Consider the following 57671-nt stretch of genomic DNA (forward strand, 5'->3'; position numbering starts at 1 on the left):
GAAGCCGATGCCGGCGCCGAAGTCCTGCAGGTCACGTGCCCCGATGTTCGAGGTCATGATGATGATGGTGTTCCGGAAGTCCACCTTGCGGCCGAGACCGTCGGTTAGGATACCGTCGTCCAGCACCTGCAGGAGCAGGTTATACACGTCCGGGTGAGCCTTCTCAATCTCGTCGAGCAGGATAACCGAGTACGGCTTGCGGCGGATTTTCTCCGTCAGCTGACCGCCCTCTTCGTAGCCCACGTAGCCGGGAGGCGCGCCAACCAGGCGCGATACGCTGAATTTCTCCATGTATTCCGACATGTCGACGCGCACCAGCGCATCTTCTTTGTCGAAGAGGTAAGTGGCAAGCACTTTGGCCAACTCCGTCTTACCTACACCAGTTGGGCCGAGGAATACGAACGAACCAATCGGCTTCTTGGGGTCCTTCAGGCCCACGCGAGTGCGCTGAATGGCTTTCACCAGTTGCTTGATGGCTTTGTCCTGGCCAATTACTTTGCCCTGCAGCTCCTCGTTCATGTTGAGGAGTTTCTGGCTTTCGTTCTGGGCCACGCGCGAAACGGGGATGCCGGTCATCATGGCGATAACCTCGGCCACGTTCTCCTCTTTCACCGTGTAGCGCTTCTTTTTGGTCTCCTCTTCCCAGCTTTTCTTAGCGGTTTCGAGTTGGTCCAGAAGCTTCTTCTCGGTGTCGCGGAGCTTGGCGGCTTCCTCGTATTTCTGCGATTTCACCACGCGGTTCTTTTCGCCTTTGATGTTCTCAATCTGCTCTTCGAGCGTGAGAATGTCCTCGGGCACCACAATGTTGTTGATGTGCACGCGGGCACCGGCCTCATCGAGAATGTCGATGGCCTTGTCCGGCAGGAAACGGTCGCTCATGTAGCGGTCCGACAGCAATACGCACTGCTCAATGGCCTTGTCGGTGTACACCACGTGGTGGTGGTCCTGATACTTGTCCTTGATGTTGTGCAGGATTTCGATGGTCTCCTCGGGCGTGGTGGGGTCTACCATCACCATCTGGAAACGACGGGCCAGGGCGCCGTCTTTCTCGATGTACTGGCGGTACTCATCCAGCGTAGTGGCGCCGATGCATTGAATCTCGCCGCGGGCCAAAGCCGGCTTGAACATGTTCGAAGCGTCGAGCGAGCCCGAAGCACCGCCGGCGCCCACGATGGTGTGCAGCTCGTCGATGAACAGAATCACGTCGGGCGATTTCTCCAGCTCGTTCATCACGGCCTTCATGCGCTCCTCAAACTGGCCGCGGTACTTGGTGCCGGCTACCAGCGAAGCCAGGTCCAGCGTAACAACGCGCTTGTTGAACAGCACGCGGCTCACTTTCTTCTGGATGATGCGCAGGGCGAGGCCTTCGGCAATGGCCGTTTTACCCACGCCGGGCTCACCGATTAGAATCGGGTTGTTCTTTTTGCGGCGGCTCAGGATTTGGGCCACACGCTCAATTTCTTTTTCACGACCTACGATGGGGTCGAGCTTATCGTCTTCAGCCAGCTTGGTGAGGTCGCGGCCGAAGTTGTCGAGCACCGGAGTGCGCGATTTTTCGCCGGGCTTCTTGGCGGCTGCGCTGCCGGAGCTGCCGCGCCCACCGGGGCCCGACGAGCCGAACAGCTTGTCGTTATCGTCGTCGTCGGTGTCCGGGCCGGCTTTGGGGCTCGGCGAGGCATTGCCGTGGTAGTCCAGCGAGTCGCGCACAGTTTCGTAGTTCACGTTAAACTTGGAAAGAATTTGAGAAGATATGTTGTCTTCGTCCCGCAGAATAGACAACAGCAGGTGTTCGGTGCCGATGATTTCGGACTTGAAGATTTTCGCCTCCAAGTAGGTTATTTTCAACACCTTCTCGGTCTGCTTCGTGAGCGGAATCGAGCCGGTGATGCTAGTGCCCTGGGTCGCGGTGTTGCGCGTGGCCTGCTCCAACGAGAACTTAAGCTCGTCGATGCTCACGCCCAGCTTGCGCAGCAGGCCAAGGGCCGTGCCCTCCGCCTCGCGAATCATGCCGAGCAGCAAGTGCTCGGTGCCGATATAGTCGTGGCCGAGACGGATGGCCTCTTCCCGACTGAGGGAAATAACCTCTTTGACGCGGTTTGAGAATTTAGCTTCCATGCCAATAAACGTAGTGAAAAATCAAATAGCCCCGCGTCGGGAATAATACACGCAAAACGGGTTGGGCCGATGTAGCTTGAAAACAAGCAGTCTCGGGCGAAGGTTCGGGCCGGTTACGACACGTAAGCACTTAATCTAACGTCAGCGGAAAAATACAGGTTACCTAAAAAAGGCAGTTTACTATAAATAAGCGCCGGCTGCCGGGCCCTGCGAGAAAAGCAGGTCCAGAACACTTAGCCCAGGCTCAAAAGATGGGCCAAACACTTGGGGGTACGGCCGCACCAGGGAATGGGCTGCCGGACTGTCAGGTTCTACCGCTTTTGAATTGGTCTTGGGTGTCAACCAGTCGCGCCGGTCGGCGATGAGTGATTGACTATCAGTAAGACCAAATTTCTCGGAAGAAGGTTGCGTGGTGTAATTAGGAAGGTATTCCTCAGTGAGGTGCAGGGGCAGGGTCAGTCGGAAACAGCGCAGCAAAAGCTGGAGGAATTGCAGGTTCAGGTCGAAAAGCAAGGTAGGCTTTTGAATGTAAATGTCATGCAGGTAGTCCGCATAATATTCGAAGTACGGACTGTTTCCGTAGGCGGTTTGGAGGGTGCGCCAGTGGCGGTGAATCCAGTTCTGGCGGTAATCAATTTCTATGGCTGACATACTGACCTTCCCGGCCCGGTTGCCATCGATGACCGGCACCGTGAGCGGCTGCACTCCCTGCGCCGTTCGGATGAGGCAGCGGTTGCGGTAGGTTTGCTTGCGGTAGTGCTCGTGGGCTTCCAGCAGGATGCCGTCGGCCCGAAGTAATTCGGCGAATAGCGCGGCAGGGGGGTGGTAGTGGAGCTCGGTTAATAGTATCACGGGATGAATAGAGTGGCGCAGGAAACTGCGCGTGGCGGGCGGTTTGGGCTGAAAGTTGCAACTGTTTGGCTAAGCCCGTCGCTTTGGGAGGACAGCAGTTGCTCCTAGCGTCCACTTAAGCCTGCTATTATGTTTCAGCAGCCCAAGCCAAAGCAAACGAAATCTGCCAGATATGCCAAGTTGCACCTCCTTACCTTTGCTTACCATGTTAAGAAGCCCAGTTCTCGTTGTTTTTGCCCTGCTGCTGCATCTGGCGGCCTACGCGGGCCCGCCCCAGATTCTGATAGACGTGGCCCGTTTTCGCAACCTAAACAAGGTGGAGAAGGGCGCTGAAGTAGAAATCTACGTAACGGTGCCCACGCAGTCGCTCACCTACCGGCAGCGGGCGCCAAAATCGTTTCAGTCGGCGGCTATCGTCACGCTGGAAGTGCTGAAAGCGGACGGCACGCCCGCCTACCGCGAAGTAGTGACACTGAAGCCCCCGGTGCTCAACGACACCACCATCGCCATCAAAAACCCACAAAGCTTCCTAAAGAGAATTCTGCTGCCCGATGGCAAATACACCGTGCGCGGCACCGTGCGCGACCAATACCGCACCGCCAACGGTGAAACCACAGTAGAAAAGCCGCTGGTGCTGGAGGCCCCAGCGGGGCCGTTTTTCAGTGACATTGTGCTGCTGGCCCGGCCCGCGGCTCGTAGCGTGGGCGTCGATAACTTTTCGCGGGGCGGCTACCGGCTCACGCGCACGCCGGGCAACGTGTACGCCCGGGGCACCGAAAATATCTTCTTTTATACTGAGCTTCATAACGCGCCCACCGGCCAGCCCCTGCGCGTGCATTACCACCTCACCACTCCCGACGGTTCGGCCGCCGATGCTGACGCTGTCCTCAATGCCCAAAGCGGGCGTCCTACCGCCGTGGCGGGCCAGTTGCCGTTGGGCCCGCTGCCGGATGGGCCTTTTACCTTGTTTATAGAAGTGTATGGCGGGCCGGGCAATAAAACGCTGCTTACTGGCCACCGGGTCATTGGTGAGCGAAACTCTCCGGAATACGCGCCGGCGGGCGCCGCCGTGCCCCGATGAGCAGTACAGTTAACGAGGCAAATACCCCGCTCACTTCCCGCTCTTATCCTTGGTATTACGAGCCGCTGCGTTGGGTGCTGCTGCGCGTGGCCCACCTGCCTTGGCCCGTGCTCTATGCAAAGGCGGAGATTATCTACTTCCTGCTAGCCTACGTGGTGCGCTACCGGTGGAAGGTGGTACGAACCAATCTGCAGAATTCTTTCCCCGAAAAATCTCCGGCTGAAATCGAGCGCATCGGCAAGGCGTTCTACCGGCACTTTTCTCAAGTGATGGTGGAGACGCTGAAGCTGGCCGTGATGCCCGATGCCGAGCTCAAACAGCGGGTGAACGTGCGTAACCCCGAAGTGCTGGAACGCTATTTCCAGGCCGGCCGCATGGCGCTGGGGCTTTCCTCGCACGCCGGCAACTGGGAGTGGGTGCTCACCTCGGGGGCCTTGTGGCTGTCGGCCGATGTGAGCGGGATTTACAAGCCGCTCAATAATCCGTTTTTCGAATACTTCATGACCTACCTGCGCACCCGAACGGGCGCCAGCCTCGTGCCCATGCGCGACACTTTGCGCCACATGGTGCAAAGCCGCGGTCAGAAACGAGTAGTGAGCTTGCTCTCGGACCAAGCGGCCGGGCCGGAAGACCGGCCCTACTGGACTACGTTCATGAACCAGGACTCCGGCTTTTACACCAGCGCCGACCGGCTTGCGGCCAAGTTCAAGTGCCCGGTGGTGTACGTGAGCATCCGGCGGCTGCGGCGGGGCTACTACGAAATGGTGCTGACGGAGCTTTACGACGGCGACTCTCCCTTGCCCACCGACTCATATCCCATAACCGACGCCTTTGTGCGGCACCTGGAACAGGATATCCGGCGGTGGCCCGAGCAGTACCTCTGGACGCATCGCCGCTGGAAGCACAAGAGAACCTGACGTGTCATTGCGAGCGTAGCGTGGCAATCCGTCCTGTTCTCCGCGAACAGCCTTGGAATGTGAAAAGTCCCGGCACCAGCGATGGCGTCGGGACTTTTTTTATGTATCACAACTTAAGTGTTGGTCGCGGAGAACAGGACGGATTGCCGCGCTGCGCTCGCAATGACACAGAAATTACAAGTATTGCTCGATGTCGCCGGCGCCCTGGCGAATCAGGTCGAAGTCGTCGTTCGTGCAATCGACAATGGTGCTGGGCACATTGCCGCCGAAGCCGCCGTCGATGACGAGGTCGACTAGGAGGCGGTACTTTTCAAAAATCAGGTCGGGGTCGGTTACGTATTCTTCGAGGGTGTTTTCATCCTCGCGCACGGAGGTGCTGACGATGGGGTTGCCCAGCTCTTTCACCAACTGCAGGATAATCTGGTTGTCGGGCACCCGAATGCCAACCGTTTTGCGCTTCACGCCGCCGAAGCGAGGCGCTTTGGGGCTGGCTTCGAAAATAAAAGTGAAGGGCCCGGGCAGGGCTTTCTTAATGACCTTGTAGGTGGAGGTGCTGATGCCGTGGGCGTAGTCGGAGATGTGCGACAGGTCGGAGCAGATGAAGCTCAGGTTAGCTTTCTCGGGGAAAAGCTTTTTGATGCGGCATACTTTTTCGACGGCCTTGGCATTGGTTACGTCGCAGCCGATGCCATAGACGGTGTCGGTGGGGTAAATAATCACTCCGCCCCGGCGTAGTACTTCAACTGCTTGCTGGATACGGCTATGAGGTGGGTTTTCGGGGTGAATGCGAAGGAGCGTGGCGGGCATATACTGAGTTGAGAAGTTGAAAACTTACGGCTTGCGAAGGTCGGCTACTGACGGGCTAGGGCAGCAACAAGCTTGCCGGCCGGGGCCGAAGGCGCGGGCAAGGTACTACGTCCGGCCGAAACGAAGCAACTACGGCGCAGCTTGTGGTTCACGCTAGCGGCCTTTCGTACTTTTGGTGCCGCCCCTCCCGATTCATTACAGCTTCACATGTCCCAGCCTGCCCAAAAGTCAATCCTCGAGCGCCGCGACCAATCCCTGAAACGCCGTCGGCGCTGGGCCACCGTGAGTGTCATTTTCACCCTCGGCCTGGTGTGCTTCTCCTACTATTTCTACCAGGTTTTCTTTACGGCCAATATCGAAACTAAGGGCAAACCGACCCACGTCATCATTCGCCGGGGCGAGGACTGGAAGAAAGCCCTGAAGACCATCGACGAAACTGGAGTGGTGGTCGACAAGCTGTCCTTGCACTTCGTAGCCAAGCTCATGAAGTACCCCGAGCACGTGAAGCCCGGCCGCTACGAGCTGAAGGAAGGCTACACCAACCGCCAGCTCGTCAACGTGCTAAAGGCTGGCCTGCAATCGCCACTTAAGCTCACCTTCACCAACGTGCGCCTACGCGGCGAGTTGGCCGAGAAGCTCTCGAACCAAATCGATGCCCGGCCTACTCAAATCGACTCGCTGCTGAGCAGCCCCAGCTACACCCGTAGCCTGGGTTTCGACACCACCACCGTGCTTAGCATGTTCATCCCCAATACCTACGAACTGTATTGGAATACCTCCGCCACGAACCTGATGGAGCGGATGAAGAAGGAGTACGAGAAGTTCTGGACACCCGCCCGCGACGCCCAGCGCGAAAAGCTCAACCTCACCCGGGCCCAGGTGAGCACGCTGGCCAGCATTGTGGAGGCCGAGCAGCAGCAGCACGCCGACGAGCGGCCCCGCATAGCCGGCGTGTACCTCAACCGCCTGAAAAAAGGCATGAAACTGCAGGCTGACCCTACGGTAGTATATGCCAACCGCGACTTCACCATTAAGCGAGTGCTGAACGTACACCTGAAAAAAGACTCGCCCTACAACACCTATAAGTACGCCGGCCTGCCGCCCGGCCCCATCAACCTGCCCAGCATTGCCAGCATCGACGCGGTGCTGAAGCCGGAGCAGCATAATTATATCTATTTCTGCGCCAAGGAAGACTTCAGCGGCTACCACGCCTTCGCTACCAACGAGCGGGACCACATTTTGAATGCCCGCCGCTACCAAGCTGAACTCACCCGGGCCGGCATTCGGTAACGTTTGTCATGCTGACGAAGGAAGCATCTTATCACCGCTGCTTTTGTCAGGTTTAAAAGTTTGTTAACGGTGCGAACAGGATAAGATGCTTCGCTCTGCTCAGCATGACAAAAAAACCATGTATTCTTCCGACGTTCAAATCCGAGTGCGCTACGCCGAAACCGACCAGATGGGCTACGTCTATCATGGCAACTACGCAGCGTATTTTGAAGTAGCCCGCACCGAAGCTTTCCGCCGGCTAGGCATCAACTACAAAGACATGGAGGCCGACGGCGTGGGCATGCCGGTGGGAGAAATCCGCACCCGCTTCCGCCGCCCGGCACGCTACGATGACCTGCTAACGGTGCGGCTGCTGCTGCGCCAGCCGCCCGAAGGCACCCGGGTGTTGTTTGAGTATGAGATTTATAACGAAGTCGGCGACCTGCTCACCGAGGGCCACACGCTGATGGTGTTTGTGAAAACCACCACGGGCCGCCCCGTCACCATGCCCGAAAGCATTCAGGAGCGGCTGGCACCGTACTTTGGCGAAGACGAGGTGGACAGCCCAGTGCTGCCTGCGCCCGGCACGATTTCGCCCGACGCGCCTGCCCCGGCTGCGTTTCGAAAATAGAAAACCAGTTTGCAACGAACAAGCAGCGAGCAGAACATTGTTATGGTAGCTGCTGCCCCTCGTCGATGACTGCCCACTGTTAACTGCTCACTCGCCTTTGAAAGCCCCCGCCGCCATTCGTCGTGCCCGCTTCCCCGATGTGCGCAAGCAGCGGTCCTACCGCCGGCTGATTGTGGGGCTGAAGCGGCTGCGGCTACCCGGCGGCCAGGCGTCGCTCTACGATGTGCTCGACCGCATCATGCACGAGCTGCGGCTCGACAGCCTCGAAAAGCGCGCCGCCTACATGGCTTTCAACCTCACGGTGGCCCTGTTTCCGACCATCATTTTCCTGTTTACGCTCATTCCGTACATTCCTGTACCGAACCTGAACGTGGACATCCTGCAGTTTCTGAGCGACTTCATGCCGCGCGAGCTGTACGCCGCCACAGCGTCGACCATCGAGGACATCGTGAACATTCCGCACGGGGGCTTGCTCTCCTTCGGTTTCGTGACGGCCCTGGTGCTCAGCTCCAATGGCATCATGGCGCTGCTCGATGCCTTCGAAAAAAAGTATCCATGGTTCAAGCACCGCAGCTATTTGCGCAAGCGCATGATTGCCACGGCGCTCACCTTCGTGCTGTCCTTGATTCTGGTGCTGGCCATTGTGGGTATCTTCTTCGGCACCTACCTCATGGACTGGTTGGTGTTCTATGAAGTGGTGCCCGAGCGGTTCACCGACCTAGTGCTTACCCTCATTCGTTACGGTTCGCTGGTCGGCTTGTTTTTGAGCACCACCTGCGTGATTTATTACTTCGTGCCGCCAGTGCAGGACAAGTGGCCGCTACTCTCGGCGGGGGCGATTGTGGCTACGCTGCTCATCTTTTTGGTGTCGTTTCTGTTCACGCTTTACGTCCGCATCTTTAACTCCTACAATACTTTCTACGGCTCTATTGGGGCCCTTGTGGGTTTTATGGTGTGGCTCGAATTTGTGTGTATGACGTTGATTATCGGCTTCGAGGTGAATGTGAGCATGGATGCCGTCACGGGCCGTCGCCAGCAGATGCTGAAGGAGCAACTGGCCGAGAAGGCCCGACAGGAGGGGCGCCCAGTGAGAAGCTAATGGTGTCCAGTGCCAGCTTCGTAGGGCTTTCTTTTTGAGCCGAATACAAGAATTTTTTCAAACTATTCTTCATTCTTTATTCCGCATTCCGCATTCCTTCCTACTTTTGCACTCCCCAATCACTCGGGGAGCCTGTTAGAGAGGTGGCAGAGTGGTCGAATGCGACGGTTTCGAAAACCGTTATACCGGCAACGGTATCGGGGGTTCGAATCCCCCCTTCTCTACAAAAGGCTTTTCTGCGCTGGGAAAAGCCTTTTTTGTTGATTTGCGTACACAGCGTAAGTGTGATTGACCCAGAGAGCTGGCAGAGTGGTCGATTGCGGCGGTCTTGAAAACCGTTGAGGGTCAAACCTCCGGGGGTTCGAATCCCTCGCTCTCTACATAAAACCCCATTTCCACCGTGGAAATGGGGTTTTTGCTTTTCCGGGGGACACTCTGGGGGACAAGCCCGAATGTTGTTCCCCTGGTTTGTCCCCCAGAGTGTCCCCCGGCTTGTCCCCTTATCACTTCTGATACAGCCGGCACAGAAACGCCCAAAGTTTTTCTCGGTTTAGGTCTTTCTCTTCAAGAAAAGTTTGGGGCCTGCGCGTGGTGGCCCAAGAGCCCAGGCACACCCGGCTAGCCATGGCTAAGGGCTTTATGCCCGTGGGACCACACCTGCCCCGGACTCCCATACCCGTCGCATCTCGTGGTGCTGAAAGTCTTCAACGACCTTCGCGTATACCATCGTGGTTTGAATCTTAGCGTGCCCCATCACTTTCTGCAGCACGGCTACCGGCAATCCCCGTAGCAGCGAGAGCACCGCGAAGGTGTGCCGTGCTGTGTGCATGCTTATTAATTCGTGTTTAGGTTGCTGACGCTTCATCACCTTGCCGGCCTCAACAGTTACCACTTCCACTGGGTCCCGCAGGCCAGCCAGCTCCGCAATTCGCTTCACGTTGCGGTTCATAACCTGATTGGAGGTAACTGGCAGCAGCTTGGTCTGTCGCCCAGGGTATTGGTCCAGTAAGGCGGCCGCGGGGGGCGTTAGGTAAATGCTCACGGCCGTGCGCGTTTTGGTCTGCGTCAGCCGCAGGATGCGACTGCCGTCCCAAATTTTCACGTTGGCCGTGCTTAGCTCCGATAAATCCGAATGCCGCAGGCCAGTGTAACAGCAGAACAGAAAGGCGTCCCGCGTCCCCACCAATGCGCTTGGCAGCGTGGCGTTTTCCAGCAAGTCCAGCTCTGCGGCCGTCAGGTATACTTTTTCGACTTCTGCCCATTGGATCTTTAGCTGCCGGGGCTCTACGGCCACTGGCATCCGCAGGTCTTCATGCACATAGCGCAAAAATGCCTTTACGTGCTTTACGGATTTGCACACCGAGTTTTGTGCTAGCTTCCGGGTTCCTCGCAAATAGCCGAGAAACTTGTCATGCATGGCCACGTCGTAATCCTTTAGCTGCAGGCGTTGCTTCCGTACTTTTTCAAAATCGCTCAGGTGAGTTAAGGTTGTGGCCACTGACACCAGGGACGGTACCAGATTGCCCCGAGCCTGCAGCGCTGTCTGATAGTCTTTGTAAAGGTCCGTCAACCATACTACCGGAGGCGTCGCCTTGGTCACCACCGGTGGCCTAAGCACCGCTTTCAACCCTTCCGGCGTAATGAGTGCCCCGGAAGCACGCAGCTGCCGATAGTGGGCATGCAACCGGTCGCGTAAGGATTGTAAATAGTCATTGGCTTCCAGGAAGCCGGGGAAGGTGCGCCGAAACTGGGCACGCTCAACGTCCCATTCCGAAGCCAGGCAGTGCTCCTTGGTACCAAAGCGCAGCCGCTGACCTTCAAAATAGGCCCGCAGGTGGATGGCGCATCGCCCCGCGGCATCCGGGCGGTCGGTCCGCCGTTCAAACGTAATGGTCATCAGGGAAAGGGCTAACTGAGGGGATGAAGCTGTCGAAGGCGCTACGAAGGGAAGTCAAAGGGACGCATATGCTTCTTAATTGAGCGGTTGTATAATTTATATCACTGTGCCCTTTTTGCCAAGCTCTACGACCATACTTCGTGCTCGCGTATTCCTCAAGCAAATCGATGATCCGTCACGTATTTGGCCTGCCAGTATCGGACTAGAAAGTGGTCGGTAGCAGATAAATCGGCGCTGCTAGTCGATGGAAAGCAAGTTGATTTGAAGACTGCGGTGGCCTTCTGCTGGCTGTACCTGAGGTGAGCAATGCCAAAAACAGCCGACTCAGAGACAGCTTATCCTGAGAGTTGGCCGCATTATGAATGACTAGTAATATTAGTTACTAACTAAGTTGGGGAAATATTGTGCTAACATTGTTAGTATAATTGCCGTTACTTGCACGTCCATTCTTATCTGCTGTCCTCCTATGTGTACCGTTGACATCCTGCAAATCATCCGCGAGCCCGTCTGGTTTATCGAGTGCGAAACCCTGATTCCGGCCGGCTTTCCTAGTCCCGCCGAAGACGAGCGGGGCCAGCCCATCGACTTAAACAAGATCCTGCTGCCGCATCCCACCCATACCTACCTGGCCCGGGTAAACGGCCTGAGCATGGACGGGCCGCCCTCGCACATTCCCGACGGGGCCCTGCTGGCCATCGACTGCTCGCTCAAGCCCCAGGTGGGGCATATAGTTGTGGCTGCCGTGGACGGGGAGTTCACGGTCAAGCGCCTGGAAAAGCGCGGCAGCACCTACTGGCTCGTACCCGACAACCCCGCCCACACCGCCATCGAGGTGCGCGGCAAAGACCACGTGAAGGTGTGGGGCGTGGTGACCCACGTCGTGACGGAAATGATCAACGGCCAACTCAACCACCATGTTCGCACTCGTCGACTGCAATAATTTCTACGTCAGCTGCGAGCGCGCTTTTCAGCCCCGGCTGGAAGGACGGCCCGTGGTCGTGCTCTCCAACAACGATGGCTGCATCGTCTCGCGCTCGGCCGAGGCCAAGGCGTTAGGGATTGCCATGGGCGAGCCGTTGTTCAAGGTCAAAGACCTGGTTCAGGCTCACGGCGTGCAGGCCCTGTCCTCGAACTACGCGCTCTACGGCGACATGAGCGGGCGCGTCATGGGCCACTTGGCCAGCAAGGCCCCCGAGCTGGAGATCTACTCCATCGACGAGGCGTTTTTAAGCCTGCACGGCATGGAGCGCTGGGGTCTGGACGGCTACGCGCGGGAAATTCGGGCCGAGGTCAAAAAGCGCACCCACATCCCGACCTGCATCGGGTTGGCCCCCACCAAGACGCTAGCTAAATTGGCCAACCGGGTGGCTAAGAAGGACCCTTCGCTAGGGGGTGTCCTGCTGCTGGATTCCCCGGAGCGCCGGACCTGGGCCCTGGCGCGAGTACCCGTGGAAGACGTATGGGGCATTGGTCGGCAGTACGCCACCAAGCTGCACGCGCTGGGCATCACGACCGCAGCTGGACTAGCGCAATGCTCCGAGGCGATGGCCCGCCAGCACTTGGGCGGGGTCGTGGGGGCCCGGCTCGTGCGCGAGCTGCAGGGGTTTCCCTGCCAAGCCTTGTCGCCGAGCGAGGACGGGACGCTCAAGCGCCAAAGCATTGCCTGCACCCGCACCTTTGGCAAAAGCTTATCGGCGTTCGAGGACATCGTTGGGGCCGTGGCCGCCTTTGCTTCGCGGGCCGCTGAGAAGCTGCGGCGCCAGGGGTCCGTGGCGAGTGTATTGACCGTGTTTCTCAGCCAGGACCGGTTTGGCAACACCCCGCCGCCGCACACGCGCTCGGCGCAGACCACCCTGCCCGTGGCCAGCAGCAGCACGCCCGAGTTAGTGCGCTTCGCCCGCGCCCTGCTCGGCCGGCTCTGGCAGCCGGGGGTGGTGTATAAAAAAGCTGGAGTGATTCTCGACGGCTTTGAAAAAGGCGGGGAGGGGCAGCTGAGCTTGTTCGCGCCGGATGGTGGCGAACGCGTGGAGCGGCTCATGCAAAAGCTCGACGCGCTGAATCAGCGCTTCGGCAAGGGCAGCGTGCAGGTGGCGACGGCGCTGGGAAGCAGAATGCCAACGGGTAAGTCGACGACGCCCTGGCACGGGCAGCAGCAGCGGCGCACCCCGGCGTACACGACTTGCTGGGAGGAGTTGTGGGAGGTGGGGTAGGGAGGTTCAACGTCTTAAAGGGGGCCACCAGAGGGAAGGCTAAAAACAGAAAAGCGGCTTTCTAGATAGAAACCGCTTTTCTGTTTTTAACTCAATACCCACTTATTTCACCGGGGTGCCGTTGGGGGCCAGGAGCACAACCTTGCCATTGGCGAATTTCTTCACTTCCTCAAACTGCGTGGCTTTATCGCCGACGACGACGTACACGAGTTCTTTTTCCGGCATGTAGCTGCCAATTGTGGACTTGAAATCCGCCAGGGTCATCTGCAGCAGTTTTGCCTGGTCTTCTTCCAGAAACTTGGGGGACTTACCGAATTTGCTCATCCGGCGCAGGATGCCCAGTTTCGCGGCCTGGCTTTCGTAGGCCAAGGTATTGCCTTTGAGAATTTTACTTTTGGCGATTTCAACGTCCGCTTCCTTGAAGGTAGGGCCGTAGTCGGTGAGTAGCTGGCGGATGAGTTGCAGCGAAGCCCCGGTGACATTGGCGCGCACGCTGGTGGAGACCACGAACGGGGCCCTTTCCTTTAACTCCTGCACCGAGGAAAAAGCGCCGTAGGTGTAGCCTTTTTCAATGCGCAGCAGCTGCGTCAGGCGGCCGCTGGAACCGCCGCCCAGTACGGCGTTGGCAAACGTCGCTTTCGTTACCTCGGGGTCCTGGCCGGCCAGCCCCAACCGGCCCGCGTACAGCATCGACTGTTTGGCGTCGGGCACGTCGATGAAGTACACATTGCCCGCCAAGGTTTGGGCGGGAATGGCGTACGAGGGCATCGCCACGGGTTTGGCGGCCCACTGCGTGGCCAACGGCTGCAAGGCGGCTTCTACTTGCTGCCGGTCGAGGGCGCCCACGAGGTGGAAGGCCGCTCCCGACGGCGATACGGCAGTGTTGTAGTACGCTTTCAAGTCGTCCAGGGTGATGGCAGCGGTCGACTCCAGCGTGCCGCTGGCCGGGGTGCCCAGGATGTGGTTCGGGCCGTACAGTAGCCGGATGAGGTTCAGGTTGGCCACGGCTCCCGGGTTCGCTTCCTGGCCTTTCAAGTTGGTGGCCAGGGCTCGTTTCAGTCGGTCAAATTCCGCTGCGTCCCAGCGGGGTTGCAGCAGCATTTCCTGCACCAGGGCCAGGGTGGGCCCGAAGTTGCGGGCCAAGCAGCGGGCCTGCACCCGAATCTCTTCGGTGGTGCTGTTGACGGAGATGGTGGCGCCCAATAAGTCGATGGCCTCCTCCAACTGGGCCGGGGTTTTGCGGGCCGTACCTTGCGCCAGCATCTGGGCCATCAACGCCGCGACGCCGGCTTTGCCCACCGGGTCCAGGTAATGGCCGCCGGGAATTGTCACGTCAAACGTGACCAGCGGAATTTCGCGGTTGTCAATGCCGTAGACCTTGAGGCCGTTGGTCAGGGACGCGTTCCACACGGCGGGCATCGTGAACAAGGGCGTTTTGAGGAAAGCCGGTTCGGAACGGTCGTTTTTGGTAACGGTTTTCTCGAACTGGGCTTCGGCGCCTTGGCCGACTGCTTCGTTCTGCACCCCGGCTACCACCTGTTCCTGCTGGATGGGCGCGAGCTGCGCCCCCTCTACCACCAAGTTCTGCTGGCCTTTGGGCACCACGCTGGTCATCACGTAGGGCTTGTTTTTCAGGTACTGGTTGTAGACGCGCAGCACGTCGGCCCGGGTCACGGCCTGCGTGAGTTTAGCGGCTTTGGTGAGGTGGGCCGGGTCGCCGGCAAACTCATTGTCGCGGCCCATTTGCAGGGCCTTGCTCAGCACCGACTCCACCCCGCTGTAGAGGTCGGTTTCCACCTTGGCCCGGATCCGGGCAAGCTCCGTGTCGGAAAAGCCTTGGGTTTCGAAGCGCTGGAACCCTTGCTGGATGGCGGCGTGCACCTGCTGTAAACTCACATTGGGATTGGCCCGCACGCCGAGCACGAATTCGCCAGCCAGCTCGCTGCTGAGCTGGTAGCTGCTTACCCCGGGCGCCAGCTTCTTTTCGTCGACAAGAATTTGGTACAGGGGAGCGCTTCGGTTGCCGGCCAAAAGCTGAGCAAGGATTTCCAGGGCGTAGGTATCGCGGTGGTACTGTTGAATGGTGGGGAACACCAGCTGCAACTGGGGCAGGCGGGCGAAGTTGTCTTCGTAGTACAGGGACTTCACCTGCGTCAGGCCGGCGGGCCGGGGGGGCAGGGGCTTGACGGCGGGGCCCTTCTTGATTTCGCCGAACCAACGCTGCACCTTGGCTTTGGTATCGGCGATGTTGATGTCGCCGGCGATGACCAGCGTGGCGTTGTTCGGCCCGTAGTACTGGCGGTAAAATTCCTGCACGTCGGCCAGCGTGGCGGCTTGCAGGTCGGGCAGCGAGCCAATAACCGTCCAGCTGTACGGGTGGTCGGCGGGGTAAAGGTTGCGGCGGAGGATTTCGTTGGTAAAGCCGTAGGGCACGTTGTCGTAATTCTGGCGCTTCTCGTTTTTCACCACCTGAATTTCGCGGGCCAGGGCCTCGGCAGTCACGGTCTTGATCATGTACCCGAGCCGGTCGGAGTCGATCCACATGATTTTGTCGAACGCGTCCTTGGGCACCACTTCGTAGTACTGGGTGCCGTCGTTCCAGGTGCCGCCGTTGCGCTGGCCGCCCCACTCCTCGATGAGCTTGCGGTTGGCGCCCACGGGGGCATTTTCCGAGTCGTTGAACGACATGTGCTCGAAGAAGTGCGCAAAGCCGGTCTTGCCGGGCTTCTCGCGGTTGGAGCCCACGTGCACGATGGTGGCGAAGGCCACGATGGGGTCGGAGTGGTCTTCGTGCAGGATCACTTCCAGGCCGTTATCCAGCACAAATTTTTCGTAGGGCAACGCAAAGGTGCTGGTCTTCGCCGCCCGGGCTTTGGCTGCCGGCGCTTTTTGGGCCTGGGCGCCGGGCATCCAGAAGGGCAAGCAGGCGGTGGCCAACAGCAGGGCCTGGAGTCGAATAGTGGTTAATCCCATGGGGAGTGCTAGAACGAGGGTAAATAAATAGCGTAATAGTAGCACTTATTTTAGGAATGGGTGACGGGAGTTGACCGACGACTGGGCTCGGCCAGCCCCGTGTCACGTCGGCCGCTTCTGCCTGTATTTTTGCGGCGTGAAGGATCCGTTACACTTGGGCTTCGTGGTATTGCTGCTCGGCGCGGGCATGGCGTACAGCGCGCAAACCGCCAAGCTCACGCGGGCCGGGGTGTGGACCGGGGGCGCGGTAGGCCTGTTCTTGTTTTTGGGCTGTGGCTGGTTGGGAGTTGGCTTAATAACCCTCTTCTTCGTTCTGGGCTCGGGGGCCACGTCCTGGAAACGGGCGGAAAAGCGGCAGCTGGGGCTGGTAGACCAGGACCACGGCCCGCGCACGGCCGGGCAGGTGCTGGCTAACGCGGGCGTCGCGGGCCTGCTCGGGACGCTGGCTTGGCTAATTCCCGCGGTGGCGCCGCTGGCCCCGCTGCTGGTAGCCGGCAGCTTTGCCGCGGCTACGGCCGACACGCTGTCTTCGGAGCTGGGCAATGTGTACGGCCGCCGCTACTACCACGTGCTCACGGGCCGGCCCGACCGCCGGGGCGAGAACGGGGTCGTGAGCCTGGAGGGAACCTTGCTGGGGCTGGCGGGCAGTGCGCTGGTGGCGGCGGTGTACTGCCTGGCTAGTGGCTGGGGGCCGGCATTTGGGTGGCTGCTGGTGGCGGGCACGGCCGGCAACCTGGCCGACTCCGTGCTCGGGGCCACGCTCGAGCGCCGAGGGTACGTGGGTAATAACGCGGTTAACGCCGTGAACACGCTGGTGGGTGCGCTGACTGCTGGGGGGCTGGCGGCGCTGAGTTAGGGACGAGGTTTCCTGGTATCACTACCGCGCCAGGCTAGCTAGAAAGCTGGTGCGGTGGGGGTAATGCTATACAGTTTTTCCCCTGTATCCTCCCGGCAATGCCCGCGCTCAGAGTTTGGGCCGGGCTGGCGGGAGTTGCCGAAGGCAAGGGTGGAGAAGGGCAACTGAGTTTGTTGGCGCCGGATAACCGCGAGCGGGCCGCGCGGCTTACGCAGCAACTCGACGCGCTGAAGCAACGCTTGGGCAATGGCAGCGTGCAGGTGGCCACGGCGCTGGGTGAAGATTTCGTCCGGTAAAACGACCACGCCCTGGCACGGGCAGCAGCAGCGGCGCACCCCGGCGCATACTACCTGTTAGGAAGAGTTGTGGGAGATGGGGTAGAGAGCTGAAACCTGGGCAGGCATAACCAAACTGTGAACTCTTTCAGATCGCTAGTGCTGGAGAAGCTGCGCAGCTCGGCGGGTGTGTTGGTCATTAATAATGGGAGCAGTTGGAAGCTGCACTTATCTAAAGTTGCAAATTCTATGAATCAGTGGTAGTACTGATGTGCTGGAGGGCAATGGCTTAGACATTTGTCGACACGCAAAGCTTCTGTTCCCATGGCTTCGATATATTCCAGGCATTCTTTTACAGTCTCTCAGTTGGTACGTGTACTGCTATGCTACTTTCGCCGCCTTGTACTTATGTATGGCCTAGTGCTGAGCCTACCAGCCATCGCTCAGTCGGGGTTTGACGACCCAGAGGATTCACGGCCATACAATTTTAGCTTTACACATATCACGAGGCTCAAACCATGTGATACAATGGGTAAATTCAAAAATGAGCCTTATGTAGAATCTCCGGATGGGGGCCGTGTTTTTACTATTGCCTATGATAGCCCCAGCGCTGATTCTGTTGTCATATACATGTGGGATTTTGATGCAACCAGTCAAAGCACGGAAGCAGCCCTTTACAATGACAAATACTTTCTAATGTCGCGTAATGATGTTGCTAACAATGCCAGGCGCCGGTACAGTACAGCTTTAGCATTTACAGCTGGCTCAACCCTTGTCCCTGTTAAAGTCCGATTCCGACCATTCGATTTTTCAAAAGATATAACGTTAGGTCCCGCTATTGGGTGGAAAGGGCGTATGGGACATCATTCCAAAAACTACTTTGACCTTCTTTTTGGATTTGGTATTACTTCGGTTAGCCTTACTAGCGCAAGCACCAACGGAGTAATCAATGATGATTCCGACCGACCAGCGTTAACTCCATCGCTAGGGGTAGTATTTGAGATGGACATTACGCAGTTTGGTTTTTTCGTGGGCCAAGATTATGTATCAAACCGAAACCTTAATAACTGGCAATATCATGGAGACATTTGGTTTTCTGCAGGTCTAGGCTTTACCATTCTTTCTCGTTCAGCTAAGTTGGAGCCAGAAAAGCAAAAACAGCAATAATGTGTCCGCCCTGGCGTCTCAACAGAGGCGGGGGCTCTTCATTTGAGACACAAGCCTTCTCAAGCTTCCCAGCGGGAACGAAATGATCTTCCCTGGTGAAGCCTCCGATAAGCATTATTGAGTCTTTAGCCTCCTGCTGTATGAGGTAGTAGGCTGGAGACGTGCCACCCTGGTCCAAGTACGTGAAGAATATTCAGTGCCTGCACTGATACAGTATCACGTCCGAAAAGCTAGTTTTAGCGCAAACTACACAGACCTATATGATGATCTATTTTACTGCTTTTCGTTCCGCGTTTGGTAAGCTGACCATTGCAGGGCTCATGCTGCTGGTCAGTATCTTGCTAACCAACTGTGGCCGGGCCGTCGTTTTTGGTACACTCGCGCAGAAGCCAGTTAACTCGGGGCCCATGCAGTTGTATATCGATCGCGACGGCAGCCTTTACCCGTCAAATGGCCCAGGCATCACCGATGCGGTTCTCGGAGCCAAAGGAACCGGCCAAGGGTATTTGCTGCGGTACTATAAAAACCATCCGTCAGATTTGACAAACCTGTATGACGTGCATGGCATTACGCCGCCGACCGACATGCTGGAAGCCTGGCCCGCGTTGCAGTTCAAGCTGCGGCAGGAGGCAGCCTCCAAGATCAACAAGCAGTTGGACCAGCTGGGCGCTAAGTCAACGCTGGTGGTGCTGATTCATGGCTTTAATAACACACCCGAAGAAGCCAAAGATTCCTTTACGGAAGTAGAGAAGCAGCTACGCGTGAACGGATTGCCTAACGGGCCCTATCAGGTGCTAGAAGTGTACTGGGATGGAAGAAGCGGGGCTGTTCCATTTTTCTTCCTCTACGCGCAACCCAATGCCCAATTGGTTGGTTTGGCCTTACGAGGGGTAGTTAATCAGATTTCACACGCTCACCCCATCCGGATTCTTACGCATAGCCTTGGCACCCTGGTCGGTTGCAACACGCTGTGGAACGTTACCTCAACCATGGGAGGCCAGGTGGCGTCAGTGAAGGACAGTAATTTAAAATTCTGGCAGGACCTCACCACTATAGACGCGGCGGGCAATGATGTAGCGCGCTTTTATTATCAACAAGCCTGCAAAGACGCGGTAAATTATAGCACGCCTACTCACCCCGACATCCGTATCGGGAGCGTTGCGGCGGCTGTGCCGGGCCAAACATATGACGACTACCTGGACCGTACCCCAGCTAGAGCGGATAACGACGGGCAGTATCGTCGAGTGGTCATTGGCTATAATCCTACCGATAAGGTACTCAATAAGTTCTGGATTTTTGCTCCCTTGCATCGTCGTCTGGGCATTACTACTTTGGGCCGAAGAAATTACGACTACCATCATTATGTGGCACCCATGCTCAGTACAAAAAGTACGGGTGGCCAGAGTTTTCAGGCCCGGTTCTATCGTTGCAAGAAGAAAGGAATGTTCAACCATAGCTTTAATGGTTACGCCAAGTCCACGGAAATGCCTTATTTTCTAAACCTATTGCTAAGCGATAATCCCCCTGCTGCCCCACCTGCATGCCCGTAAAGCATTGAAGCGGATATAAGCGTAGCCTGAGGTGGTCTAGGCAAGGTGGACAGAAGAAGGACGTATATTTCTTCTGTTATGACCGCAAAAAAGAGCGGGTCGTCGCCCGACCAACGACGCAAATACGACGAAGTGTTTAAGGCCGAGGCCTTGCGCTTAGCCAGCGAAAGCCGCAGCACGCAGGCCGCGGCCCGTGAGTTGGGCATGCATCAGCCCCAAGTTGCTCTACTGCTGGTAGCAGCCCAGGTGGTGGCCGAGGTGGGCAGCGTGGAAGTGGCCCGCGACCCGGAGGTGCGCGCCTTGCGGGCCCGCCTCAAGCGGGCGGAGCAGGAGCTCGACATTTTAAAAAAGCCTTGGCCATCTTCGCCCAGCCGACCCCGTGAGCACCTACCAGCACATTGCCCAACGAGCCAGCAAGACACCGGTACGCCAGCTCTGCCAGGTGCTGCAGGTCGCGCCCAGCGCGTACTACGCTTGGCAGCGGCAGCAGGGCCGACCGGCTCCTAAACCTGCCTGGCAAGTCGCCGTGCGCCAAGCGTTTGCCTACCACATTCAGCGCTACGGCACGCGCCGGCTGCGCGCCGAAGTGCAGGCCCAGGGCCACGCCGTGGGGCGCTGGCGCATCCGCCGCGTGCTCATAGCGCACGGCCTGCGCGCCCAGCAGCCTCGTTCGTTCGTGCCGCGCACGACCGACTCCGACCCGGCCGTGCGGGCCGCGCCGAACCGCTTGCTGGGCCAGCCGGCCCCTGCGGCCCCCAACCGGGTCTGGGTGGGCGACATCACCTACCTGCCCTACCGGGTACGACCCCGCCAGGGCGGGGGCTGGCTTTACCTGGCCGCGTGGCTCGACCGCTGCTCGCGCAAAATCGTGGGCTGGGACGTACGCGACACCATGCCCGAAGACCTCGTGAGCGAGGCGCTACGGCGCGCCTTGGCCGTGCGCCGGCCCCCGGCCGGGCTCGTCGTGCATTCCGACCAGGGCAGTCAATACACGGCCACCCGCTTCAAAGACTTGGTGGCCAAACACGGCGCGCAGCAAAGCATGAGCCGGCGGGGCACCTGCTACGACAACGCCCTACCGGGTACGACCCACGCCGAATCGTTTTGGAGCCGCTTCAAAGCCGAATTGCTCGACGGTGGAAGCTTTCCCGGCCTGGCCGAAGCCCGGCTCGAAATCAGCCACCACGTCGCTTATTACAACGCGGAACGGCGTCATTCTGCGCTCGGCTACCACTCACCTAACCACTTCGAAACCCAATTCAAAACCACGTCCTAATTCTGTCCGGCTTAGCTAGACCACCTCAAGGTAGCATATACCGGGTGTACCAAAGCTTTGAAAAGTTGGGTAGATACCAATAGTTACCCCTTGCATTTTAGGTGGCTAAATCCCTATTCACTAGCTTCGCTGGCTGTTAATGCCCGTTCTACCCTAGGTTCATGAAAAAACACCACGAAGTGGTAGCCGCTATTATTCAGCGCGGCGAAGAGATACTTTGCCTTCAGCGAGGCGCCAGTAAGTACGAGTACATCGCGTACAAGTGGGAGTTTCCGGGCGGCAAGGTGGAGTCAGGCGAGACCCAGGCCCAAGCCCTAATTCGGGAAATCAAGGAGGAACTAGCAATCGACATTCAAGTGGACGGTCACTTGCTCACTGTCGAACACGAGTACCCGGATTTCATCATTACCATGCACGGCCTGCGATGCACCGCGCTGAACGAGGAGTTGGTCCTGCACGAGCACACCGGTTTTAAGTGGCTTCGAACTGAGCAACTGCAAACCCTAGACTGGGCAGCAGCCGATGTGCCCCTGGTTGAGAAGCTGCGCGGATGAACCAGGACCTGCTAGCAGCGGGCTTGCACCGCGGCTTTCTCGAGGCAACTACCCCCGCCGAGGACCAATTCGTGCCCCAGCTTGTGCGCAACGACAAGGCGCAGGGCAAGACCGTGCTCAGCGTGGTGCACCGCCAGTTACAGGCCTGCTCTGAGTTCTGGTTTTCGGTGGCCTTCGCCACCAAGAGCGGCATTGCCGCCCTGCTTCATGTGCTGCAGGAGCTCGAGCGCCGGCAGGTCCGCGGGCGGGTGCTGGTCTCGCAGTACCAGAACTTCACCCAACCCGAAGCGCTGCGGGCCCTGCGGCAATTTGCCAACATTGAGTTGCGAATGGCCACCACGGGCAACTTCCACGCCAAGGGGTATCTATTCAATCAAGGTGAGGGCTACAACCTGCTTATTGGCAGCAGCAACTTGACGGCGGGAGCGCTGCGGGTAAACAAAGAGTGGAATCTGCTCGTGGCTGGCTTGAACGCGGGCGAGCTCATCGGCGACGTGCGTACCACGTTCGCTCAGGAGTTTGCCGCCGGGATAGCCGTGGACGAGGCGTTTATTCTCGCCTACGAGGAAGTGTACCAAGCACAAGCTCGACTATTAAGCCGGGCCAAGAATTTGGTGGAGTTACACGCCGTAATCTCCCCCAACGCCATGCAAGTGGAGGCATTAAGGAATATTGCCCAGTTGCGCGCGGCGGGCGAGCGCAAGGCCCTGCTGATTTCCGCAACCGGCACGGGCAAAACCTACCTGTCGGCCTTCGATGCCCGGCAGGTCATGCCCCGGCACCTCTTGTTTGTGGTTCACCGCGCCACCATTGCCAAAGCGGCCCTGCGCACCTTTCAGCGCGTGTTTGGGAACAGCAGAACGATGGGGTTGTATTCAGGGGAAAGCAAAGACCTGTCCGCCGATTTCCTGTTTTGCACGGTCCAAACCTTATCGCAGGACCACCACCTGGCGCTGTTCGCAGCAACCTACTTCGATTACATCGTTGTCGACGAAACCCATCGTTCGGGAGCGGCGGGGTATAAGCGGCTGCTCGCCCACTTCAGCCCAGCGTTTCTGCTTGGCATGACGGCCACGCCGGAACGCACGGATGGCTACGACATCTTCCAGCAGTTTGACCACAACATCGCCTACGAGATTCGGTTGCAGCGGGCCCTGGAAGAGGATATGCTCTGCCCGTTCCAGTACTTTGGCGTCACCGACGTAACGGTCGCCGGGGCCGTGGTGGAGGAAGAAGCAGGGTTTAATCTATTGCTAGCGGAGGAACGCGTGGCGCATATCCTGGACCGGGCCGCGTTTTATGGTTGTGACTCCGGTGAAGTCAGAGGCCTCGTATTTTGCCGTTCAGTAGAAGAAAGCCAAGCGTTATCGAGGGCATTCAACCAGACTGGATTGCGCACGCTGGCGCTGCATGGCGGGAGTGGCGAGGAGACCCGCACCCAGGCCATCGCCCAGCTGGAAAGCGATGACCCGGCGACTCGCCTGCACTACCTGTTCACAGTCGACATCTTCAATGAGGGCATTGACATCCCCCGTCTAAACCAGGTAATGTTGCTGCGGCCTACGCAGTCGGCCATCGTGTTTGTCCAGCAGCTCGGGCGGGGCCTGCGCAAGGCGGCCGGTAAGGAGTACCTAACCGTTATTGATTTCATTGGTAACTACGCCTCGAGCTACCTCATCCCCATTGCCTTGTTTGGTGACACGTCCTACAACAAGGACGCCCTGCGCAAGCTGTTGGCCGCGGGCAGCAGCTTGTTGCCGGGGGCGTCGACAATCAACTTTGACCGCATTGCCCAGGAGCGCATCTACGCGGCCCTTGACGCGGCCAAGCTAAACGGCCGGCGCGAGCTCGTGCAGGACTACAAGCTGCTCCGGTTTAAGCTGGGTCGGATGCCTTGGATGATGGATTTCGTAACGCACGGCGGTCGCGACCCCTTTCAGTACGTGGAAGGGTGGGGCAGCTACTATGCCTTTGTTGCCGGGCAGGAGGAAATAGAAGAGTTAAGTGCAGGCGAAGTCGAAATATTAGCGCTCATCTCCCAGCACCTGGCCAACGCCAAGCGGATTGAGGAGGTGGAGATAGTAGGGTTGTTGTTGGAAAAGGGTAGGCTGAGCTTCGCGCAAATCAAGGCCCACCTGCAGGCTACTTATGGTCTGGACTTTTCTAGGTCTACTTATCAGTCGTGCCTGCGCAATATCAACTTTGACTTTGTGGGCACGCCCCGGCCGGTTATCGAGGAAGATGAAGTGCTTGACTTCACGACCACGTTCTCGGATATGCTGGAGAATGAGGTATTCTGTGATTTTTTGCGGGACATCCTGCAATTTGCCCGGGCCCGGTACGCGGAGTTTCGCGCCCAGAGCGTCTATGCCCGCGGCTTCTTCTTATATCAGAAATACTCGCGACGCGACGTTTGCCGCCTCTTAAACTGGGACAAGGACGAGAGCTCCACCGTGTACGGCTACAAGCTCAAGGGTAACGTGCTTCCGTTATTTGTCAACTACCACAAGGAGGTGGACATTGCCTCGAGCACGGCCTACGAGGACGGGTTTGTATCGCCGCATATTTTCGACTGGATGTCCAAGTCGCGGCGGAAGCTGACGAGTCCCGAGATTGTGGCCCTGCGGGAGCAGCCTGAGTTATTCATTCCCTTGTTTGTGAAAAAGCACAACGGAGAGGGCGGGGACTTTTACTTTATGGGCGAGGTGCGGCCGGAGGAATTCATCGAAACTATCCTCCATGGGTTGCCGGTAGTGAAGGTGCGATTTGCGATGGACACGCCGGTGGAGGAGGGGATGTATGGGTATTTGACGGGGGCGTAGGAAGACGAATTAATCCCGTTCGCGATTACCTATCTCATTGTATTCATTGTGGTAGCAAGCAAAGCAAGGAGCGAAACGCGCGTGGTAATCTTAATTATGATGGCTTTGCTGGCCCTGGTGATCTTTCCCACATTTTTAGTCCGTTAGCAGGGTATAGAGGTACCCCGTAACGGCGACCGTAAATGACCTCATTTAGCCCTCGGCCGGCTGCGGGCGTGCCGGGCCAGTGCCCGGCGCACCTCGGCGGCCTTGGGCAGCCCGTCGAGGTAGGGACGCGGCGTCAGGTCCTCCCGGTACCGGGGCCGGCCGGCCTTGTCCACCCCCGCATCCTGCCAGACATGGGTTTCGTATTGGTTCGCGCGCCCGGTCATCCGTTCGCCTTCGATCACGAACGTTTCGCGCAGGCTGCATTCGGCCAGTGCCAGCAGGTCGGGGCGGCCGTCGCCGGTGGCGTCCGCGAAGAAAAAGGCAGCCAAGTCGGTCAGGTCGCCCATCGTTTCGATGGGCAGGATTTGCACCGCGTAGGTATCGGGCTGGTAGGGGTCGAGCAGGTACAGGTCCGTGCCACCTTGGTTATTTTCCCCGCCCCGCTGGCTGAAGAACAATTGTTTGCCAAAGGCGCTCGGCCGCCACGCGTAGGCCAGCAGGTTGTCGGTGTAGGACAAGGGCAGCACCCGCCGCACAAAGGTGCTGTCGGCTTCGCCGGGAAGGCGCCGGGCGGTTTGCCGCCAGCGCGTTTCGGCCTCCCGGCGCTGGGCGGGGGTGACCACCCCGGGCGCCTCAATTGCGAGTACGTACGGCACGCGCTGGTACTTACCCGCCCGCTGCACCGGGCAAAAGAGGGGCAGGGCGCGTACGGATGCCAGCACCGCGGCGTCCACGGTGGGATTCAGGCCCTGCACGATTTCCTCCTTGTCCACTTCGCCCAGCGTACCCACCACAAACCGCACGACCACCCGGCTCGTGGGCGCCGGCACGGGTGTGCCCCAGGGGATGACAATGCCTTGCTGCACGGCCGCCCGCACGGCCTGCTCGCCGCCGCCTTCGAGCAGTTCGGGCAGGGGTGAGGTAGTAGGAGCGGGGAGGGCTGGCCCTGCGGGGGCTTCCGCCGGGGCTTGCCCCTGCGAGCAATTCGACATAAGGACCGAGGCTAGGAGCAACGAGCCGCGCAAAAGGGAATGAAGGGGCATAAGGGGGGCAACTTACGGGGAAAGTGTGCCAACTGCGAGATCCACTTGGTAAAAAAGGCAGTGACGCCGTCCCTTTATTTACTTTGTTATTCAAAGTACTTTACAATACCTTTGCTTTCTCGGCTGGCAGGTGTTTCATCTGCTTCTTAATCACTCAACAATTTCCGCGTGCACGACTCACTTTCTTGGGGCTTATTGACCGCCGTGCTGGCAGTCACGGCGTTGTTTAGCCTCCCCGCAATAAAATGCGCCCGGAAGATGCTGCAATCCGAAAGCCGAGCCGAACCCTTGCCGGTGCAAGGCTTCGAAAAGTTCGCCTTGCTGGTTTCTCCCGTGCTCGGCTGGCTGTCTTTGACCTTATTCACGGAAGAGGCCGAGCTGCTGGACTGGCGCCATGCCTTCTCGGTCTTCGCGTTTTTAGCGGCCAGCATCGGCCTGTATTTTGTTTCGCGCACGAAAAAGGAGCGCGTTGCCCCGCTTGTCCTCGTGCTCATTCCACCGGCCCTGGCGGCGGGGGGGCTGCTGTGCGTGGCGCAGTTCGTGCACTACCTCCCCATTGCGGGCATCGGGGCCGTGCTGCTGCTCTCGCCGCTGTTTTTCTTTGCCCTGTTCGTCTTGCCCGCCTTTGCCCTGGGCCCCGCCACCGTTTTGTTGGCCACCCAACTCTACATCCAAACCACGTACAACCTGCGGCAAGCAGCAGAAGGTACCTCTCTCCACCCGGTGCTCAACCGCCTGCACCGCTTTTATTTCGGGCATACCAACGGGGCGGCCCACCTGCTTGCGTTCCCATTTTTTGTGACCGTTGGCCAAGCCGTGCTGCTCTTGGCCGGTCAGCAACCGGACAGCTTGCTGCAGTCCTTTCTGCAAAGCAAGGATGGCTTGTTTTCGCAGGGCCTGTGCGAGCAGTGCGTGTCCACGCCGAACACCGAATACATCTGCACTATCGCCGGGTTTGGCAGCCACGGCTTGGTCAAGCCTTTGCGGTGGGGCCACCGGCACGGGCACCTAATCCGCGTCACGCGGCAGTTGCAGGTGTGCAATGCATTTGAGGAGCTGTTAAGCGAGCGGCTGCCGCGGCTCCAGCGCGTGCTGCGCCGCGGCTACGACGGCTTGCAAATTCCGGTCGAGAAGTGGAAGCACGTGCGGGCGGTGGCCAACGGGCTGTACCTATTGATAAAGCCGATGGAATGGGGCTTTTTGTTGGCTCTCTACTGCTTTGACCGGCAGCCGGAAAGCCGCATTGCCCGCCAGTACCTGCCGGCGGGATTTCAAGAACTCGTTAAGTAGGCAGGCGACAAAACAGCTCTCGGGTTGCGCAACGCCTGCTGCTCGCGCTTGGTTTTGACACACGCCATCGTGCAGCGCAAAGAAGCAATTGGATGGGTAAACAGGTAGCGTAGTAATTGCAGCGACTCGCCACAAAAGGAAGGGCACTAATGCTCGCCTGGTAACGCAAGAAGCCCCAGCATGGCTGGGGCTTCCGAGACGTACTACTTCGGGAAGTTCCTTTTTTGAAAGAGGAACTGCTGCCAGCGCTATTCTTTGACGACGCGGCGGGTGTCCAACCCCCCTGCGGTTTTAGCCTGCAGAATATAGACTCCTGCCGGCAAACGAGTCAGGTTTACGGCCTGGGTCGTGGTGCCCGCGGCAGCAGGCACCGTGGCGGTGTACACCATTTGCCCCAGCGTGTTGAGCACGGTCAGCGCCACGGGCTGGCGGTAGCCCGTCAGCTCGACCCGCAGATGGCCGTCCGGCGTCGGGTTGGGATACACGCTCAGGCTAGTGCCGGCCAGCGGCTTGACGCTGGACGTTACCGTGATCGGGGCCGAGGCCGAAGAGGCGCAGCCCGCGGCATTGGTGGTGACCACCGTATAGGCGCCGAGTTGCGTCGTCGTCCCGGTTAGCACATACGTCTGCGCCGTAGCGCCCACAATGGCCACCCCGTTCTGATAGAATTGGTTGCCCGTGGTGGCGCTGGAAGTAAGCGTGGTGGTCGTGCCATTGTACTGGGCACTCAGCGTCGGCGTAACCGGCCGGGGGTTCACCACCACGGTGATCGCGGTAGACGTGGCGGAACAGCCACCCGCGCTCACCTGGCGGCGGAAGTAGGTGGTGGCCGAGGGCGAGCCGGGCGCGTAGTCGGAGCTGGTGGCACCGGCAATGGCCGTCCAGGTGGCGTTGTCTGCCGAAGCTTCCCACTGGTAGGCATACGGGCCCGCACCGCCGGTGGCGGGTGTAGTGCTGGTGAGCGGTGCGGCGGGACTACCCGCGCACACGGTTTGATCAGCGGCAATGGTACCGGCCGCCAAGGCGGGCGTCACGGTAATGGAGACGACATTGGAAAAGACCGGGCCACAGGCGGTGCCCGAGCTGGCCTGCCGGCGGAAATAGGCGGTCGCCGTCAGCGAGCTCGGCGCATACGTCGCGCCGTTGGCCCCGGCGATGGCCGTCCAGGCATTATTGTCCGGCGAGGATTCCCACTGGTAACTGATATTGGCCGAGCCGCCGGCCTCGCTGGTGCTGGTGAGCGGGGCCGGCGCAGTGCCTGCGCAGATGGTTTGGTTGGCCGCGATGGCGCCGGCCGTCAGCACTGGCAACACCGTCACGGCAACGGACGGCGAGTACTCCGGCCCGCAGGGTCCCGAAGTAGCCCGGCGCCGGAAGTAAGAGGTGATCGTGAGCGCGCCGGGCGAAAAAGCTTCTCCCGTAGCGCCGACGATGGCCGTCCACGTGCTGTTATCGGGTGAAAATTCCCATTGATACGCAAACGCACCGGTGCCGCCCGTGGCCGCGGCCGTGCTCGTGAGCGGTGCGGCGGGACTTCCAACACATACTGTTTGGTTAGCCCCAATGGTGCCCGCCGTTAGGGCTGGGGCCACGGTAATGGCGACGACATTGGAAAAGACTGGTTGGCAGGCAGTACCCGAGCTCGCTCGACGCCGTAAATAGGTGGTCGCATTCAACTGGCCCGGCGCATAAGTTGGTCCGGTGGCTCCACCGATGGCCGTCCAGGTGCTGTTATCAGATGAAGTTTCCCACTGGTAGTCGATGCTGCCCGTGCCGCCCGTGGCTGGAGTTTCGCTGGTGAGGGGAGAAGCAGCTATGCCAGCGCAAAGAGTTTGGTTTGCGGCAATGCTGCCGGGGGTCAGCGCGGGCACCACGGTTATTGTTACGGTATTAGAAGGCGGACCGGGGCAGGTGCCGAAGAGTACCTGGCGGCGGAAGTACGTGGTGGCCGTTAGCTGGCCGGGGGTGTAGTCGGCTCCGGTAGCACCGGGGATGGCAACCCAGTTGTTGTTATCTGCTGAAGATTCCCACTGATAGGCAAATGTGCCCGTTCCACCTGTAGCTGGTACTGTACTCGTGAGCGGCGCAGCGATACTTCCGGCGCACACAGTTTGGTCAGCAGCAATGGTGCCGGCCGTTACGGCCGGGAGGACGGTGATGGCTGCCGAGGCAGTGATGGTGGGTGTGCAATAAGGGCCCGACAGGTCCGGCAGCAGCGGCTGAACGCGCCGGCGGAAATAGGTTGTGCCGGCCGGCAGGTTCGCCGCGGGCTGGTAGGTTGGCCCAGTGGCGGCTCCGGGGGCGTTGGTCCACGTAGCGTTATCCATCGACGTTTCCCACTGGTACACGAGCGGCAGACCGCCATCGCTCGAAGCGTCAGCGGCACTGGTGAGAAGGGCCGGCGCTTGGCCGGCGCACAGCGTCTGCGGGCCGGCAATGCTACCCGGAATCGGTGAATTCGGCACCAGAATACCGCCCGAGCTTTCACGGCAAAAACAGTCGGCCGTGACGCGCAGCGTCACGGTGTAGTTACCGGGCGTCGCATAAATATGAACTGGATTCTCTTGGGTGGAGGTAGTGCCATCGCCGAACGTCCAGAGATACTGCTTATTATCAAAGTCGATGGGCGGGGCCCGGAATGTGATTTGCCGGCACCCGGTAATCTGCGCGCTAGGTCCCACGCGCAGCAGCGAGCTTTGGTTGAAGTTGACCAGGCCCAGGCCACTCAGGCCGCCACGCAGCTGCAGGCTGTCCTCGGCATAGCCGACCTTGGCCCCCAGCGAGTCCGGGTAGGAAATAAAGCCCAGCGCGGGCTGATTGTCGCGGGCCACGTAAATCTTGCCATCGGGCGCGGCCTGCATGGAGCCCAGGTCAGCGGCTGTCTTAAGCGGGATGACTTCCCTGTTTACCGGGCCGGTGCCGCTGATGTCGAATTGCAACAGCTTGGGCGCGTTGCGCACCGTGGCGTAGAGGTAGCTACCGGGCGAAAAACTCACCCCGTAGTATTTGCCTTCGCCGCTGTCCACCACGAACGGAACTTGTGGATTGACGGATACATTACCCGTGCCGGTATCGAACCCAAACAGCTCGACGGTGCTGCTGCTGTCGCCCACCGCTTCGCTGTAGCGGGCCAGGGCCAGCCGTTGGCCGTCGGGGGTTACCTTCATCTGGCCTTTGTAGCCCAGGGCCGCCACGCTCGGCGCGTGCAGGCTGCCGACGGTTGAGATAATGGGCACGTCAATGACGACCGGACCTACATAGCCGGCTGATAGCCGCACGCGGTAGGCCAGAAAGGCATCGCCCCGGTTGTCGTTGCCGGTTTTGGCATCGCCCCAGCCGTGCGCGATAACCCAGGTATCGCAGCTGTTTTTGTGGAAGACGGCCGTTAGCTTCTCCGCCGTGCCGCGGGCCAGGGGCGTGTTTTTGGTGGCGGCGATGACGGTGCCCAGCCCTCCGCCCGCGGGAATCTCTATTTCCGAGTAGCTCAGGCCCACGGTGCTATTCAGGGTGAAAAGCAGGTAGCGCGTCGGTTGGCCCGGCAGCGGTAGGCCCGGCAACTTGATGGGCAGGGGGCCGTCGGTGGTGAAGCGGCTGCCCGCCAGCCCCGTGCCGTTGGTCATCACGGTGCCGTCGCCGTTCCACACGGTTTCGCCGTTGCTGTAAAAGAGAATGTTGCCGTCCTTATCCGACATCACCCCCGAGCCGGCGGGAGCGTCCATCGCCCCGTTCGTGAGCACCTTGGGCAGGGAGTCATTAGAGGCCTGGTTGAAGTCCAGCCCCGCCTTGAAACCAAAGTACCAGGTGTTGGCAAACTTCTCATCGGCCGCGCACTCCGGGGGAGCCGTACCTTGCGCGAAGGCTGTGGTGGCCGCCCCGCTCAGCAGGGCCAGCAAGAGCAGCAGCGCCTGGCAGCGTCGGAATAGGCGCGTCCAGGAAAGAGTAGGTAGATGATTTAACATGAACTGAAGAAAGTGTAGTATATGAAGATTTATGTATTAAAAATTTTACGATTTTAATATTTTAGGTTAAAGGTACCGGGCTCGGTACGCCGTGGGCAAGTCCAAAAAAATCTTTTTTAGCCAGTAAGGTGGATGCGGCACCCTTTGGGCATTGGAGCAGGGGGCAGCCCTAGGCCGCGGGGCAAGCCTATCTAGGCTGGGCTAGCAATCAAATTGCTTTCAGCCAAGCCTGTTGCGTTGCCTGCTTATCGGAAGTAGTAAGCAGCAGCCGGTTGGGGCCCACAAACTGTACCGCGTCGGGGTCCTCCTCGGGCCCTAAGTCCAGCCAGCGCAGCCCGGACACAGGAGTGGCATCGCGCAGGTCTATTCTCAGGAATTCGCTCGGTGGTATCGTAGCGTGCGGGGAATCAAGGGGACCGGGTAGGGCGGCTGTCTCAACGGCCCGCAAGTCGATGCAGGCTAAGGCCTGCGGGCAGGCGATTACGAGCGTGTGGTCGTGCAGCGCGATATCAAAAGGGAGCGATCGGAACTCCGTACCCGAAGCAAGCGTCCAGGGCGTCCACGACTCCTCGGCGGCCTCTTCGTAAGCTACTTCCAAGCAGGGGGAGTACTCCCCGCGGCGCAGCACCGAAACGTAGGTCCCGGTGCCGCCCATGCCCGTGCTGGTAGAGTACAAGGCCACATAATCAGGGCTTACTTGGCCCTTGTGAATGTGTTCGTTTACCCGCGCGAACGGCAGTTCGATAACGCGCGGGGAATGGGGCAGGGCGTTCCCTGCCGCTAAGCGGTAAACGAACAGGTATTTGGGGAATAAAATGTTGTCAACCAGGATGAGTTCGTCGCCCTCGACCAGCACGTCGTCGATGGCTTTGCCGGCGGCCGGCGGGATGGGCAACTCCAGCGGCTCCCAGGTTGGCTGCTCGACCCGCAAGTCGAAGCGACCGGCGGCGGGCCTGACTTCTACTGCTGGCCGTCCACGTTCGTCAAAGTCTCCGCCGACGTATAGAAAAGGACCGTGCAGCGCTAGTCCACGGGTGACCAGGTGCGGGGGCAGCGCCAGGTCGGGTAGGCGAGTAGGAACGCCTTCTTCATTGAGTATGGCGCGGCTCACGCGTGAGTGGTTTGCCCGCTTTGTTGGCAAGGATACCGCGTAGCCGTTGCTGACGGCCGTCAGGGCGCCAAAGGGCATTCCCAAAGGTGCCAAGCGTTTCAAGGCCCCATCCTCGAGGCAAGCTAACTGAGCGGTATTACGACCGTCCGCGGTCGGTACAATGAAGTAGTCCAAAGGGGCCAGATTTATGGATTTACGACGGACAATACTTAAGCAATTATTGCAGACGCTTTTTGGTGGGGCAGGTCTGTTTACTTCATCTTATTCGCTCTTGGGCGTCCACATGAGATTTGTCAAACTGAACTTTTTTGGTCAGAAGCCCAATCGTGGATTGTTAGCTTAAGTGACCACTTTTCGGGAATTGCTCAGGTAGACTTTTGCCCCAAAGTGTAGAAGCGATAAATCTAAATGCGGGCGGTCGCACTAAACTGGATGGCCTGCGACAGCCAGCCGCCACTGGCCTGGGTCCACTCGTCGTTGTGCGAGCAGTAAGTGAGCATCCTGGCGGCTAGTTCGGCGACTTTGATGCTGTTGATTAGCTGGTAATAGGTGTAATAGTCGGCTTGGTATTTCGCGCCTACCAAGGCGAGTCCGGTGGCCGAGGCGCCTACTCCGAGCACCATGGGGCCGGAGTCGTAGTCGGCGGGCAAATCGTACCCAGGAGGGTATTCCCGGAACAAACTGGCTACCCCGAGATTGTACTTAAAGTCCTGCTTGTGTTTTTTCCACAAGTCGGCAGAAAAAGCCGGAGCATACGCGGCGGCGTATTTGCCAATCCAGGCATTGGCGCACCCCCGGGGCGGGCGTCGGCGGGTCAGCTCCGAAAAGGGAAGGCCCTTGGCAGTGGAGCCGGTAGAGTCGATAAAGTGGATCCACTGTCGCTGCAAGGAAGCCGATCCCGCCGTGGAGCAGAGGGCGTCGCGCAGGAAGAGGCTCTGCAGGGTCACGGCATTATCGGCCACCCACAGTGAGTCGGGCGTGGTGCCGTAGGAAGGAGCATTTCGGGTGGGGGCGGCCTGCAACCGGGCCGCTAAGTGGCGGGAAAGCTGCGCGTGGAGCTGGGTGTAAGGATTGGCTTGGTCGGCCCTGAGCTGCTGTGTGTAACTACCCAGCAGCAGATTCAAATGACTCAGGTACAAGTTGTCATCCCGCCGGCGCCAGGCAACGGTGTCGCGAATGTTTTCGAAGGGGCAGCCTTCCGGGCTGATCAAGGCCAGCAGCGCGTTTTCCGTCAGTTGCCGGGCTTCGTCCCGCTGCGCTGGAAAGCGAACCGAATAGTTAACCAGGCCTTCCCCCAGCAGCGACAAGGCGATGATGGACTGCTCCCCGTTGAGGCGGCTGCTATCGATCCACATCCGGGGAGTCGCCAACACCTGCTTGACCTGCTGGTAGTGGCGCTCCGCCGCCCGCCCCGTCGCGTCTTCCCAACAATAGTACAGCTGCCATACGCAGAAGGCTCCGCAGAAGGTAATGAGCCCGCTCTTGAGCCAACGAAACGGAACCAGCTTCCAAACCAGCAGCGCTGTTAAGATTACCGGCACTAGCAGGGCCAAGGTGGACACAAAAGCGGCCATGCCGGGGGAAGAAACAGCCACGGGAGGAAGGGCTTATGTAATTGTTTGCCGGCTTTGACGGCCCGTCGGGTCCAGTAAAAGCGGGCTACAGGCTGAACCGTTTGAGGCTGTTGCTGTCGACGTATCCGTAATAGCCGCCCGCGTACACGAGGTAGTAGCGGTGGTTTTCGTCCAGCAGCCGGCTCAAGACAAACACGCGGTCTCCGGAGTCTAGTCGGCGATAGGTCGTGCTAGGGGTATCCACATTCGTAATTAATTCACTCGCAGAGCCGATTACTTCGGCTAGGAAGATAAAGTCCTACGCTGGGGGCTCCGCCGCGTGGGTGCCGGTGACGAGCTACTTGTAGTGCTGGACTTGGGAATCCATTAACACTTCCTCACTGGCCAGCGAAGATTCAGCCAGATCCAGGGTTGGCTGGACTTCCGATACGGTTTCTTCTTCTGTTTCGGTTTCTTCCTCGGCGGTGGATTCCGGAGGCGCCGGCATGAACCCTTGTGGCAGTTTTTTGGCTACGTGCACGCTGTATACTGGGAGGGAAGTGTCGGAATCCGTGGACAAACGCGTTTCCACCTGGTAGTTCGATCCCAGGTAAACCGTCGTGATGTAACCATCCTTGGCCACGGCGGATACTTTTACCATTTTGTAAGCCAGTATTTTTGCGCGAATGGCTTCGTAGTAGACCTTGGATGACGTCTGATAGGAAACCTGACTGTAGTAGCCTTCGGCCGCTAGTAACTTAACAAACGACTTGGCCCGCCCACTGTACAATTGCTTGGTATGGGCCCAGGTGCTGGTGCCGTACTGGCTTTGGGATTCTTCGGCGGCATCGTGGAACACCCAGCCCTTAGGCGAGAGGTAGGAGTTGACGGCATCAACGTCCTTGCCGCGCAGGTACAGCAGTTGATCCAAGCTTAGGGCTTGGGCGTGAGCTTGTAGGTTGGGCGCGAGTAGGAACAGTAGAAGGGTGTAGAGTTTACCCATGTAGAAGAAAGCAGGGTTGCGGGTAGAAGTGGATGATTCGAGTAGGGAAAATCCTTGCTGGTTTTCAAAAAGGCGAATATACTACGATGGTACTATGGTTGGCTTTGCCCTCTTCCTAATTCGAAAATGGCCTGAATATCATCCCAGTCGTGGAGGTCACGTTGCTCGGGGGGGGATTGCTCGAATAGGGCCAGTGCTGCTTGCGCATTGGAGAGGCGATCGGCATAAGACATCTGCAAGTGGGCCTGAGCTAAGTATGCGCGCAGGAGCCGGGCGTTGTCGTTCTCGGCTTTATAGCGGAGAATTTCCGCACTGACTGCTTGGCGCCCATCCGAAGCAGCCTTCAGTAGCGATATGGACCGTTGCGCCACTCTCAGTGCAGCACATTTATTGACGTGCCAAATCGAGTTTGATGCCTCGTGGGCGATGCAGCGGTTGAAGTAGTTGAGAGCGTCTTGCAATCGCTCTAGGTCAAGACAACCCAACCCTGCCAGGTTCCACAGCACCGGGTTTGCCACCCCGGCGTCTTTGGCTTCGGCGATCACGGCGAGGCATTCCGCGTAGCGCTTGCTGCGCCAATGAATTCCGGCAAGAATTTCGTACGGCCGGGCCTGGGTGGGGTTTACTAGGCGGGCTTGTTCGGCCAAGTCGTGGGCAGAGGCGTACTGTTGCTGGGAGAAGGCAGCATTGGCTGCGTCTTCCAACTGGTCGTATTGCGACTTTTCGAGTTGCGTTTCTTGGAGCACTTGAGCTTCCACTTCCGGTTGCGACGCTACTTCTTGTTCTTGCCTCACGCTATCCCGCGCGGGGGGCACCGTCGATATCAACGCCGGCAAGTCCGTGACCTTAGTGGAGCGGACTAGTAATGCTTTAAACTCCTGATCAAAGGCGCGGATCACTTCGGGCTGGTCGCACACCAACACGTTTTCCTGGTTGCTGCGGGCCGCCCGCGTCCAATTGTAAGAGCCGGAGAGCACGCGCTGTCCGTCAATCACGCAGAACTTGTGATGCAGCGGGGGATGATGGGGCGAGACGTACAAGGTGCCCCCGGCATCTAAGAGTAGCTGCCAGTCCAGGTTGCCAGCGGCTGGGGCCGGAAAATTGAGCCCATCGGCCCGCACTACGACGGTCACGCGGACGTGGGCTTTCGCCTTTTGCACCAGCGCATGGTACAGCTCCGGGTCCGTAAACCAGGCCACGGCCACGTCGAGGCTGGTGTGCGCGGGGGCTAAGGTGGATTGAATCAAGGCTGCGAGGTCGGTGAAATGCGCGCTGGTTGTCATTAGGTGCGGAGGTTAGAATGCCTAAACATAGGCCCCATTGCAGATGCAGGACGAAATAGAGGCTGCTGCACCTAAACGTTGAACCCCGACCAAGGCAGCAGTAGCTGCGGCTCCGACCAAAACAGAAAGCGCACGACTCCCTCAATGGCGTACCTAGCCTCGAGTTGCGCCATGACTAGTACCGATTCAAAATCGGATTGCGTTTGCTCGTATCCCCGTGGGAGGCCCGACCCGTGCGGTGGCAATACCGTTCGGGGTAATCATCGTTGCCAAACTCGGCCCATTTTCTATAGGCCTCGTAGCTGAAGGGGCGATCCGGGTTAAAGGGGATTTCCGTACCGGTCCGAATGCAGTAACCTTGGTTGGAAGAGCTAGGAGCGGAGAAGCGATCGTTCTGCCGCGAAGCAGTGGAACTCGTGTAAGGCTCCTCTTTTCGAAAAAGGCTCGGATTTAGAGTTGGGCGCGTTGCTTCTACCTCTTGGCGCGTCGGGCGGACCTGCGCGTGGGTTTGGCTAAACTCTACTTCTTTGGGCAAATTGGCCAGAAGGCTTTTGGCATACGGCCGGTTGTGCAGCAATTCGTCCATCACGTCCACTACCACGGTGGGCTCTAGGTAGTCCTTGCCGCCAACTAGTTTAGAAAGCAGCCCGGTTTTCATCTTGAATACGGGACGTTTGGCAAACACCACGTCGTGCGCGTTGGCCACCGTCATGGCTTGCGCGAAGGATTCGTCCTCCAAGCTCTTCTTATTCATGGCCTCCAGCAGTTTCTCCATCAGTGGAGCATTCTCGCTGTAAACCCCAAACTCGATGTTGTTGCGAAAGGAGTAGTCGTAAAGGTTGATGGAAGTAACGACGCCTTTTACCTCGTTGCCGTAGTACTTGGCGTGCAGGGTCGGGGCGTAGATGAGGGTGACGTTCGGAAACTTAGCGAAGTACTCCAGGTCCGCGCGGCTGACGCTGCGGGTGATATTGCCCTCGTTTTTGCCAAAGACCACAATCATTTCTAACTCGGGGTTATGAGCGTGGCGGTCGAGGATGTTGCGGAAGTAGTCATCAAGTTTGATGTAGGGGGAAACCAAGAGCAGCTTCTGCTTGGCCTCAAAGAGGATATCGTAGACGACTTCTTCTAATTCTTTTCCAGTAACAAATTTGGGCATAGAGGTAGGGTAGAGGGAAAGTTATTTCTTTATTCGATTGATGTATCCAGACCATACCCAGCCCTGGAGCGAGTCCGTGGAGACTTGGTACCAAGCGGCTTTTCGCAATCCTAAGCTTTCCACAGGCCCATGGTCGGATACTACTTTCAGATAGGTGTAAACCGGTAAGCTGGCCAAGGCCTTGCTCGTGCTTTGGGGCTTCTCGCGCAAGAAAATTCCTTTCTCGGCGGCTACGTACGCATCTGTTCCCGGCGGTCGGAAGTAGTGCAGTTTCTTGGGGCCAAAAAACAGGTAGAGGGCCAAGCCGAGGTTGATCATCCCCCAAGCGATTTTGTATCGCTTCCATCTTCTGGCCTTTGCGGACAGCGACTCTTTCCGCCGCTGCGGTTTGCGCACGGGCGCCGGGGTGGTTACGGGCGTGGTAACGACGGGTGCTGGTTTGGTGGCCGCGGCCCGTTGTTGCCAAAGCGCTTCTTCCTGAGACTTCAAGCGCTGAGCGGTTAATTCTTGTTCCCGTTGTTTGCGTTGCAATTCCTCCCGCTCCCGACGTAGCCTGGCCTGCTCGCTCGCTACCCGGGCTTGCTGTTGCGCAAAGCTATTTAGCTTGGCATTGTAGGCGCCTCGTTTGGTGTGGTCAAGCAAAACTTCCTGGGCCTCGTTGATTTGCTTGAACATCTCCTCGAAGTAGGCATCGCCCTCATTTTTGTCGGGGTGAAACTTGATGGAGAGCCGCCGGTAGGCTTGTTTTATTTCCGCTTCGGAGGCCGTTGGAGACACCCCCAGTAAATCGTAATAGTTCTTCATTTAGCGAGCGAAAATGCAGAACACGAGGAAGCCCGCTAGCAGGATTAAGCCGGCTACACTTAGCCGGTGCTTGCTAATTTGTTGGCGCCAATACGAGGTGTCCACCTCCTTGGCGCACGGCCCGCAAACCGAGCGCATGCTGTAACTGTAGCGGGAGCTGGTGCTGCGGCTGCCGTAATATTTTGAGTGACCGGTCTGAACTTCACGGCGCTCACTTGCGCCTGCGGCACCACAGTAGTGGCATGCTGCCATTTCTATAATTTGTAAAAATGTTTAGGTAAGTAGCAATTCGCTTAACTGCTAGTACTATTAAAAGAATGATATAAGTGATTATGTCTTTAGGGCATCTAATGTAATTGATTTTTCAACCTCGTAAAAGAAATGTTGAGCTATTTGCCCGCAATAGGGCTTTTCAGCCTTAAAACACTACTGGCGGTACACCTTGCTGTGGTCTTAGCCGAGTCCTCAAGCTTTTAGCCAGGCAACATCTTAGGTGCGCTTGGAACCGAGAAGGGTTAGGGCTAGTTCGGGGGATCTCAGGGCCTTCTCCCAGCACAGTCCCTTTGCCGTGCACTAGCTTCGCTGCCTAGTTACGGTCTGCCTTTATGAAAAAACACCACGAAGTAGTTGCCGCCATTATTCAGCGCGGCGATGAGATTCTGTGCCTCCAGCGGGGGGCTAGTAAATACGACTACATCGGCTATAAGTGGGAATTTCCGGGCGGCAAAGTCGAGGCCGGGGAAACACAGGAGCAGGCGCTGGTCCGGGAAATCAAAGAGGAGCTAGCGCTCGATATTCAGGTGGAGGGACCCCTGCTCACCGTCGAGCACGAGTACCCCGATTTTATCATTACCATGCACGGGCTGCATTGCACGACGCTAAATTCAGAATTAGTGCTGCACGAACACCAGGCGTATAAATGGCTGCGGGCCGAAGAATTGTCTACCCTGGACTGGGCAGCGGCCGATGTGCCCCTGGTGGAGAAGCTACAAGCATGAATGTAGACCTTTTAGCAGCGGGCTTGCACCGCGGCTTTCTCGAGGCGGCTACCCCCGCCGAGGACCAATTCGTGCCCCAACTCGTGCGCAACGACAAGGCGCAGGGCAAGACCGTGCTCAGCGTGGTGCACCGCCAGCTAAATGCCTGCTCTGAGTTTTGGTTTTCGGTAGCCTTCGCCACCAAGAGCGGTATCGCCGCCCTGCTCCACGTGCTGCAGGAGCTCGAGCAACGGCAAGTCCGCGGGCGGGTGCTGGTCTCGCAGTACCAGAACTTCACCCAGCCCGAAGCGCTGCGGGCTCTGCGGCAGTTTGCCAACATCGAGCTGCGGATGGCCACCACGGGTAACTTCCACGCCAAGGGGTATCTATTCAACCAAGGTGACGGCTATAACCTGCTCATTGGCAGCAGCAACTTGACCGCGGGGGCGCTGCGGGTCAACAAAGAGTGGAATTTGCTTGTGGCCGGTTTAAACGCGGGCGAGCTCATTGGCGACGTGCGGGCCACGTTCGCTCAGGAGTTTGCCGCCGGGGTAGCCGTGGACGAGGCCTTTATCCTGGCTTACGAGCAGGTGTACCAAGCGCAGGCCCGATTGCTGAGTAAGGCTAAGAGTTTGGTGGAATTACATGCTGTAATTTCCCCCAACGCCATGCAAGTCGAGGCCTTGGCGGGCATTGCCCAGCTGCGCGCGGCCGGCGAGCGCAAGGGGCTGCTGATTTCCGCAACTGGCACCGGCAAAACGTACCTCTCGGCCTTCGACGCCCGGCAGGTAATGCCCCGGCGCTTGTTGTTTGTGGTGCACCGCGCCACGATTGCCAAAGCGGCCCTGCGCACCTTCCAGCGCGTGTTTGGCAGCAGTAGAACAATGGGGATTTATTCGGGGGAGAGAAAGGAGACTGACGCCGACTTTCTGTTTTGCACGATCCAGACCTTGTCGCAGGACAAGCATCTGGCGTTGTTCCCGCCAACCTACTTCGATTACATCGTCGTTGACGAAACGCATCGTTCCGGGGCGGCCGGGTATAAGCGCTTACTCGCCCATTGCACCCCGGCGTTTCTGCTCGGCATGACGGCCACGCCGGAGCGCACGGACGGCTACGACATCTTCCAGCAGTTTGATCACAACATTGCCTACGAGATTTGCCTGCAGCGGGCCCTGGAAGAAGACATGCTCTGCCCGTTCCAGTACTTTGGCGTCACCGACGTGACCGTGGCCGGCCAGGTAGTAGAGCAGGAAGCGGGGTTTAATCAGCTACTGGCTCAGGAACGGGTAAGCCATATCCTGGACCGGGCCGCGTTTTACGGCTGTGACTCCGGACAAGTGCGAGGACTCGTCTTCTGCCGCTCGGTGGAGGAAAGCCAGGCGTTGAGCGAAGCCTTCAACCAAACCGGGCTACGCACCCTAGCGTTGCACGGCGGCAGTAGCGAAGAAACCCGGGCGGCGGCCATTGCCCAGCTCGAAAGCGATGATCCGGCCACGCGCCTGCATTACGTGTTCACGGTGGACATCTTCAACGAGGGCATTGACATCCCGCGCCTGAACCAGGTGATTTTGCTGCGGCCCACCCAATCGGCCATCGTGTTTGTGCAGCAACTCGGGCGGGGCCTGCGCAAGGCGGCCGGCAAGGAGTATTTGACCGTCATCGATTTTATCGGCAACTACGCCTCGAGCTACCTGATTCCCATCGCCCTGTTTGGTGATACCTCTTACAACAAGGACAACCTGCGCAAGCTGCTGGCCGCGGGGAGCAGTTTGCTGCCGGGCGCCTCGACCATCAACTTTGATCGCATCGCCCAGGAGCGGATTTACGCGGCCATCGACGAGGCCAAATTAGATGGGAGAAAGGAGCTAGTCCGGGACTACAAGCTGCTCCGGTTCAAGCTCGGGCGTCCGCCCTGGATGGGGGATTTCGTCGCGCACGGGGGACGGGACCCTTTCCAGTACGTGGAAGCCTGGGGGAGCTACTACGCGTTCGTTGCGGGCCAGGAGAATCTGGAGAAGTTGAGTTCTGCCCAGGCGGAGCTGTTAGCGCTCATCTCCCTGCACCTGGCTAACGCCAAGCGCATCGAGGAGGTGGAGATGCTGGGCTTGTTGTTGCGGCAAGAGGTGAGCTATGCGCAAGTAAGAGAGCATATATTGGCTACTTACGGGCTGGAGTTGTCCCCGCCAACTTACCGGTCTTGCCTTCGCAACCTCAATTTTGAGTTTGTGGGCACCCCCCGGCCCGTGGTGGAAGGAGATGACGAGCTTCGGCTCACGGCCTCGTGTGCGGCTATGTTGAAGAATAGCGTGTTTCGTAAGTTTTTGGAAGATGCGCTGCAGTTTGCCCGCACTCGCTACCAGGAGTTTCGCGCGCAGAGCGGGCTAGTTTGTGGGTTTTTCCTATATCAAAAATACTCGCGGCGCGACGTCTGCCGCATCCTAAACTGGGACAAGGACGAAAGCTCGACCGTGTATGGCTACAAGCTCAAAGAGGGGGCCCTTCCCTTATTTGTCAACTACCACAAGGAGGCGGATATTGCGTCGAGCACGGCCTACGAGGACGGGTTTGTATCGCCGCATATTTTCGATTGGATGTCCAAGACGCGGCGGAAGCTGACGAGTCCCGAGATCGTGGCCCTGCGCGAAGTGCCGGAGTTATTCATCCCTTTGTTTGTGAAGAAGCACAACGGGGAGGGCGGGGATTTCTACTTTATGGGCGAGGTGCGGCCGGAGGAATTTGTCGAGACCACGTTGCATGGGCTGCCGGTGGTCAAGGTGCGGTTTGCAATGCGGGTGCCGGTGGAGGAGGGGATGTATGGGTATTTGACGGGAGGGTAGGAAAAATATGAGTTAACGGCTCATTAGAAACTTAGATTTCTAGCTCTTAAAATCTAAACTGCATGACCTCGTCTCTCGATTTATTTTGCCCCGATACAGGCACCGACGTGTTTGACTTGTCTCCGTATGACAATGAGAATGCTCCAGTTGTAACCCATCGCTCCACTGGCGCGAAATCGGGTTTTAAAGGCACTCGGGCATCCTCCCAAGGGTACAAGATCTACGTGGTCGTCAACGCTGCCGGGGTGCATTACGTGGGGTGTACCTGCACTCGCATGAGCAGCCGGCTGAATCTGGGGCATATGCGCCATTTGGAAGGTAAAAACGGCTACCATGGTTACAAATGGCTTGGCGAAACAGGACTTCAACTCTATGTCTTCTATTTAAGGGGCCTTGCGCATCCAAGCAAAGACGAGCAGGTAACCTTGTTTAACAAGCAAGTAGCCGAGCGCATCGAAGCTGAGTTGGTTTACGTCGTGCGGACTGCTACTGGGAAATGGCCCTTGAGCCAGCACGAGATCCACTTTCACAACTTGGATGCTCATACCGGCTTGGCCGAAAAGACGACCGACACAGCACGTCAGCTTTATCAGCAGCTGCAGCTGCGCTGGCCATTGGTGGCGGAACACACTGCTTAAATATACCGTCATTCAATCTCCGAATGCATCCACTCATTACCACTTGGCAGCGCTTTTCGCCTACTCGTTTTCCGCGCCTACTTCCTGAAGACAAGCAATTGGCAAACCAACCAGGGCGGGCACTGATTTATCGCAGCTATGAGAATTTTATCACAAGTGCCGACTTTGGTAATACGGACTGCACGCAGTTTCACTTAGGACTGTTGCCTCAGCCATTTATTGGGAATTTATCTAAAGCATCCATATTTATCCTGATGCTTAACCCGGGCTTTTCTGTGGGGGATTACTATGCTTTACAGCATTCGTCGGCTTACGCGTCGGCTATTAAGCGAAATTTGTCGCAGCAGAACGAGTCGGACGATTTCCCTTTCTTCTTCTTGGACCCGCAGTTTGCTTGGACGGCAGGGGGGCAGTGGTGGCAAACCAAACTGCACTCGATTGCTACTGAGCTCATGCGACTAAATGTGATCAAATTGCCAGAGGCGCTGCAGCACATTAGCCAGCATGTTGCTTGTTTAGAAATGTTTCCCTACCATTCCCGCAGCTTTAGCCCGCTAAAAATTGAGCTGGAGTCAAAAAAATTGGTTTGTCAGTACGTGAAAGAAGTGCTGGTCCCCCGGACGCAGCAAGGAGATGCCCTGCTTGTTGCCACGCGGCAAGCGGCAGCTTGGCCATTGCCACAGCGCTCCAACCGCAATATCATCACGTATAATGCCGGACAAGCTAGGGGTGCTCATTTAACCATGAATACACCGGGCGGTCAGGCAATTTTGGAGCGGTTGCAAAGAACATGGAAAGCCGAGCTATCAAGTAGCCGAAAGAGCGGAAAGGCGTTGCTGCCACACTCGGCCTAGTGCCTCAGCTACCGGTCGAAATTCATCCTCAGTGAATTCGTCGGTCTTGGCGTTGTTGCACCAGTAACAGCAGATGGCTAGATTGTTTATTGTGTAGCCTAGGTGAGGTTCTCGGCAATCAATCTCAAAGGTGGAACCCCTAGTCCGTAAGCGCTTGGTCTGAATTTGTCTGGCGTCAATAAGGGTTTTGAACTGGGCATCGGTGATTTGACAATAGGCACAGGCAAGCTCCGAGTCCGAGATGAATAAGGCTTTGAATTGGGCGGAAGGAATGCCGAAGCGGCGGCTGTGAATATCCCGGTATTTCGCTTTGCTATCACCCAGGTTTTTCCACCAGCTTTTGATGTTCTCATCCAACGCTTGTACGGTGCTGGAATTTCCAAAAGAGCTTGTTAGGCTTTTTGCCTGGTGCGATTCTAGGTAGCGAGCCCAGTCTTCCGGGGTGGCCTGGAACGTCTCGTATTCCCGCTCACTGACCTGCGACAAATCCTGGTTAGACGAGCGTAGGAATTGAGCCGTGAGAAACAAGTCCATATGGCGGGCAAAACTGCGCCTGATAACGCTTTGGTAGCGGCTAGTAATTTCAGCGGAAGTCATGAATGGTAGAGGGTAAACAAGGTGGGTGAAGGTGGGTTGGATAGTGGTAAGATTAATACAGGCTGCTGGCAGCGGCGTAGCTGTTGTGCAGCCACGCACGGAGTTCGGCGGGGGCTAGAACCTTTACTTCTTCACCCATCGATAAGAGTTCCATGCGCAGATCGTGGGTGTCAAAAACGCGCAAGCCGATGCGCGTTTCCGTTACTGTTTGGCTGATTAATTGCTGCGAGCTGTGGAGGGGAAATGACTGCACGTAGCGGCCCTGGGTTGGGGTGAGGGACAGTACGATGTCTTGCGGTTCGCCTTCGTCGGGGCGGGTGATGCCAAAGGCGTGTTCGTAGTACGTGCCAGCCGCAAAGTCTGCGGGCTGGGTGCAGAGTTGGTTGCTCACGGATAAGTCGCTGATGCGGTCCAAGCCAAAGCAGCGCAATTGCTTGGTGTTAGCTTTAACGCCGACCATGTACCAGCGGCCTCGGAACTCCTTTAGCAGCAGGGGGCCGATCACGCGTCGGGTCGGCTGGTCCTCCCAAAACTTGCAGTAGCTGAACGCCACGAGTTGCTTGGCCTGCAGCGCGCCGAGCAAGGGGCGTAGAAACTCTAGTCCTAACGGCCGGCGGGGCTCGAGTTGAACGTAGGGCGCGAGCGCCGCGGGCAGTTGCAAAAAAGCGTGCAGCTCCATCGCATCAAGCAGGCGATCCTGGCCCGACAACAACGGCTCGCTGTGGTCAATGGCATAGCCGCGCTGGCGAGCATCGTAGTAAATGCTGATTCCAAAAACTTCAGCAATGGCCTGCACGTCCCGCTCAAACGTGCGCTTGGAGTAGCTGCTAGTGACGTCACGCAAAGTGGTTTGCTCGAGCAAATACGCCTGCAACTCCGCAAACGAGCAAGGCCGTTTGAGTTGCTGCAGGCGCCTGATGAGCGCTAGCTGGCGTTGCAAGTGGGCGCGGGTGGTCATGCCCTCTCTAGTTACTATAGGTAGCTTCTCCGAAGATGAAATCATGCAAGGCTTGTGCTTTGCGCTGCGTTCGCTGTTGGCAAGCCTCTAGGGACCAAAAACCCTCTTCGTGCTGCATTAACTGCTGTACTTCTTGTAAGTCAGATTTATGGTAGCCAATTTGTTGTTTTGTCCGCAGTGGGTAGTTCAGCACCAGTCTATTAACGTCCCACTCAAGTAGCGTTAGATTGCCCAGAGAGTTAAGGTGTTCCGTGGGCCATTGTTCGGCGATAAGAAACTCCGCCGAAGGATGGCGAGGATGGATGTGCTCTACTTCAAACTGTGTGTTGCCGAGCACCCGGGCCCGTAATTCAGCAGTGTTCCAGCCATTCTTCCAATCCGGCTCCTCCATGAGCAGCGCGGATAGCCGGGCCGTGAGGTTACGACGAGCGGCATTTTCAAATACATCCCCGGTTAGGCAGTGATTGAGAAACCACTGTTGGTTGTAATTGCGCAGGGCCTCCCGCACCACTGCCAAAACGGTATCCGGGGTGGAATCGGCTTTGAGAATCTCCTGAATAACATTGTAGGTTAGGGTGCGAGCCGCGTTGACGACTTTTGCCGACTCCAGGGTTTTTACAATGTAGTATTTGACCATCAATTCTTTCCACAGCTCAAACTTGGGCTGAATGGAAGCAAAGTCCGGGCTGTAAAAACGAAACAGATAGATCAAGTCTAGGAATTCAAAGCGCCACCCGTAGCGGGTTAAATTCTGTAAACTATACCAAAGGTCGTGACGAGGGGAAAACCCTTCATCCCAGACAAATCGCATCTCCACCAGTCGATTTAAATCTTGCAGCGGATTATCTCCAAGTGCCGCGCGAATACTGGCGGCATCAAATCCTTGGGACCGGTTGAGCAAGACGGATTCAAACACCATCTCGTAGAATCGGTCGGGTGCCCACTCGTGAAGCGTCCGGCTCAAACCCGCTCGTTCGATGAGAATGCGTTGATAGACGCGCAGGATCTGGTCCGGACCTGTAATATCCTGCCCATTGGCCTTGTTGCGGGCTACAATGTTGGCGTAAAACCCGTCTATTTCTTGCAAGACGTCCTGCTTTTGCTGATCCGACATTCCCTTGGCCTGGGTGAGGTAGTCGTAGAGCTTGATTTTGAACAGATCATCTCCGGTTAAGGGCAGCCCGGTGGTGTTGATGGTGTTGAAAATATCCAAGGCTTTCGCCAAGCCGCTATTTGTTTTGATGACAACCACATGAATGGCCTTCATTAAAAAATCAAAGAAGGCCTTGGGCTCAAAGCCCAGGCCGTTCTCATCGGTTTGGGTTTCTTGCCCTTCGAACCAATCATAGATAAAGAAGGCGTTGCGCAGGTACGGGTTTTGAATAGTTCCTTCGGGTCGCGTTGGCAAGGTCGGATTAGCCGTCACTTCATTTAACCACGTCTGCTGCTCTTGGCTGCTCACCTGGGTTCTGAGCCAATCCTGCCGCCGCAACTCTACCGGTAGCACTTCTTCTCCATACTGCCATTTAGCAACCTGGCATAATAAGAGCAGCGTGGTCAATCGCTGTTGACCGTCGACTACTTCCCACTCGCTGCCGCTGCGCGGAATAAGCAGCAGCGTACCGATGAAATAGGGCTCTTGGGCTTGAAACGCGGTCCAGAACCCGTCGAGCAGGCGTTGGATTTGGTATTCGCTCCAAGCCAAGGGGCGTTGGTAGACGGGAATAACGTAAGACTGGTCATCAAATAAGCCGCGTTGCTCGTTGTTTATGGAGAGCAACGTGCACGTGTGCGCATTTACAAAATCGGTAGCACTGTTCATGAAGAGTGTAAGGAAGGTGAAGTAAGGGAGTGATGATTTAATTGATGCCGCAACTAGCCGTTCTCAATGGCCGTGATCATGGGTTTCGAATTGTTAAGGCCAACAGCTTTTTAGCTTTTGCCGGCTGATCAGGATACTGATGCAGCAATCCAACCACGGCCCTATGTGCAGCGATAATTAGCGTTTCTGGGCTCAATTTTGAGTTCTGATACTGCTGGGCTATCGAAATCGCAGCTCGTCCGTGCACGATCATTTGTGCCACAGCAGCCCTTTCATCGCGCAATGAGGCTGCGCTTGTTAGGGAAGCCCACAAGGCTAAGATGGTTTCTAGTTGTTTTTTGCAGAGTTAGGGGTAGAGCCTTGTGAAAGACTTAATTTAAATTGTCGCATATCTGCCTTAATAGATAAATATAGTGGTTGTTTGTAAAATTATGTCGAGCACATTCCGCGCCTGGGTGACCCGCTAGCGGGCGCCTCGATGTAAACGCATAAAAGCCACTGCATCACCCTAAAAAGCCAGGGTTAAAAAATCGACTTTTTTGCTAAGACAATCCGTCAAAATCAGGCGGGCCCCGGTCGCTTCATCCCCTACCTCCGTGATTTCTGCTACCGGGGTATGACCCACCACCTGAGTAAGTCCAGGAGGAAGGTTGGCCTTGAGTTCCGCTGGCCGGACCCAAACGGGCCCATCCAGCGGGTCGCTGCCGCCGTGCTCAGGGCCTACTTCCCACAGCAACGCCGGGCCACCTGGGGAGCGCAGCAAGGAGTTGAGCACGTCGGCCAAGAGTGCCGGCTGGGCCGTAGCTTCCAGGGCCTGCTGTCGCTGGCTGATTTTCTCCGCATGCAGCGTGAGCCAGGCTTGACTGATGCCCGCGTGAACGAACAGGGTCTGGCCCCGTTGATAGGCCACTTGGAAGTAGTCAATATGGAGCTTGTAGAGCAGGTGCAAGGCCGGATACAAATCCTCGTTAAAGCCGAAGCATTTTACCACGCTCAGGTACAAGTATTGGAAGCAGTGATTGCCCAGCAGCAAGATTACCCGATCAGGATTAGCCTTTTTGAAGGCGATGATGTCCGTGAAGGTGTTTAACTGCTGCTCATTGGATACCTCGAAGGAGTCCACGTAGTCGCCCAGAAAAACGACGTGATCGGCTGGGGAATGCGTATCCAGAAAATGCTGCGCGGGCGCTTGCCAGCAGGTGCGGCCGTGCACATCGGGGACAACGAAAACTCTCATGCCGCGGGGGTTTGATCTGGCGCATCGGACGCTTGCAGCACGAGCAGGTGCACCTCGGGCTGTTGGCGGGGGGTATCGTTATGACCGAAAATCATTTCCCATTCTGGGCCCACCCGTTGCTGCAGCCCCTCAAGGATCAGAGTGAGCTCGTCCATGTCGAGCGTGGCATTGGGGTCCGAACTAAACGAGACTAGCTGCCGGCCAGTGGGGGTGGGCACACCTGGGAGTTGGGACAGGACTTCCGTGAGCAGCGCAGTGGCCCGGCCGGTTCCAGAAGCCTTCGCCCAGCCAAGGCCTAGCTGATCTGCTTGCCCTAACGTGTAGCGGACGTCCTCGCTGTCCAGCGTAGAATCTTTATAGCCCAGCACTTCCGCTACGTGCTGGAGGAAGGCCTGGCGCAGGGCAGGCGGCAGCGGAGGATGGGCTGGTTCCCAATCGGCTAGCAGGGCTTTGGCTTGGGTCGTAGGCGTGGGAGTAGTTGACATGGGGCTCCGGGGTAAATCAAGGAGCTGGCAAAGGTGCCGGGTGGGTGCGCCAAAACGTGTCGTAGTAAAAAAACGGTTTTGGAAGGGGATTAAATAGGCTGTGCCTGCCAAAAAGGTTGTAGCATTGTAGCGTCACTATTTCCCTTACCTATGCCGAACAAGTCCCCCCTTGATGAACAGCAGCGCCGGGAGCGCTGGGAGCAAGAGCAAGAAGCTGCGGAAAACGCCGAGAAGTTTGCTTACGCGAACGGTAACGACGATGTGGCTTCCGAATCAGAGATGGATGACATCCGGGAGATGATGAATCCGGACGGGGAAGAAGATTAGCCAGGAAAGCCTGTGGTAGGGGATCTGCGTTCTCTTCCGTGTCTGCTGCGGCCCACAAGTACTGAGCAGTTCCTGGTGCAGGGGCAAGCACTGGAAGTTGCTAAGGTTGAGCTCACCCTCCGTTCCTGGACCGGAGTACCCCTTACCAATACCTTAGGCGGGAAACCCTTGCTGGATTTCGGCGGCCGGCCGGTGTTCGCGGAGCTCTGCGTTTACGAACTAGCGCGGCTCGCCGGCTGGGAAGCCCGCTGGGTGGAAACATACGGGGCGCCGGCGATGCGGCCGAACTGCTTTACCGGGTGGGTAGAAGGGCCACTTAGCGAGCAGCAGCACGTGCCAATTGTGGAGCCATCCGTTTTGGCCCTGCTGCAGCAAATAGCGGTAGCGAATGGAAGCACTTACTCGGGCTGCTGGGATGTGGTCGCCTGGCAGGGGGATCGGGTGCTTTTTATGGAGCTGAAGCGGCGAAAGCAGGATCGGGTGCGGGCGAGTCAGCTGGCCTGGTTGGAGGCGGGGCTGAAGGTGGGGCTGGGGGTGGAAGACTTTTTGTTGGTGGAGTGGGAAGGGATATAACTTTAACTAAGTTATTTGGCCCTGTTTATTCTTGCTTCCATGTACCTCTCGCTCATCAACTCCCTAGGTTTCGCCGGTGAAGGGCGCTCCGTGAAGGGCAAGGTGTCTGTTGCCGACTTGTTCCCAAGTGAGGTGGTCTAGTTTAGGCGGACAGAAGAAGGACGTATATTTCTTCTGTGATGACAGCCAAAAAGAGCGGAGCGTCGGCCAATAAACGACGCAAATACGATGATGCTTTCAAGGCCGAGGCGCTGCGCCTGGCCAGCGAGAGCCGCAGCACGCAAGCCGCCGCGCAGCAGCTGGGCATCAGCCCCAAGCTGCTTTACCGCTGGCAGCAGGCCCAGCTCGTGGCTGAAGTGGGCAGCGTGGAAGTGGCGCGCGACCCGGAAGTGCGCGCCCTGCGCGCCCGCCTCAAGCGGGCCGAGCAGGAACTCGACATTTTAAAAAAAGCCTTGGTCATCTTCGCCCAGCCGACCCCGTGAGCGTTTACCAGTACATCGCCCGGCGCCGCCGGCAGGTGCCCGTGCGCCGCCTCTGCCAGGTGCTGCGCGTGGTCCCCAGCGCCTACTACGCCTGGCAGCAGCAGGCCCAAGCGCCGGCCCTCGAACCCGCTTGGCAGGTGGCCGTGCGGCAGGCGTTTGCCCGGCACGGGCGGCGCTACGGCACGCGCCGGTTGCGCGCGGAAGTACACGCCGAAGGCCATGCAGTGGGGCGTGGGCGCATCCGTCGCGCGCTGGCCCAGCACGGCCTGCGTGCCCAGCAGCCCCGTTCCTTCGTGCCGCGCACCACCGATTCCGACCCCGCCCGGTGGGCGGCGCCCAACCGCTTGCTGGGCCAGCCGGCCCCCGCGGCCCCCAACCGGGTCTGGGTGGGCGACATCACGTACCTGCCCAAACAGGGCGGCGGCTGGCTCTACCTGGCCACGTGGCTCGACCGGTGCTCGCGCAAGGTCGTCGGCTGGGATTTGCGCGAGAGCATGCCCGAAGACCTGGTCAGCGAGGCCTTGCGCCGGGCCTTGTCCGTGCGGCAGCCCGCGGCTGGACTCGTCGTGCACTCCGATCAAGGCAGCCAGTACACGGCCACCCGCTTCAAAGACCTGCTCATCCGCCACGAAGCCCGGCAAAGCATGAGCCGGCGCGGCAACTGCTACGACAATGCGCACGCCGAATCGTTTTGGAGTCGGCTCAAAACCGAACTGCTGGACGGCGGCAGCTTCCCCGGCTTGGCCGAAGCCCGGCTCGAAATCAGCCACTACATCGCCTACTACAACGCCGAACGCCGCCACTCGGCCCTGGGCTATTTAGCCCCCAACCACTTCGAATCCCAACTCCAAACCACGTCCCAATTGTGTCCAGCTTAGCTGGACCACCTCAACTCCAATTAGATTCCTAGAAACCGACTTTAAAAGTACATTGCAACCTGCTGTTCCAACCCGGGAAAGTTTGGTGTACCACGACAACGATCAGTGTAGCGCGGTACGCTTTGCACACAGCACCCCTGTGCCTTATTCGGGGCGTGAAGGTCTCGATCACTGTGGCAACTGCCAGCGGGAACACGAGCGAGGAGTGTAAAACTATCCTTCTGCAATTCGGACCTGCTCTCTGGTTGAAAAAGCTAAAGGGGAAAACTATTCGGATTCGTCATCGATGGGTAGCTGGTTGAATCCTTTTTGCCAAGCTTTGCCAACCTCCGGCAATGGATCTAAAGTAGCTAGCTGTCGCCATTGCTCTAGAACAGATGCTATGCCCAACACAGGCGTATGCTCGTTGAGTTTTGATAGCTGCGCAGCGATATTAGCCACCTTTTCACGAATGCGAGGACGTTGGTAAATGCGTTCCTGAGCCGTGAGCGTACGTGCTAGATTGCGCTCCATCCAAGAGGGGGGCTTCGTTGCATCGGCGAGTACTCGCAGCGCATCACCAAGGGCCTGTGCGTATGTTGGCCAAATAATGTGCGGGTCAGCAAGTAGTAAGTTGGCAGTCCAATCAGCTACAACCAGCAGGTTGGGTAACTCGGTCATCGATAAACGTACTGTAAACTCGTATAGCAGTGATTCTGGTGGTGGGGTGCCCAACTTAGTATTATAAAAACGATAGGCCCAGCGGCACACTCCTTCTACGCCGTCACCTACTATCTGGGAATCGGAGGGGTGCATCAGTGCTTGTCGAATGGATGTCGCTGTAAAATGCAGCGCCTCGCTATCGGTTGGCAACCGGTCGATTAGCAACGGCAGAGCGCTGCGTCCCCGCAGTTCTAGCTGAATCATCTTTTGCAACAGTGCATATACCCGTTCCGATAAGGGGACATCATCTGCGGGTAGATTGGGAATTATAGCCTCCCGTAACACTTGCCCTGCCTCGTCGAAGTTATCCTCGTCAATAGTGAAATGGAACAACTCCCCACGCTCTACTTGCCGCAGCTGTATTAGACCTTGTTCACTGCGGTGTAGCCAAGCCTCTAACAAGTCAAACAGCATTTCTGCTTCTGCTGGAGTCCACTCAATCCAACTTCGCCGATGGTTTCCGCCCACGGTCAAGTTGCCCGGCTCTGGCTTGGTAGCACGAGCAATTTCAGTTAGAAACCGGCCGAAAGCATCTCCCCGGCCAAATTTATCCTCACTTATGTCGATTGTAAGTGCATCCTGGAAATGAGCGGCCCTCCGCACCAAGTCTTGCTTTAAAAGGGCCGCTGCATCCACACCGGCAGGCGATGGCACGTGCAGGAGGAAGGACGCAAACCAGTTGTTGAGATTGGGTAGGGCACTAGGGGGTGCTGTCTGCCATACCAATTCCCCGTAGAGGGCTTGCTCCATAGGAGTAAGCCAACCCCGTCCATGGAGTCGATCCAGCCGACGTAGTGCTGATTGCCGGATATTTAAGTCGGAAGCAGCGACTCGACTCAGGCAGAAATGCACCGCGGCCGTCATTTCTTCTGTTTCAGGACGAATAGTTGGGAATAAGTGGTCGGGTAGCGCGTTGAAAGGACCTGGCGAGAAGCTGGAAATGGGCGTTGCGGTCAGAAGTTGCGTCAAGTAAGTCGCTACATCTTCGGCCGTCATTACAGCCACTATCCCACGGGTGAACTCATTGTAGTGCTCTCCCCGTAGGCGCAGATTGCGGCGGCGCAGTAGTTCGTATGGCCATTGTGCCCACACCGCTAGTGCTGCTTTAACAGCTCGGCTACGCAGTTCTTCCGGTAGCCGAAATAAAGTGCGTCCAATAACCAACATGGCTAGAGCTGCGCTTGTTAGGTTGCTATCCTCGTTGAAGCCCGGCTGGCATCCTGAAGAAGCAAGAGGAAAATGACTCTCAAGCAATTGCAGACACTGCTCGAACAGAGGGTGCAGCTGCTCCTCACTCAGAGAAAGCACAGTCGCTTTATCAAGAAAACGCATTAACAACTTATCATTAGCGGTTCGCAAAATGATACCTAGAGCCCTGGACGGGTAAATATCTACTAACCAACTACTTGCGGCGTTTAACGAGGTGTAGCCGCGATTTGATAGTCTAAATTGGTGCCCGCGCACTTCAAAAGAATCCAACACATCAAATGCTGGCTGCAGCCATCCGACTTCAAAGCCCCCTCCACTTGTACGAGTGCGTACCCTCATGCCACTATGGGGATTAATGCTCTGATAAATAGCGCGCTTTACTTCTGGAACCCCGGTATTGAGTACGTCTTCTAGGTGCTCCACCTCTGCGGAAGCTTCGCAGCGGTAAGCTAGATATAATTGGTCGCGGTCTCGCTCTTGGCGAGTCGCGTTCCAGAGATCTTCGACCGGTTCCCGCCCATCGCGCTTCAACCAGCTTGCTTCCCTGATTTGGGTCAGTCGCCGGCGCGCATCTGCCTCTACAGCCAGCATATCGATGCGCACCTTACCCTTAGGCTGGCGCTTTACGGCCATGTTGAGGGCAAAGGAGGCATAACGCTCGGCCAAATCGAGATCTCCGACTTCTGCCCACAGACCAGCCCGCCGTAAATCCCACACCGGATCGTCTACCACATCCGGCCATCGTCGCAGCCATCGTCTGGCACCCTCTTGGTCAAGCTGCTCTAGTCGCTGTTGAGCGGCTTGCCAACAGCGCCAAGCGGCATAACGCGGTTGTATCGCAGCCAGTGGCTCCGTGAGGGTCAGCAGTTGCTCAAAGGCGGCAGGAGTAAACTCGTAACGTAAATGCTTGAGGTAGTAAAAAGCAATAGTCGCCCACTGCTCTCTTAACGCTGGTGACTGGGGAATAGCTGTGTCTTCCAGCGTGGCTTGGTAAAGCTGCTCAGACATTTCAGATTCAATCACCATCATTCCACGCTCCAGGCGCCAGACCAACTCAGCAAGTGGCTCGAGGCGCTGGTCACCCGCCAGCGTCCGAGCCCAGTTCTCTATGGTGTAACGCCAAGGCTGCGTACGTCTCTGCAAGCTTTCTCGGTTTTCACGCGGTAGGGCAACCCATCCTGGATAAACCATCCGCGCCCGCTTCCAGTGGGCAAGCACTGCCTGAATTTCAGAGGCGGCCTCAGATGTAAAACTCGGTTCCTTTGTGGCCTCATCAATCACCGGCGCATGCTTTGAGCGCCGCCTGTCTTCAAAGACAAAAGCCTCTTGTGTTACAGCCTCAAGTGGGGGTAGGGCAAGCTTCTGGCGCTTACCGGTTACGAGCGTTGGGAAATAGGGCCAGAACAATGGTATCTCCTGTCCTGCCCCCTCACCGTTAGCCAGCGAGTATAGTAGCCAAGCTAGGGCGTCCTGATTGCGCTGCCGCGAATTGTCTGGATAACTATTTTTAGGAAATAGATACCCTAAGTCAATAGCCGTTACGCCCCGCTCCCTCAGCACCAAACGTTGAGCCGAGCTAAGGTCAAGGATGCCGCACAGATACACACGTGCCCGAAGTGTGGCCAACTCATCACGTACCCAGCCTAGCCAAGCCAAAAAATTGGGGTCATCACCCGAAAACCCTAGCAGCACGAAGTCATTTTCCATCATTGCCTGCTGCACCGTATTTACAAACGGGGCGAATGCTTTCGGGTAGCGCCGAAAATCCTCTTCGGTAAGAATAAAGGGTTTAGAGGCTGGCAGGCTGCCGTGAAGCTTGACAATGCGAGGCTGTGTGGTATTGGGCAGGTCCGCTGGATGCACTACCACATCATAATAGCGGTTGTGTTCACTGGTAGGTGTTCGCTCCAGCAACGTGTCGTAATTAGTCGTGAACACATCAGCCCACGGTAGCGAAAGCAACGCTTGATGCATTGAGCCAGGTGTATGGTCTTGGTCAGGCACACAGTTGATAATTAGATCATCAAGCGCTGATCGGCCAAAGGTTGCCTCAAATTCGAGCGCCAGTGTCAACGAGCCAGATCCACTAACAGCTTGGTCCAATGCTGTTTTTCGATCTACGGAATTTAAAGCGGGCCGCAGTTGGTCTAACAACAGACCCGTTAACTCGCGCCAGAGTGGAAAGGGAGGTGCACCAGCCACCTTAGAATCTGCGTTCAAACTAAAGCCCGTTCCAACCATCACGGCCGCCCGGCCCAATGGTTGGCGGGCCCACAGTCTCTCGCGTAGAAATGTCAGATGGTGAAGATCCGGGAAGCTGGCAACTAACGAGTGCATCGGCAGAATTATAAATCAGGTTGACCACACAATGTACCATGCGCGTGATTCCTAGATGAGAGTCTATACTAGATTTACGCACTTAAAGCAAGTAAGCAGTAAGCCCTATAGGGTTAATGGAATAAGCAGCACTTCAGTTTAATAATTGAATTACATTGATATGGCTCTATTAACCGTAGAGCTAGGTGTAAGTGCCCAGTTAGGGTACGAGTTAAAAATAAGCTCATTAGTGTAAAGGAATTAACCTAATCTGGCTACCTTTCCGACATGAGCGATATTAAAACCATTGAGGGCTTCTTGACCTTGAAAAAAGATGGAAAAACCGTCTTAGATAGCAGACCCTCTATTCTCACAATAGATGCCCCCAGTGATAGAGGCTATCTCCATGCTTGGCATTTGGACAATGTTGTTCTGCCCGCTGACAAAATCACCCTGCAAGAGTTGGAAGCCATTTCAGATAAAGGCATCCAAAGTGAGGAAGGACGCTTTGATGTCTTATTTGCCGAGGATAATTCGGAAGGGACTTACACCGGACAAGCTTTCATTGCTGCCCTCGTGTATGACCGGCTGCAAATAGACCTGCGTGGAGCCACCGAATTAGCCGTGTAACGATGACAGATTCAGAAAAACAAGGCGTATTAGAAAGCTTTGAAGCCTTATATAAATTAGTTGAAGATCAAGACAATGGTGGGCAATTCAAAAATAATGCTGACCAACTGTTAGCTGGCGTTGGCGAATTTCCCCTTCCCTATATCAAAGCTGCTGCGGGTGAACTGGAAAAGGTGAACCAAGCAAGGGAGGTAAAAGCGAACTTGCTTGCTAGGACAAAAACTGCGATTGACTTTATAAAGTCAACACCATCTGAAGAATTGAGCCATGAAAAAATTAAGGCTCAAATGGAAAAGACCTAAAAAAGTAAGCGGATCCGTAATAAGTTTTTGTTAGAGTGTGTTTGGGTTTTTACTATTGGTCATGCTGAGCTTATCGAAGCATAACGTGCCAGGGGACTTTTACCAAAAACCAAACATCTTCTTCGCGTAAAAAAGCCTTTCTACTTGCGCAGGAAGGCTTTTTTCACAACAAGTCACGGACGCTTAGCGGTATTTCGGCATCTCCTCTCGCTCGAAGAGCAAGCCGGTGGTCAGCAGCGTGGCGCCGACGGCCAAAAAGGTGTTGTGGGCTTTTTTGTTTTTGGAAAAACCCAGGACCCACGGCGCACCCAAACAAGTTCGGTCCTAAGGGAAAGGCTGAAGTGCGCGTGGGAGACGGAAAGAATGATTCACCTTTAGGTTTGCTGTTGCAGCTTCAAAACGATTCGGCGTGGTTGTTATCGTATCATATGCCGCGCCAACTCATGCTCTGCCCGGCCTCGCCTTTAATCCTCAAATTCCGCGCTGCCCAGCCCCAGGGTCCGCATATTCTCCTGCAGTACCCGCTGTAGGTCCAGCGTAAAGCCGTCGACGTTGCGGGCCTCGATGTGCATCGTCACAGTGGCGCCTTTCGGCAGGTGCTTGATGATTTCCTTTTCCAGCGCCTCCGCATCGCGGAAAAAGCGCGTCACGTCCAGATTAGCATCAGCGTAGAAACGGGTACGCTTTGTCCCGGAATCCTTCGCTGTGTTGTCATCCCCGCCACCGCCAGGTTGGCCGGTTTCCCCGCCAGCACCACCATACGTCTGCCCGCCTTGGCTATCATCCTCTCCGCTTTGCTGCTCGCGCAGCAAGCGTAGCCGTTCTATCTCCTCAGCGCGCTCATGCGCCTGCTGCTGTGCCGCTACTTCTGATTTTACCAGGAGCCCCGGCCCATCCATCGAAATAGTGGTGCGCTCCACGCCTTTTGTGTCCCCCGTCACCAGGCCCCGGTAGCGTCCAGCAGTCTCGTCATAAGAGTCAGCGTAGGCAAAGGAGTCGCGCTGCCAGGAGCCGAGGCGTAAGCCTTGCTCAATGGCTTTTGCCAATAGATTGCCTTCGAGCAGCCGCGCCAAGTAGAGGTATTGGGCAAAATCCTCCTTTAAGGTTTTTAGCGGAACATGGTTGTTGCCCCGCCACAGCATGTCTTGGTCCAGGTGCATCCGCAATTCCGTCGGATTAAACTGGTCGTAAACCTGCGACTGATTGATTAGCTTGTTTGTTACCCTCGTTATCAGTGTATCCTGTGCCGAGCCATTCAGGCGGCTTTCAATCCATTCCACATCGCGGCTGCCTCGTACCTGTGTTGGGCTAAGCAAGCACGCAAAAACCGTTGGAATCTGTGATTTCACCGCATCTTTAGCAGCAGCTACCCGTTGCTCAACCTGAGTTTTTTGGAAATGGTCGAGATTAAGCAATATCTGGTCGCGCTTAACTGACTCCCACCCTAGGTAAGTTTTAACCGCGCCGTGTAATTCCTGAATTCGAGCTTTGTCCGGAGCCATGAAAACTAGGGTGTTGCGATTCATTCGTGACCCCGAGCCACGGTATTGTAGCACTAGTTCTTCGGCCTTTCGTTGCGCCGAACTGTTTTGCTCGCGGGCGACGTGGGAATAGTCCGAGGCCAGCACTATCAGCTTCATTTCCTGGTCGTCGGGTATATCCGCTCCACTTGCCGGCATCATGTAGAAGCGCCGCAACTTACCTTGGCCAGCTTTTAGAAGGTCTAAAATAAGGCTCTTCAGATAGTCTTCCACATCACCTTTTTCGATATGCCCCGCCCGCTCTTCCGCCGTGCGGTTCACGTTGTTCTGCGTCGAATACCAGTAGTGGTTGTTCTGGCAATACACGTAGGTGGCCCGGTCCACAAGGTAGCGCAGAGCGTCATTGAATACCGGTACGCTTTGCCCTGGCACCACACTGCCCAACTTCAACCGCTGCTTATCCAGGCCCCGTTGCCCGGCCCCGGCCATGGGCGCCGACCCAAAAAATAGGGCCCGAGCCACCTTGCGAGTCGCCGAGAGTCGGCCTAGGTTTAGGTTTTCCCTGTCAATCAGTCGGGGTAGGGCAGTGGCCCCGTCCACGTCCTTGTGTATTACTGCCCGCCATGGCTCATCCAGGTAGCGCATCATCTCTTCCTGTAT

General features: G+C 57.3%; 47 protein-coding genes and 2 tRNA genes (2 of these 49 cut by a window edge). 28 read left to right on the forward strand and 21 right to left on the reverse strand.

Annotation, left to right across the window (positions count from 1 at the left end; translation table 11 throughout):
- Positions 1 to 2115 carry the 5' portion of an ATP-dependent Clp protease ATP-binding subunit gene (locus BMZ66_RS12220; protein WP_092673393.1) on the reverse strand. The gene continues 492 nt to the left of window position 1, outside the view, so only the first 2115 of its 2607 coding nucleotides appear in the window; its start codon is at positions 2113 to 2115; its stop codon lies off the left edge, out of view.
- 180 nt (positions 2116 to 2295) lie between these two features.
- On the reverse strand, positions 2296 to 2967 hold the full coding sequence (locus BMZ66_RS12225) for a WbqC family protein (protein WP_177204705.1): 672 nt from the start codon (positions 2965 to 2967) through the stop codon (positions 2296 to 2298).
- 205 nt (positions 2968 to 3172) lie between these two features.
- Between BMZ66_RS12225 and BMZ66_RS12230 the strand changes: the two genes are divergently transcribed.
- Entirely contained in the window at positions 3173 to 4048 is an 876-nt protein-coding gene (locus BMZ66_RS12230) for a hypothetical protein (protein WP_092673399.1), read from the forward strand.
- A complete protein-coding gene (locus BMZ66_RS12235) occupies positions 4045 to 4965 on the forward strand; it encodes a lysophospholipid acyltransferase family protein (RefSeq protein WP_234795078.1) in 921 nt (306 codons plus the stop codon). Before BMZ66_RS12230 ends, BMZ66_RS12235 begins: the two co-directional genes overlap by 4 nt.
- 174 nt (positions 4966 to 5139) lie before the next feature.
- On the opposite strand, the gene BMZ66_RS12240 is transcribed toward BMZ66_RS12235, so the two are convergent.
- On the reverse strand, positions 5140 to 5772 hold the full coding sequence (locus BMZ66_RS12240) for an L-threonylcarbamoyladenylate synthase (RefSeq protein WP_092673402.1): 633 nt from the start codon (positions 5770 to 5772) through the stop codon (positions 5140 to 5142).
- A 207-nt stretch (positions 5773 to 5979) separates the two neighbouring features.
- Between BMZ66_RS12240 and mltG the strand changes: the two genes are divergently transcribed.
- From mltG to BMZ66_RS12265, 5 genes are all read left to right on the forward strand, one after another.
- Entirely contained in the window at positions 5980 to 7062 is a 1083-nt protein-coding gene (gene mltG, locus BMZ66_RS12245) for an endolytic transglycosylase MltG (protein WP_092673405.1), read from the forward strand.
- A gap of 118 nt (positions 7063 to 7180) precedes the next feature.
- Positions 7181 to 7672: an acyl-CoA thioesterase gene (locus BMZ66_RS12250; RefSeq protein WP_092674732.1), complete on the forward strand. Its 492-nt coding sequence runs from the start codon at positions 7181 to 7183 to the stop codon at positions 7670 to 7672.
- Positions 7673 to 7769: 97 nt separating this feature from the next.
- Entirely contained in the window at positions 7770 to 8771 is a 1002-nt protein-coding gene (locus BMZ66_RS12255; RefSeq protein ID WP_092673408.1) for a YihY/virulence factor BrkB family protein, read from the forward strand.
- Between the two features lie 137 nt (positions 8772 to 8908).
- Positions 8909 to 8995 (forward strand) — tRNA-Ser (locus BMZ66_RS12260).
- Between the two features lie 71 nt (positions 8996 to 9066).
- A tRNA-Ser gene (locus tag BMZ66_RS12265) sits at positions 9067 to 9151 on the forward strand.
- A 257-nt stretch (positions 9152 to 9408) separates the two neighbouring features.
- Here BMZ66_RS12265 and BMZ66_RS12270 read toward each other — a convergent pair.
- Positions 9409 to 10668, reverse strand: a complete 1260-nt coding sequence (locus tag BMZ66_RS12270) for a site-specific integrase (protein ID WP_092673411.1) — start codon at positions 10666 to 10668, stop codon at positions 9409 to 9411.
- Between the two features lie 466 nt (positions 10669 to 11134).
- Here BMZ66_RS12270 and BMZ66_RS12275 point away from each other — a divergent pair, with 466 nt between their 5' ends.
- Positions 11135 to 11608 (forward strand): LexA family protein, encoded by a 474-nt coding sequence (locus tag BMZ66_RS12275; protein ID WP_092673415.1) that lies wholly within the window; start codon positions 11135 to 11137, stop codon positions 11606 to 11608.
- Positions 11583 to 12878 carry a Y-family DNA polymerase gene (locus BMZ66_RS12280; protein WP_092673418.1) on the forward strand — a complete coding sequence of 432 codons (1296 nt, stop codon included), beginning with the start codon at positions 11583 to 11585 and terminating at the stop codon, positions 12876 to 12878. Before BMZ66_RS12275 ends, BMZ66_RS12280 begins: the two co-directional genes overlap by 26 nt.
- 102 nt (positions 12879 to 12980) lie before the next feature.
- On the opposite strand, the gene BMZ66_RS12285 is transcribed toward BMZ66_RS12280, so the two are convergent.
- Positions 12981 to 15851 carry a M16 family metallopeptidase gene (locus BMZ66_RS12285; protein ID WP_214606992.1) on the reverse strand — a complete coding sequence of 957 codons (2871 nt, stop codon included), beginning with the start codon at positions 15849 to 15851 and terminating at the stop codon, positions 12981 to 12983.
- A gap of 136 nt (positions 15852 to 15987) precedes the next feature.
- Here BMZ66_RS12285 and BMZ66_RS12290 point away from each other — a divergent pair, with 136 nt between their 5' ends.
- From BMZ66_RS12290 to BMZ66_RS12315, 8 genes are all read left to right on the forward strand, one after another.
- Positions 15988 to 16707, forward strand: a complete 720-nt coding sequence (locus tag BMZ66_RS12290; protein ID WP_214606993.1) for a DUF92 domain-containing protein — start codon at positions 15988 to 15990, stop codon at positions 16705 to 16707.
- A 98-nt stretch (positions 16708 to 16805) separates the two neighbouring features.
- The gene (locus BMZ66_RS12295) at positions 16806 to 17003 is read left to right on the forward strand and encodes a hypothetical protein (protein WP_092673421.1); all 198 of its coding nucleotides are present in this window, start codon (positions 16806 to 16808) and stop codon (positions 17001 to 17003) included.
- A gap of 507 nt (positions 17004 to 17510) precedes the next feature.
- Positions 17511 to 18149 carry a hypothetical protein gene (locus BMZ66_RS25125; RefSeq protein ID WP_143080177.1) on the forward strand — a complete coding sequence of 213 codons (639 nt, stop codon included), beginning with the start codon at positions 17511 to 17513 and terminating at the stop codon, positions 18147 to 18149.
- Positions 18150 to 18409: 260 nt separating this feature from the next.
- Positions 18410 to 19699 carry a lipase family protein gene (locus BMZ66_RS12300; RefSeq protein ID WP_092673424.1) on the forward strand — a complete coding sequence of 430 codons (1290 nt, stop codon included), beginning with the start codon at positions 18410 to 18412 and terminating at the stop codon, positions 19697 to 19699.
- Between the two features lie 78 nt (positions 19700 to 19777).
- Complete coding sequence (locus BMZ66_RS26060; protein ID WP_234795079.1) at positions 19778 to 20206, forward strand: transposase; 429 nt, start codon at positions 19778 to 19780, stop codon at positions 20204 to 20206.
- Entirely contained in the window at positions 20097 to 20975 is an 879-nt protein-coding gene (locus BMZ66_RS12305; protein WP_234795099.1) for an IS3 family transposase, read from the forward strand. Before BMZ66_RS26060 ends, BMZ66_RS12305 begins: the two co-directional genes overlap by 110 nt.
- A 161-nt stretch (positions 20976 to 21136) precedes the next feature.
- Positions 21137 to 21529, forward strand: a complete 393-nt coding sequence (locus BMZ66_RS12310; protein ID WP_092673430.1) for a (deoxy)nucleoside triphosphate pyrophosphohydrolase — start codon at positions 21137 to 21139, stop codon at positions 21527 to 21529.
- Positions 21526 to 24351 carry a DEAD/DEAH box helicase gene (locus BMZ66_RS12315; protein WP_092673433.1) on the forward strand — a complete coding sequence of 942 codons (2826 nt, stop codon included), beginning with the start codon at positions 21526 to 21528 and terminating at the stop codon, positions 24349 to 24351. The genes BMZ66_RS12310 and BMZ66_RS12315 overlap by 4 nt, the downstream gene beginning before the upstream one ends.
- A 188-nt stretch (positions 24352 to 24539) precedes the next feature.
- On the opposite strand, the gene BMZ66_RS12320 is transcribed toward BMZ66_RS12315, so the two are convergent.
- A complete protein-coding gene (locus BMZ66_RS12320; RefSeq protein ID WP_092673436.1) occupies positions 24540 to 25490 on the reverse strand; it encodes a hypothetical protein in 951 nt (316 codons plus the stop codon).
- 309 nt (positions 25491 to 25799) lie between these two features.
- Here BMZ66_RS12320 and BMZ66_RS12325 point away from each other — a divergent pair, with 309 nt between their 5' ends.
- Complete coding sequence (locus tag BMZ66_RS12325; RefSeq protein WP_092673439.1) at positions 25800 to 26831, forward strand: DUF6688 domain-containing protein; 1032 nt, start codon at positions 25800 to 25802, stop codon at positions 26829 to 26831.
- A 248-nt stretch (positions 26832 to 27079) separates the two neighbouring features.
- Here BMZ66_RS12325 and BMZ66_RS12330 read toward each other — a convergent pair whose 3' ends face one another.
- The 8 genes from BMZ66_RS12330 to BMZ66_RS12360 form a co-directional block, all read right to left on the reverse strand.
- Positions 27080 to 30790, reverse strand: coding sequence for a DUF8696 domain-containing protein (locus BMZ66_RS12330; RefSeq protein ID WP_092673442.1), 3711 nt, complete (start codon positions 30788 to 30790; stop codon positions 27080 to 27082).
- 208 nt (positions 30791 to 30998) lie between these two features.
- Entirely contained in the window at positions 30999 to 31901 is a 903-nt protein-coding gene (locus BMZ66_RS12335) for a hypothetical protein (protein WP_143080179.1), read from the reverse strand.
- Between the two features lie 404 nt (positions 31902 to 32305).
- A complete protein-coding gene (locus BMZ66_RS12340; RefSeq protein WP_143080180.1) occupies positions 32306 to 33496 on the reverse strand; it encodes a hypothetical protein in 1191 nt (396 codons plus the stop codon).
- A 64-nt stretch (positions 33497 to 33560) separates the two neighbouring features.
- Positions 33561 to 33719: a hypothetical protein gene (locus BMZ66_RS25535; RefSeq protein WP_177204706.1), complete on the reverse strand. Its 159-nt coding sequence runs from the start codon at positions 33717 to 33719 to the stop codon at positions 33561 to 33563.
- Between the two features lie 93 nt (positions 33720 to 33812).
- On the reverse strand, positions 33813 to 34457 hold the full coding sequence (locus BMZ66_RS12345) for a hypothetical protein (RefSeq protein WP_092673451.1): 645 nt from the start codon (positions 34455 to 34457) through the stop codon (positions 33813 to 33815).
- A gap of 92 nt (positions 34458 to 34549) precedes the next feature.
- Positions 34550 to 35740 carry a phospholipase D-like domain-containing protein gene (locus tag BMZ66_RS12350; RefSeq protein ID WP_092673454.1) on the reverse strand — a complete coding sequence of 397 codons (1191 nt, stop codon included), beginning with the start codon at positions 35738 to 35740 and terminating at the stop codon, positions 34550 to 34552.
- A 175-nt stretch (positions 35741 to 35915) separates the two neighbouring features.
- Positions 35916 to 36899 (reverse strand): phospholipase D family protein, encoded by a 984-nt coding sequence (locus tag BMZ66_RS12355; RefSeq protein ID WP_092673457.1) that lies wholly within the window; start codon positions 36897 to 36899, stop codon positions 35916 to 35918.
- Positions 36900 to 36920: 21 nt separating this feature from the next.
- On the reverse strand, positions 36921 to 37703 hold the full coding sequence (locus tag BMZ66_RS12360; RefSeq protein ID WP_092673460.1) for an SH3 domain-containing protein: 783 nt from the start codon (positions 37701 to 37703) through the stop codon (positions 36921 to 36923).
- 605 nt (positions 37704 to 38308) lie between these two features.
- Here BMZ66_RS12360 and BMZ66_RS12365 point away from each other — a divergent pair.
- The 4 genes from BMZ66_RS12365 (at position 38309) to BMZ66_RS12380 (ending at position 43012) form a co-directional block, all read left to right on the forward strand.
- Positions 38309 to 38701 (forward strand): (deoxy)nucleoside triphosphate pyrophosphohydrolase, encoded by a 393-nt coding sequence (locus BMZ66_RS12365; RefSeq protein WP_092673463.1) that lies wholly within the window; start codon positions 38309 to 38311, stop codon positions 38699 to 38701.
- Positions 38698 to 41520 carry a DEAD/DEAH box helicase gene (locus BMZ66_RS12370; protein WP_092673466.1) on the forward strand — a complete coding sequence of 941 codons (2823 nt, stop codon included), beginning with the start codon at positions 38698 to 38700 and terminating at the stop codon, positions 41518 to 41520. The genes BMZ66_RS12365 and BMZ66_RS12370 overlap by 4 nt, the downstream gene beginning before the upstream one ends.
- A 62-nt stretch (positions 41521 to 41582) precedes the next feature.
- A complete protein-coding gene (locus BMZ66_RS12375) occupies positions 41583 to 42158 on the forward strand; it encodes a hypothetical protein (RefSeq protein WP_092673469.1) in 576 nt (191 codons plus the stop codon).
- A gap of 23 nt (positions 42159 to 42181) precedes the next feature.
- A complete protein-coding gene (locus BMZ66_RS12380) occupies positions 42182 to 43012 on the forward strand; it encodes a hypothetical protein (RefSeq protein ID WP_143080181.1) in 831 nt (276 codons plus the stop codon).
- Here BMZ66_RS12380 and BMZ66_RS12385 read toward each other — a convergent pair.
- The 5 genes from BMZ66_RS12385 to BMZ66_RS12405 form a co-directional block, all read right to left on the reverse strand.
- Positions 42965 to 43609, reverse strand: coding sequence for a hypothetical protein (locus tag BMZ66_RS12385; RefSeq protein WP_092673474.1), 645 nt, complete (start codon positions 43607 to 43609; stop codon positions 42965 to 42967). The two genes, BMZ66_RS12380 and BMZ66_RS12385, sit on opposite strands and share 48 nt — an antisense overlap.
- Positions 43610 to 43661: 52 nt before the next feature.
- Positions 43662 to 44567, reverse strand: a complete 906-nt coding sequence (locus BMZ66_RS12390; protein WP_177204707.1) for a helix-turn-helix transcriptional regulator — start codon at positions 44565 to 44567, stop codon at positions 43662 to 43664.
- Positions 44568 to 44574: 7 nt separating this feature from the next.
- Positions 44575 to 46389 (reverse strand): DUF262 domain-containing protein, encoded by a 1815-nt coding sequence (locus BMZ66_RS12395; RefSeq protein WP_092673478.1) that lies wholly within the window; start codon positions 46387 to 46389, stop codon positions 44575 to 44577.
- A gap of 508 nt (positions 46390 to 46897) precedes the next feature.
- Entirely contained in the window at positions 46898 to 47626 is a 729-nt protein-coding gene (locus tag BMZ66_RS12400; RefSeq protein ID WP_092673481.1) for a metallophosphoesterase, read from the reverse strand.
- The gene (locus BMZ66_RS12405) at positions 47623 to 48111 is read right to left on the reverse strand and encodes an FtsZ/tubulin family protein (protein WP_092673485.1); all 489 of its coding nucleotides are present in this window, start codon (positions 48109 to 48111) and stop codon (positions 47623 to 47625) included. Before BMZ66_RS12405 ends, BMZ66_RS12400 begins: the two co-directional genes overlap by 4 nt.
- Positions 48112 to 48261: 150 nt before the next feature.
- Between BMZ66_RS12405 and BMZ66_RS25540 the strand changes: the two genes are divergently transcribed.
- The 4 genes from BMZ66_RS25540 (at position 48262) to BMZ66_RS12420 (ending at position 50371) form a co-directional block, all read left to right on the forward strand.
- Complete coding sequence (locus BMZ66_RS25540) at positions 48262 to 48438, forward strand: hypothetical protein (RefSeq protein ID WP_177204708.1); 177 nt, start codon at positions 48262 to 48264, stop codon at positions 48436 to 48438.
- Between the two features lie 168 nt (positions 48439 to 48606).
- Complete coding sequence (locus BMZ66_RS12410) at positions 48607 to 49011, forward strand: hypothetical protein (RefSeq protein ID WP_143080182.1); 405 nt, start codon at positions 48607 to 48609, stop codon at positions 49009 to 49011.
- 179 nt (positions 49012 to 49190) lie between these two features.
- Positions 49191 to 49493, forward strand: coding sequence for a transposase (locus tag BMZ66_RS12415; RefSeq protein WP_092673491.1), 303 nt, complete (start codon positions 49191 to 49193; stop codon positions 49491 to 49493).
- Entirely contained in the window at positions 49490 to 50371 is an 882-nt protein-coding gene (locus BMZ66_RS12420) for an IS3 family transposase (RefSeq protein ID WP_092673494.1), read from the forward strand. The genes BMZ66_RS12415 and BMZ66_RS12420 overlap by 4 nt, the downstream gene beginning before the upstream one ends.
- A 267-nt stretch (positions 50372 to 50638) precedes the next feature.
- On the opposite strand, the gene BMZ66_RS12425 is transcribed toward BMZ66_RS12420, so the two are convergent.
- The gene (locus BMZ66_RS12425) at positions 50639 to 54619 is read right to left on the reverse strand and encodes an SIR2 family NAD-dependent protein deacylase (RefSeq protein WP_092673497.1); all 3981 of its coding nucleotides are present in this window, start codon (positions 54617 to 54619) and stop codon (positions 50639 to 50641) included.
- A gap of 267 nt (positions 54620 to 54886) precedes the next feature.
- On the opposite strand from BMZ66_RS12425, the gene BMZ66_RS12430 reads away from it, so the two are divergent.
- On the forward strand, positions 54887 to 55228 hold the full coding sequence (locus BMZ66_RS12430; protein WP_092673500.1) for a hypothetical protein: 342 nt from the start codon (positions 54887 to 54889) through the stop codon (positions 55226 to 55228).
- A gap of 2 nt (positions 55229 to 55230) precedes the next feature.
- Positions 55231 to 55530, forward strand: a complete 300-nt coding sequence (locus tag BMZ66_RS12435; RefSeq protein ID WP_092673503.1) for a hypothetical protein — start codon at positions 55231 to 55233, stop codon at positions 55528 to 55530.
- 464 nt (positions 55531 to 55994) lie between these two features.
- Here BMZ66_RS12435 and BMZ66_RS12440 read toward each other — a convergent pair whose 3' ends face one another.
- Positions 55995 to 57671: the 3' portion of a DUF499 family protein gene (locus tag BMZ66_RS12440; protein WP_092673506.1), read on the reverse strand. The gene runs 1710 nt beyond the window's last position; the window shows 1677 of its 3387 coding nt (coding positions 1711–3387); the start codon falls outside the window, past its right edge; the stop codon is at positions 55995 to 55997.

Origin of the sequence: Hymenobacter arizonensis (assembly GCF_900115775.1) — a bacterium.
Classification (GTDB): Bacteria; Bacteroidota; Bacteroidia; order Cytophagales; family Hymenobacteraceae; genus Hymenobacter; species Hymenobacter arizonensis.

Bases quoted from the DNA above. Each gene is read 5' to 3' on its own strand.
- BMZ66_RS12230 (WP_092673399.1), top strand. From the start codon at position 3,173: ATGTTAAGAAGCCCAGTTCTCGTTGTTTTTGCCCTGCTGCTGCATCTG.
- BMZ66_RS12235 (WP_234795078.1), top strand. From the start codon at position 4,045: ATGAGCAGTACAGTTAACGAGGCAAATACCCCGCTCACTTCCCGCTCT.
- BMZ66_RS12240 (WP_092673402.1), bottom strand. From the start codon at position 5,772: ATGCCCGCCACGCTCCTTCGCATTCACCCCGAAAACCCACCTCATAGC.
- mltG (WP_092673405.1), top strand. From the start codon at position 5,980: ATGTCCCAGCCTGCCCAAAAGTCAATCCTCGAGCGCCGCGACCAATCC.
- BMZ66_RS12250 (WP_092674732.1), top strand. From the start codon at position 7,181: ATGTATTCTTCCGACGTTCAAATCCGAGTGCGCTACGCCGAAACCGAC.
- BMZ66_RS12270 (WP_092673411.1), bottom strand. From the start codon at position 10,668: ATGACCATTACGTTTGAACGGCGGACCGACCGCCCGGATGCCGCGGGG.
- BMZ66_RS12275 (WP_092673415.1), top strand. From the start codon at position 11,135: ATGTGTACCGTTGACATCCTGCAAATCATCCGCGAGCCCGTCTGGTTT.
- BMZ66_RS12280 (WP_092673418.1), top strand. From the start codon at position 11,583: ATGTTCGCACTCGTCGACTGCAATAATTTCTACGTCAGCTGCGAGCGC.
- BMZ66_RS12285 (WP_214606992.1), bottom strand. From the start codon at position 15,851: ATGGGATTAACCACTATTCGACTCCAGGCCCTGCTGTTGGCCACCGCC.
- BMZ66_RS12295 (WP_092673421.1), top strand. From the start codon at position 16,806: ATGCCCGCGCTCAGAGTTTGGGCCGGGCTGGCGGGAGTTGCCGAAGGC.
- BMZ66_RS25125 (WP_143080177.1), top strand. From the start codon at position 17,511: ATGGGTAAATTCAAAAATGAGCCTTATGTAGAATCTCCGGATGGGGGC.
- BMZ66_RS12300 (WP_092673424.1), top strand. From the start codon at position 18,410: ATGATGATCTATTTTACTGCTTTTCGTTCCGCGTTTGGTAAGCTGACC.
- BMZ66_RS26060 (WP_234795079.1), top strand. From the start codon at position 19,778: ATGACCGCAAAAAAGAGCGGGTCGTCGCCCGACCAACGACGCAAATAC.
- BMZ66_RS12310 (WP_092673430.1), top strand. From the start codon at position 21,137: ATGAAAAAACACCACGAAGTGGTAGCCGCTATTATTCAGCGCGGCGAA.
- BMZ66_RS12315 (WP_092673433.1), top strand. From the start codon at position 21,526: ATGAACCAGGACCTGCTAGCAGCGGGCTTGCACCGCGGCTTTCTCGAG.
- BMZ66_RS12320 (WP_092673436.1), bottom strand. From the start codon at position 25,490: ATGTCGAATTGCTCGCAGGGGCAAGCCCCGGCGGAAGCCCCCGCAGGG.
- BMZ66_RS12325 (WP_092673439.1), top strand. From the start codon at position 25,800: ATGCTGCAATCCGAAAGCCGAGCCGAACCCTTGCCGGTGCAAGGCTTC.
- BMZ66_RS12330 (WP_092673442.1), bottom strand. From the start codon at position 30,790: ATGTTAAATCATCTACCTACTCTTTCCTGGACGCGCCTATTCCGACGC.
- BMZ66_RS12345 (WP_092673451.1), bottom strand. From the start codon at position 34,457: ATGGGTAAACTCTACACCCTTCTACTGTTCCTACTCGCGCCCAACCTA.
- BMZ66_RS12350 (WP_092673454.1), bottom strand. From the start codon at position 35,740: ATGACAACCAGCGCGCATTTCACCGACCTCGCAGCCTTGATTCAATCC.
- BMZ66_RS12355 (WP_092673457.1), bottom strand. From the start codon at position 36,899: ATGCCCAAATTTGTTACTGGAAAAGAATTAGAAGAAGTCGTCTACGAT.
- BMZ66_RS12360 (WP_092673460.1), bottom strand. From the start codon at position 37,703: ATGAAGAACTATTACGATTTACTGGGGGTGTCTCCAACGGCCTCCGAA.
- BMZ66_RS12365 (WP_092673463.1), top strand. From the start codon at position 38,309: ATGAAAAAACACCACGAAGTAGTTGCCGCCATTATTCAGCGCGGCGAT.
- BMZ66_RS12370 (WP_092673466.1), top strand. From the start codon at position 38,698: ATGAATGTAGACCTTTTAGCAGCGGGCTTGCACCGCGGCTTTCTCGAG.
- BMZ66_RS12375 (WP_092673469.1), top strand. From the start codon at position 41,583: ATGACCTCGTCTCTCGATTTATTTTGCCCCGATACAGGCACCGACGTG.
- BMZ66_RS12380 (WP_143080181.1), top strand. From the start codon at position 42,182: ATGCATCCACTCATTACCACTTGGCAGCGCTTTTCGCCTACTCGTTTT.
- BMZ66_RS12385 (WP_092673474.1), bottom strand. From the start codon at position 43,609: ATGACTTCCGCTGAAATTACTAGCCGCTACCAAAGCGTTATCAGGCGC.
- BMZ66_RS12390 (WP_177204707.1), bottom strand. From the start codon at position 44,567: ATGACCACCCGCGCCCACTTGCAACGCCAGCTAGCGCTCATCAGGCGC.
- BMZ66_RS12395 (WP_092673478.1), bottom strand. From the start codon at position 46,389: ATGAACAGTGCTACCGATTTTGTAAATGCGCACACGTGCACGTTGCTC.
- BMZ66_RS12400 (WP_092673481.1), bottom strand. From the start codon at position 47,626: ATGAGAGTTTTCGTTGTCCCCGATGTGCACGGCCGCACCTGCTGGCAA.
- BMZ66_RS12405 (WP_092673485.1), bottom strand. From the start codon at position 48,111: ATGTCAACTACTCCCACGCCTACGACCCAAGCCAAAGCCCTGCTAGCC.
- BMZ66_RS25540 (WP_177204708.1), top strand. From the start codon at position 48,262: ATGCCGAACAAGTCCCCCCTTGATGAACAGCAGCGCCGGGAGCGCTGG.
- BMZ66_RS12415 (WP_092673491.1), top strand. From the start codon at position 49,191: ATGACAGCCAAAAAGAGCGGAGCGTCGGCCAATAAACGACGCAAATAC.
- BMZ66_RS12425 (WP_092673497.1), bottom strand. From the start codon at position 54,619: ATGCACTCGTTAGTTGCCAGCTTCCCGGATCTTCACCATCTGACATTT.
- BMZ66_RS12430 (WP_092673500.1), top strand. From the start codon at position 54,887: ATGAGCGATATTAAAACCATTGAGGGCTTCTTGACCTTGAAAAAAGAT.
- BMZ66_RS12435 (WP_092673503.1), top strand. From the start codon at position 55,231: ATGACAGATTCAGAAAAACAAGGCGTATTAGAAAGCTTTGAAGCCTTA.